General features: G+C 60.2%; 45 protein-coding genes and 1 tRNA gene (1 of these 46 only partly in view). 32 read left to right on the top strand and 14 right to left on the bottom strand.

Annotated features, from left to right (window positions below; genetic code table 11):
• On the bottom strand, positions 1–670 hold the 5' portion of the coding sequence (locus ACX80D_RS08890; RefSeq protein ID WP_459322337.1) for a MarP family serine protease. 515 nt of this gene lie to the left of the window's left edge; the window shows 670 of its 1185 coding nt (coding positions 1–670); the start codon lies at positions 668–670; its stop codon lies off the left edge, out of view.
• A gap of 273 nt (positions 671–943) precedes the next feature.
• On the opposite strand from ACX80D_RS08890, the gene ACX80D_RS08895 reads away from it, so the two are divergent.
• Positions 944–1621: a Crp/Fnr family transcriptional regulator gene (locus ACX80D_RS08895; protein WP_038465875.1), complete on the top strand. Its 678-nt coding sequence runs from the start codon at positions 944–946 to the stop codon at positions 1619–1621.
• A gap of 224 nt (positions 1622–1845) precedes the next feature.
• Here ACX80D_RS08895 and ACX80D_RS08900 read toward each other — a convergent pair whose 3' ends face one another.
• The 3 genes from ACX80D_RS08900 to ACX80D_RS08910 all read right to left on the bottom strand — a co-directional run bounded on the left by ACX80D_RS08900 (position 1846) and on the right by ACX80D_RS08910 (position 3417).
• Positions 1846–2790, bottom strand: coding sequence for an NUDIX hydrolase (locus ACX80D_RS08900; RefSeq protein WP_459322295.1), 945 nt, complete (start codon positions 2788–2790; stop codon positions 1846–1848).
• Entirely contained in the window at positions 2774–3199 is a 426-nt protein-coding gene (locus tag ACX80D_RS08905; RefSeq protein ID WP_459322338.1) for a RidA family protein, read from the bottom strand. The genes ACX80D_RS08900 and ACX80D_RS08905 overlap by 17 nt, the downstream gene beginning before the upstream one ends.
• A 62-nt stretch (positions 3200–3261) precedes the next feature.
• Positions 3262–3417: a DUF4177 domain-containing protein gene (locus ACX80D_RS08910; protein WP_170120892.1), complete on the bottom strand. Its 156-nt coding sequence runs from the start codon at positions 3415–3417 to the stop codon at positions 3262–3264.
• A gap of 36 nt (positions 3418–3453) precedes the next feature.
• On the opposite strand from ACX80D_RS08910, the gene ACX80D_RS08915 reads away from it, so the two are divergent.
• From ACX80D_RS08915 to ACX80D_RS08940, 6 genes are all read left to right on the top strand, one after another.
• Positions 3454–5715, top strand: a complete 2262-nt coding sequence (locus tag ACX80D_RS08915; protein WP_459322296.1) for a transglycosylase domain-containing protein — start codon at positions 3454–3456, stop codon at positions 5713–5715.
• Between the two features lie 12 nt (positions 5716–5727).
• Positions 5728–6678, top strand: coding sequence for a metallophosphoesterase (locus tag ACX80D_RS08920; protein WP_459322297.1), 951 nt, complete (start codon positions 5728–5730; stop codon positions 6676–6678).
• A 175-nt stretch (positions 6679–6853) separates the two neighbouring features.
• Positions 6854–6930, top strand: a tRNA-Pro gene (locus ACX80D_RS08925).
• A 334-nt stretch (positions 6931–7264) separates the two neighbouring features.
• Positions 7265–7618, top strand: a complete 354-nt coding sequence (locus tag ACX80D_RS08930; protein WP_459322298.1) for a zinc ribbon domain-containing protein YjdM — start codon at positions 7265–7267, stop codon at positions 7616–7618.
• Positions 7619–7718: 100 nt separating this feature from the next.
• A complete protein-coding gene (locus tag ACX80D_RS08935) occupies positions 7719–9713 on the top strand; it encodes a DUF6541 family protein (RefSeq protein WP_459322299.1) in 1995 nt (664 codons plus the stop codon).
• A gap of 122 nt (positions 9714–9835) precedes the next feature.
• Positions 9836–11074 (top strand): helix-turn-helix domain-containing protein, encoded by a 1239-nt coding sequence (locus ACX80D_RS08940; protein WP_459322300.1) that lies wholly within the window; start codon positions 9836–9838, stop codon positions 11072–11074.
• Positions 11075–11251: 177 nt separating this feature from the next.
• Here ACX80D_RS08940 and ACX80D_RS08945 read toward each other — a convergent pair whose 3' ends face one another.
• Both ACX80D_RS08945 and purD read right to left on the bottom strand, forming a co-directional pair.
• Positions 11252–12202, bottom strand: coding sequence for a phosphoribosylaminoimidazolesuccinocarboxamide synthase (locus ACX80D_RS08945; RefSeq protein WP_459322301.1), 951 nt, complete (start codon positions 12200–12202; stop codon positions 11252–11254).
• A gap of 10 nt (positions 12203–12212) precedes the next feature.
• Complete coding sequence (gene purD, locus ACX80D_RS08950) at positions 12213–13505, bottom strand: phosphoribosylamine--glycine ligase (protein ID WP_459322339.1); 1293 nt, start codon at positions 13503–13505, stop codon at positions 12213–12215.
• 429 nt (positions 13506–13934) lie between these two features.
• On the opposite strand from purD, the gene ACX80D_RS08955 reads away from it, so the two are divergent.
• The 7 genes from ACX80D_RS08955 (at position 13935) to purM (ending at position 21736) form a co-directional block, all read left to right on the top strand.
• Complete coding sequence (locus ACX80D_RS08955) at positions 13935–16415, top strand: LPXTG cell wall anchor domain-containing protein (RefSeq protein ID WP_459322302.1); 2481 nt, start codon at positions 13935–13937, stop codon at positions 16413–16415.
• A gap of 122 nt (positions 16416–16537) precedes the next feature.
• Positions 16538–17089 (top strand): hypothetical protein, encoded by a 552-nt coding sequence (locus ACX80D_RS08960; RefSeq protein WP_459322303.1) that lies wholly within the window; start codon positions 16538–16540, stop codon positions 17087–17089.
• A gap of 34 nt (positions 17090–17123) precedes the next feature.
• Positions 17124–18128, top strand: a complete 1005-nt coding sequence (locus tag ACX80D_RS08965; protein WP_459322304.1) for an asparaginase — start codon at positions 17124–17126, stop codon at positions 18126–18128.
• A 71-nt stretch (positions 18129–18199) separates the two neighbouring features.
• Positions 18200–18553, top strand: a complete 354-nt coding sequence (locus ACX80D_RS08970) for a sterol carrier family protein (RefSeq protein ID WP_459322305.1) — start codon at positions 18200–18202, stop codon at positions 18551–18553.
• Positions 18554–18606: 53 nt separating this feature from the next.
• Positions 18607–18930, top strand: a complete 324-nt coding sequence (locus ACX80D_RS08975) for a hypothetical protein (RefSeq protein ID WP_459322306.1) — start codon at positions 18607–18609, stop codon at positions 18928–18930.
• Between the two features lie 69 nt (positions 18931–18999).
• Positions 19000–20565, top strand: coding sequence for an amidophosphoribosyltransferase (gene purF, locus ACX80D_RS08980; protein ID WP_459322307.1), 1566 nt, complete (start codon positions 19000–19002; stop codon positions 20563–20565).
• Positions 20566–20587: 22 nt separating this feature from the next.
• The gene (gene purM / locus ACX80D_RS08985) at positions 20588–21736 is read left to right on the top strand and encodes a phosphoribosylformylglycinamidine cyclo-ligase (RefSeq protein WP_459322308.1); all 1149 of its coding nucleotides are present in this window, start codon (positions 20588–20590) and stop codon (positions 21734–21736) included.
• A 243-nt stretch (positions 21737–21979) separates the two neighbouring features.
• On the opposite strand, the gene ACX80D_RS08990 is transcribed toward purM, so the two are convergent.
• Positions 21980–22207 carry a DUF3073 domain-containing protein gene (locus ACX80D_RS08990; RefSeq protein ID WP_363844987.1) on the bottom strand — a complete coding sequence of 76 codons (228 nt, stop codon included), beginning with the start codon at positions 22205–22207 and terminating at the stop codon, positions 21980–21982.
• A gap of 327 nt (positions 22208–22534) precedes the next feature.
• Here ACX80D_RS08990 and ACX80D_RS08995 point away from each other — a divergent pair, with 327 nt between their 5' ends.
• Complete coding sequence (locus ACX80D_RS08995) at positions 22535–24313, top strand: hypothetical protein (RefSeq protein WP_459322309.1); 1779 nt, start codon at positions 22535–22537, stop codon at positions 24311–24313.
• Between the two features lie 115 nt (positions 24314–24428).
• On the opposite strand, the gene clpB is transcribed toward ACX80D_RS08995, so the two are convergent.
• The 3 genes from clpB to ACX80D_RS09010 all read right to left on the bottom strand — a co-directional run bounded on the left by clpB (position 24429) and on the right by ACX80D_RS09010 (position 29573).
• The gene (clpB, locus tag ACX80D_RS09000) at positions 24429–27038 is read right to left on the bottom strand and encodes an ATP-dependent chaperone ClpB (RefSeq protein ID WP_459322310.1); all 2610 of its coding nucleotides are present in this window, start codon (positions 27036–27038) and stop codon (positions 24429–24431) included.
• Positions 27039–27249: 211 nt separating this feature from the next.
• Positions 27250–28311, bottom strand: coding sequence for a 2,3-butanediol dehydrogenase (locus ACX80D_RS09005; RefSeq protein ID WP_459322311.1), 1062 nt, complete (start codon positions 28309–28311; stop codon positions 27250–27252).
• Between the two features lie 572 nt (positions 28312–28883).
• Positions 28884–29573, bottom strand: coding sequence for a ubiquinone/menaquinone biosynthesis methyltransferase (locus tag ACX80D_RS09010; protein WP_459322312.1), 690 nt, complete (start codon positions 29571–29573; stop codon positions 28884–28886).
• A gap of 113 nt (positions 29574–29686) precedes the next feature.
• On the opposite strand from ACX80D_RS09010, the gene ACX80D_RS09015 reads away from it, so the two are divergent.
• From ACX80D_RS09015 to ACX80D_RS09025, 3 genes are all read left to right on the top strand, one after another.
• Entirely contained in the window at positions 29687–30556 is an 870-nt protein-coding gene (locus tag ACX80D_RS09015; RefSeq protein ID WP_459322313.1) for a DUF4031 domain-containing protein, read from the top strand.
• A 54-nt stretch (positions 30557–30610) separates the two neighbouring features.
• Complete coding sequence (locus tag ACX80D_RS09020; RefSeq protein ID WP_459322314.1) at positions 30611–31072, top strand: ASCH domain-containing protein; 462 nt, start codon at positions 30611–30613, stop codon at positions 31070–31072.
• A gap of 303 nt (positions 31073–31375) precedes the next feature.
• Entirely contained in the window at positions 31376–32035 is a 660-nt protein-coding gene (locus tag ACX80D_RS09025) for a pentapeptide repeat-containing protein (RefSeq protein WP_459322315.1), read from the top strand.
• A 24-nt stretch (positions 32036–32059) separates the two neighbouring features.
• On the opposite strand, the gene ACX80D_RS09030 is transcribed toward ACX80D_RS09025, so the two are convergent.
• The gene (locus ACX80D_RS09030) at positions 32060–32533 is read right to left on the bottom strand and encodes a hypothetical protein (RefSeq protein WP_459322340.1); all 474 of its coding nucleotides are present in this window, start codon (positions 32531–32533) and stop codon (positions 32060–32062) included.
• 145 nt (positions 32534–32678) lie between these two features.
• Between ACX80D_RS09030 and ACX80D_RS09035 the strand changes: the two genes are divergently transcribed.
• From ACX80D_RS09035 to ACX80D_RS09045, 3 genes are all read left to right on the top strand, one after another.
• On the top strand, positions 32679–33899 hold the full coding sequence (locus ACX80D_RS09035; RefSeq protein WP_459322316.1) for a histidine kinase: 1221 nt from the start codon (positions 32679–32681) through the stop codon (positions 33897–33899).
• Complete coding sequence (locus ACX80D_RS09040) at positions 33896–34522, top strand: response regulator transcription factor (protein ID WP_459322317.1); 627 nt, start codon at positions 33896–33898, stop codon at positions 34520–34522. Before ACX80D_RS09035 ends, ACX80D_RS09040 begins: the two co-directional genes overlap by 4 nt.
• Before the next feature lie 98 nt (positions 34523–34620).
• Positions 34621–36291, top strand: coding sequence for a sialidase family protein (locus ACX80D_RS09045; protein ID WP_459322318.1), 1671 nt, complete (start codon positions 34621–34623; stop codon positions 36289–36291).
• Positions 36292–36433: 142 nt separating this feature from the next.
• On the opposite strand, the gene ACX80D_RS09050 is transcribed toward ACX80D_RS09045, so the two are convergent.
• Positions 36434–36934: a PspA/IM30 family protein gene (locus tag ACX80D_RS09050; protein WP_459322319.1), complete on the bottom strand. Its 501-nt coding sequence runs from the start codon at positions 36932–36934 to the stop codon at positions 36434–36436.
• A gap of 9 nt (positions 36935–36943) precedes the next feature.
• Positions 36944–37519 carry a hypothetical protein gene (locus ACX80D_RS09055; protein ID WP_459322320.1) on the bottom strand — a complete coding sequence of 192 codons (576 nt, stop codon included), beginning with the start codon at positions 37517–37519 and terminating at the stop codon, positions 36944–36946.
• Positions 37520–37675: 156 nt separating this feature from the next.
• Between ACX80D_RS09055 and ACX80D_RS09060 the strand changes: the two genes are divergently transcribed.
• The 5 genes from ACX80D_RS09060 to ACX80D_RS09080 all read left to right on the top strand — a co-directional run bounded on the left by ACX80D_RS09060 (position 37676) and on the right by ACX80D_RS09080 (position 41045).
• On the top strand, positions 37676–38077 hold the full coding sequence (locus ACX80D_RS09060; protein WP_459322341.1) for a YccF domain-containing protein: 402 nt from the start codon (positions 37676–37678) through the stop codon (positions 38075–38077).
• 52 nt (positions 38078–38129) lie between these two features.
• Positions 38130–38363 (top strand): hypothetical protein, encoded by a 234-nt coding sequence (locus tag ACX80D_RS09065; protein WP_459322321.1) that lies wholly within the window; start codon positions 38130–38132, stop codon positions 38361–38363.
• Positions 38363–38977 carry a HutD/Ves family protein gene (locus tag ACX80D_RS09070; protein ID WP_459322322.1) on the top strand — a complete coding sequence of 205 codons (615 nt, stop codon included), beginning with the start codon at positions 38363–38365 and terminating at the stop codon, positions 38975–38977. The genes ACX80D_RS09065 and ACX80D_RS09070 overlap by 1 nt, the downstream gene beginning before the upstream one ends.
• A gap of 10 nt (positions 38978–38987) precedes the next feature.
• On the top strand, positions 38988–39824 hold the full coding sequence (locus tag ACX80D_RS09075; RefSeq protein ID WP_459322323.1) for a PhzF family phenazine biosynthesis protein: 837 nt from the start codon (positions 38988–38990) through the stop codon (positions 39822–39824).
• Positions 39825–39914: 90 nt separating this feature from the next.
• Complete coding sequence (locus tag ACX80D_RS09080; protein WP_459322324.1) at positions 39915–41045, top strand: cation:proton antiporter; 1131 nt, start codon at positions 39915–39917, stop codon at positions 41043–41045.
• Between the two features lie 125 nt (positions 41046–41170).
• Here ACX80D_RS09080 and ACX80D_RS09085 read toward each other — a convergent pair whose 3' ends face one another.
• Positions 41171–42898 carry a DEAD/DEAH box helicase gene (locus tag ACX80D_RS09085; RefSeq protein WP_459322325.1) on the bottom strand — a complete coding sequence of 576 codons (1728 nt, stop codon included), beginning with the start codon at positions 42896–42898 and terminating at the stop codon, positions 41171–41173.
• Positions 42899–43536: 638 nt separating this feature from the next.
• Here ACX80D_RS09085 and trmB point away from each other — a divergent pair.
• The 6 genes from trmB to ACX80D_RS09115 all read left to right on the top strand — a co-directional run bounded on the left by trmB (position 43537) and on the right by ACX80D_RS09115 (position 52873).
• Complete coding sequence (gene trmB, locus ACX80D_RS09090) at positions 43537–44316, top strand: tRNA (guanosine(46)-N7)-methyltransferase TrmB (RefSeq protein WP_459322342.1); 780 nt, start codon at positions 43537–43539, stop codon at positions 44314–44316.
• A gap of 446 nt (positions 44317–44762) precedes the next feature.
• Positions 44763–48476: a nitrate reductase subunit alpha gene (locus tag ACX80D_RS09095; RefSeq protein ID WP_459322326.1), complete on the top strand. Its 3714-nt coding sequence runs from the start codon at positions 44763–44765 to the stop codon at positions 48474–48476.
• Positions 48476–50200, top strand: coding sequence for a nitrate reductase subunit beta (gene narH / locus ACX80D_RS09100; protein ID WP_459322327.1), 1725 nt, complete (start codon positions 48476–48478; stop codon positions 50198–50200). The genes ACX80D_RS09095 and narH overlap by 1 nt, the downstream gene beginning before the upstream one ends.
• Positions 50197–50841, top strand: a complete 645-nt coding sequence (gene narJ / locus ACX80D_RS09105) for a nitrate reductase molybdenum cofactor assembly chaperone (RefSeq protein WP_459322328.1) — start codon at positions 50197–50199, stop codon at positions 50839–50841. Before narH ends, narJ begins: the two co-directional genes overlap by 4 nt.
• Positions 50842–50844: 3 nt before the next feature.
• Entirely contained in the window at positions 50845–51591 is a 747-nt protein-coding gene (gene narI / locus ACX80D_RS09110) for a respiratory nitrate reductase subunit gamma (protein ID WP_459322343.1), read from the top strand.
• A 37-nt stretch (positions 51592–51628) separates the two neighbouring features.
• Positions 51629–52873: an MFS transporter gene (locus ACX80D_RS09115; protein ID WP_459322329.1), complete on the top strand. Its 1245-nt coding sequence runs from the start codon at positions 51629–51631 to the stop codon at positions 52871–52873.
• Positions 52874–52991: the final 118 nt, after the last annotated feature.

The raw sequence follows: 52991 nt of genomic DNA on the forward strand, positions 1-52991 counted from the left end.
CGGGAGAGACCACGAAGCCCGTGCCGGTCTGGTTTTGGCCACATTGGAAGGCTGTGCCGGAAATTTTCATGACAGATTCGGCTGCAGCGTTCCATGCTGAGGTGTTGGTGTCGGCGTTAGGTGCTGCCACCTCCACATTGGGCCCTGTGGGGTTGAGTAGGGCCGGGATGCCTTCCTGCAGCACCAGAGAACGTACTTGAGCCACGGCTGACTTCACCGGATTCGGCGTCCACGCCTCAATGCGGGAAATAACCTGCGATTTACCCAGCTGCTCAGACACCAGCGGGATACCCAAGTTGCCCACACCGAAGGCGAGGATGGAAATGACCAGCGCACCGACCGCCACGTTCATTGCCCCGCCCAGAAGGCGGTTCACGGCACGAATAGAATCGCTTCTGACGCCGCGCCCAATGGCGTTGCCGATCTTCAAGCCCAGCGCATGGCCCAGAGCAATCAACACAACTGTGGCGCCGATGACCATAGTTGTGCGCCAGCCCGGACTCGGTGCATATTGGCTAATAAAGGGGGCCGCAAAGAATGCGCCGAACGCTCCGGCAATAAAACCGGCAAGGCCGCCTAAGCTCGCCACCAGCCCTACTTTGAGCCCGTAAATCAGCTGCCACAGCAACCACAGAATTAGTAACGCATCAAGCCAGGAAAAACCAAACACGGTGTGGTGCGCTCCCATCATTGCCGCTCCGTCCAGCACCAGCACTGCGAGAGAGCGGCGTGAATGCGGAAGGTCGGTTTCGGACATGTGACATGCCCAAAGGAACATGTTACCGCCTTAGACACTGATTCTGCTGGGCCTCTAGCCTCTAGAGCCTGCCAATATGCTGACAATGAACGTCACCAATGCCAAATTGGTCACAAAATGGGAAAACATCTGAAAGAATCAATAACAGGTCATAACTTTTTTAGCTACTTAGCATTAGGAGATTTCATGGACATCGAGGTATTGCGCCGCGCACCACTTTTTGCCACGCTCGACGACGAGGCCTTCCGCCTTTTGACCGACGAACTGGCAGAGGTTGATCTTTCTCGCGGAGCTTCAGTGTTCCGCGAAGGCGATCAGGGCGACCAGCTCTACTTCATCGTTTCCGGCAAAGTGAAGTTGGGGCGCACCTCTTCTGACGGCCGCGAGTCACTCGTTGCCATCCTCGGCCCGGGCGAGCTCTTTGGTGAAATGGCACTCTTTGATCCGGCCCCCCGCAGCACCACGGCCACCGCAGTCTCCGAGACTCGCCTGGCCGGCTTGAAGAACGAATCCCTCAACGCTTTGCTGCGCAACCGTCCCGAGGTATCCATGCAGTTGCTGCAGGCCTTGGCTCGCCGCCTGCGCCGCACCAACGACAACCTCTCCGATCTGGTCTTCTCGGACGTCCCCGGCCGCGTGGCCAAGGCCATCCTTGACCTGGCAGATCGTTTTGGCCGTCCGGCAACTGACGGCATCCTCGTAGCTCACGAGCTCACGCAGGAGGAACTGGCCCAGCTGGTAGGCGCTTCACGCGAAACCGTCAACAAAGCCTTGGCCGAGTTCGTCCAGCGCGGCTGGCTCCGCCTGGAAGCCCGCGCCGTAGTCATCCTGGATGTCAACCGCCTGCGCCAGCGTTCACGCTAACCGCACCACACTAAGACGTACGACGCCGGCCATGTCACCTTATGGTGACCGGACCGGCGTCGCACTTTAAGTCGAAAACCACCCCAACGCTATCGCATCAATGGTCAGTTTCTGACGGACGCTCTCCCACTCATTGGCCTCTCACGAGCCGCATGCTGCGATAGCGTCGGCAAAAAAGCAACCATTGCTGCGGTAGCGTCGTGAGAGTTATAAAAGGCGGGACGTTAGCGCTCCCGGCAGGGCGCACCTTCGGACGCTGGCGCCGTGGCCACTTCGAGGTTGAACTCACCGTCGGCGTCCACCACCAGGGCCGGCTGATACTCATTTATGGGCCGCTTGTGGTTCAAGTAAGCGATACAGCCGCGGGCGGCAGCAATCTTTTCCAGAATAATTTCCACGCCGGGAACCAATAGCTCATCGAGACTCTGCCCGTTGGTGACCGGAAGCCCAATTTCATCACCCAACGCGGTGCTGTTCCGGTCGGCCAAAATTTCGCTGGCACTAGCCCAGCGGCCCCAAACGCCCTTGCTTGTGAGCAGCGCCGGTTCCTGACCAATCGGCAACGCCGCGGCAAAGTAGCGCGTATCGAAGCGCCTATGGGCGAAGTCGGGACTCAGCCAGTGGCTCAGCGGTTTGAGCAGATCAGTCCGCAAAGCCAAACTATAGCGGGTCAACAACGCCGCAAAAGTAGTCTCCTGCGTGGCAATGGCTTCCCGCGACCGCATCCATTCCGGGCCACCGAGTGCCTCGGCAAGGGAACCTGCATCAGCGCCCGCGAGCAGTACCCCGGTTTCTTCAAAAGTTTCCCGGATGGCGGCCACCACGTGGCGCTTGGCCAGCCCAATATCTTCTATTCCAAGGCTCTTGGCCCACGCACCAGGAGAGGGTCCCACCCAGTCGGTGACGTCGTCGTCCGCGGGTTCAACGGCTCCCCCCGGAAACGCTACGGCGCCCAGCGGCGATCCGCCCGGACGGTACGTCAAAAAGGTCTTGAGGCCGGCGGGGCTGTCTTTCAACAGCACCACCGACGACGCCGGTCGGGGCTTGCTGGGCGTACGCCCACCAAAATCCAGCCAGGCTTGTGCGGCCTCCCGCTGACTTGCGTTTAGCGGGAAGAGTCGCTTGCCTGCGGGCCGAAAACCCGCTGGATTGTTACTGGAATTCGGCAATCAACTCAACCTCAACGGGTGAATCCAAAGGTAAAACTGCAACTCCCACAGCGGAGCGGGCGTGGACGCCTGCCTCTCCAAATACTTGGCCCAAGAGCTCGGAGGCGCCGTTGATGACGCCGGGCTGGCCGGTGAAGGAAGGATCTGAGGCCACGAAGCCTACGACCTTCACGATGCGGGTGACTCGATCAAGGTCACCAATAACGCTTTTCAGGGCGGCAATGGCGTTGATTGCGCAGGTTGCGGCCAGTGCTTTTGCGTCCTCAGCGGAAACTTCGGCACCAACTTTTCCGGTGGCTGGGAGTTTGCCGTCAATAAAAGGCAGCTGCCCGGAGGTGTAAACATGGTTGCCAGAGATGATGGCCGGCACGTAGGCAGCCACGGGCGCAGCGACCGCTGGCAGGCTCATGCCCAGCTCAGCCAGACGCGCTTCAATGCGTGAACTTCCTTGAGATGGCGCGGTATTCACGGTTACGCCTTCTCTCTTTTAAGGTAAGCAACCAAGCCGCGACCGTCGGGGCCCGGAACAACCTGAACCAGCTCCCAACCTTCGTCGCCCCAGCTATCCAGGATGGCTTTGGTGTTGTGGATAATCAGCGGAATCGTAGAGTACTCCCATTTGGTCATACGTCAAAGCGTAGCCCCTGCCGGTAAACTGGAAAAATGGCAGCAAAAAAACACCCCATTTTCGATACCGCCACAACGCTGGGCAAATTGGTTCTCTTCCTCGGAGTGAGCGCTATTTGTGGTGTCCTGGTGGCCGGGCTCATGGTTCCGGCCGCGGCTCTGGCGAGCACCACTACCACCTCCTCCATCACGCTCTTTGACGAGCTACCGGATGAGATGACAGTGGGGACCCCGGCTCAGTCGTCCAAGATCCTGGCATCGGATGGGTCTTTGCTGGCTACCTTCTATGACCAGAACCGCACCGAGGTGCCGCTGGATCAGATCTCGCCGTTTATGAAGAACGCCATTATTGCGGTGGAGGATGCGCGCTATTACGATCATGGCGGCATTGACACCCGCGGTTTGATGCGTGCTGTCACGGCTATGGCTCAGGGTGGCGGGCGCCAAGGTGCTTCCACCATCACCCAGCAGTTCGTGAACAACGTCATCATCCAGACGTATGCGGCGGACGGTGAGTACGACAAGATTAAGCTCGGCGCCGACAAAGGAGTCGGCGAGAAGGTCCGCGAAATCAAGCTGGCCATCGCCATCGAAAAGAAGTACAGCAAGGATGAGATCCTGCAGGGTTACCTGAACTGGGTGCTGTATGCCAACGGGAACTTCGGTATCGAATCCGCTGCCTACAACTACTTCGGCGTCCACGCCAAGGACTTGAACCTGCAGCAGTCTGCCCTGCTGGCAGGTGTGGTCAATAGCCCGCAGATCTACGATCCCATTGCCAATCCCGAGAATTCCCTCAAGCGTCGCAACTTGGTCCTGGATCACATGCTGGATCAGGGGATGATCGATGCTAAGCAGCACGCGGACGCTGTAGCCAGCAAGATCGATTTGAAGGTGCAGCCCAGCCGCAACGGTTGCACCACTGCTGTACGCGCCGAGTACTTCTGCGAGTATGTGGCGAATCTGTTTGTCAATGATCCGGCTTACGGAAAAACGGCCGAGGACCGCCTCAAGGTCCTGCTTCAGGGCGGCTTGACCGTCACCACAACACTGGATCCTGTGCTGCAAGATGCCGCGCAGGCCCAGTTCGCCAACTTTGCGCCCATTGACAACAACCCCGACAAGGTTGGCCAGGCGATTGTCACCGTTCAGCCAGGTACCGGCAAAATCCTCGCCATGGCCCAGAACACCAAACTGGCACCGCCGGAAGGTCAATGGAAGACGGACTACAACTTTGCTGTTGATCGTCTTGACGCCAACGGTCAGTCATTGGGCGGCTCCGGCGGCTTTGATGTGGGTTCAACCATCAAGCCCTTCACCTTTGCTGAGTGGCTCAATGCCGGCCGTAGGATTGACGACAGGGTGGACGCTTCAGTGCGCCGCTACCCCCAGTCACGTCCGTGGAACAACAGCTGTGGTGTAACCGGCGGCTACTACGACAGCTCCGATCCCCAAGTGGCCGAGGATCTGCAAAACGCCGATGGACCCAACGGTATTTACTACCGAACCTATACGGCAAGGGAAGGCCTCTACCTGTCGTTGAACACCGCAACCATGGCAACTGCTGCCCAGCTGGACATCTGCAACATCCAGAAGATGATGACGGCTACCGGAATCCACAAGGGCAGTGACGTCACCAAACCCTACGACGTCTCCAGCATCAGTAGCCTGCTCGGCAGCGGCGAAGTTGCTCCGATGACCATGGCCAATGCCTTCGCCACCTTCGCCTCCGGGGGAATGCGTTGCGATCCTATCGCTCTGGTATCCATTACCAATGTCAAGGGTGACAAGTTCCCCGTTCCGGGAGCCAATTGCAAGCAGACCGTCAAGCCCGAGGTTGCTGCCGGCGTGAACATGGTGCTCCAGCAGGTGCTGCAAAATGGTTCCGGTTATGCCATCCCGCTGCAGTACCCGGCGGGCGCCAAGACCGGTACCACTAACGAATCCGAGCAGACCTGGACCATTGGTTACACCAAAGGTTTGGCTACGGCGTCGTGGGTGGGCAACCCGGAGGCTAAGGGCCAATCCACGAACGGCAAGCTCATTGCTGGCCAGCGTATCCCGTATGTTGATGGTTCAACCTACGCAGGCAAGGCCTGGCAGGGCTACATGAACCAGGTCGCAGGAAACTACGATGTGAGTGGCTTCGCCCCGCCGCCGGTTAGCATGATCAGCCCGCCAGCTCCCCCGCCACCGCCCGCCGAAACCAAGTCCGCAAATGATGACAAGAAGCAAGAGTCTGACTCGAAGCCGGCAGATTCTAAGCCCGATACCAGTAACAAAGACAAGAAAGACTAGAGCAGCGCTCATATGTCCAGTATGCGAACAGCCCCGTCCCGCTTCACCACAGTGAAAGCGGCGGCGGGGCTTGCCGTTGCCGCCGGTGTGGGCGCCGTTGTGTATGGCTCCTTGATTGAACGGAACTGGTTTACTCTCCGCGAGGAGCAGCTTGCCATTTTGCCACCCGGATCCGATCCGTTCACCATTTTGCACCTCTCGGATATTCATCTGTCCCCGGGACAGGGCAAGAAGACTAGCTGGCTGCGTGAGCTGGCCTCGTTGCAGCCGGATTTGGTGGTCAACACCGGGGACAACCTCAGCCACCCCAAGGCCATTGCGCCGCTGTTGGACGCGCTGGGACCACTCATGGAATTTCCTGGGGTCTTTGTCCCGGGTTCCAACGACTACTTCGCTCCCCGCCTGAGGAGCCCGTTCGCCTACTTCACCGGACCCTCCAAACTCGGGTCGGATAGCAAGCGCCCGCCCGTCGCCCTGGACACGGAGGCGTTGCACGCTGGGTTCGGCATGGGTGGCTGGGTCAACCTGACCAATCGGGCGCAGTCCATCCCGCTCAAGGGAATCCGCTTCGACTTCAGCGGCGTGGATGATCCACACCTCAATCGGGAACGCTATGCGGGTTGGCCCCGTGGCGCTGCGGGTCAGGATAGTGCCCCGCATGTGAAGGTCGCCGTGGTGCATGCTCCCTATCAGCGTGTTCTGGACCATTTCACCACCGACGCCGCCGATCTGATTCTGGCAGGCCACACCCACGGCGGTCAGGTTTGCATACCTGGATACGGTGCACTGGTGAGCAATTGCGATCTGCCCACGTGGCGCGCCAAAGGACTCAACGATTGGGAGTCAGCAGGACGTACTTCTCCGGTTAATGTCTCTGCGGGGATCGGCACCTCCCGCACGGCCCCCTTCCGCTTCGCCTGCCGCCCCGAGGCGGTTGTCTTGACTTTGACTGCGAAGGCGTAGCTGAGCCTTAACGGAATTAGCTTGTTGCAGTTCCCCATCGCTTGCTCTAACTTTTCCTCAGCCGTCCTCCGACAGGAACTCCGCCCTGCCGCTCGATTTCGTATTCATGGCCTCCGTCCGCTATTCTTGAGAGGTTGCTTTTCCAGACCGTCACTGGTCAGGGAAGAGCGCGGATCGGGGTGTGGCGCAGCTTGGTAGCGCGCGTCGTTCGGGACGACGAGGCCGCAGGTTCAAATCCTGTCACCCCGACCAAAACATAGAAACAGTGGCATCCATCGGATGTCACTGTTTTTAGTTAACTTCGAAACAGCAGCTGATGCGCTGAATCTGTTCGAGACTGCAGTAGAAGCGACAAAAATGCAATTTTTATCGCATCAGCTGCGTTTTGGATTTTACCGAAGCGGCGTTATTGGGCCGGCTTAGCGGGTTAGCGCCCCACGCAACCAGCCATGAAGCACTGAGCCGTGAGATATGACTGTTTAGCCCGGGGAGAGCGACCTTTCCTCACGGCTGAATTCACCGGAAGAGGGTAATTCTTAGAAATTGGCACCCAACCCATTTTCTCCCAACGACTAAGATGGACGCTATGAGCGACACACTTTCCCCGTGCCCCGTATGCAACTGCGAGTACACCTATGAAATGGGTGAACTTTTGGTGTGCCCAGAATGCGCGCACGAATGGTCCCCCTCTGAAGAAAACGAAGCAGCTGCCGAAAAAGAGACCGTGGTTAAGGACGCCGTGGGCAACGTTCTGTCCGACGGCGACACCGTCAGTATCGTTAAGACCATGAAGGTCAAGGGCAGCCCCCAGGACCTAAAAATTGGCACTAAGGTCCGCAACATCCGGCTTATCACCCCGGTCAATGGCCACGACATCGATGCCAAGGTTGACGGATTTGGGCCCATGAAGCTCAAGTCCAGCATCGCCAAAAAGGTTTGAGCACCTACCGTCGGGCTGCCCTGGTCTTCGGAGCGAGCATGGTCCTTGTAATAACCATGACCTTGGGAACAAACATGATGCCTGACGCTAGGATTCTTGGGTGACTTCTTGGTTTGAGGCAGTGCCCGCCTTTGCGGTGGCACTACTGATTCTTGCCCTGCCCGGGGCCGCCGTATTGGCTGCCCTGCGGATTCGGGGACTTCTTGCCCTGTGCCTAGCCCCTGCCGTATCGGTCTCGGTACTATCTGTCAGCGCCATAGTGGCGCCGTTGATCCACCTGAGCTGGGGCATTCCCGTAGTTCTCTTGGGGACGGCCATTACCACCGCTGCTGCGTGGGCTGCCCGGCGTTTCATTCCGGCGCTGACCTCCATCGCGGTGGTTTCAGGACCACGGTCCCGTGTTGGGCTCAGCGCCGGAGTCACTGGTGCTTTAACGGCTCTGGCCATCACCACATTGTTGTTGTTACTGGTCGCCCGCACGCCGGAGCAGTTCACCCAGGGTTACGACTCTGTGTTCCATCTAAATGCTGCAGCATTCGCCGTTGACACCGGAAATGCCTCCTCATTTGCGATTTCCAGCTTCATCCTGCCCACCGTCAAATCCTCGTTTTATCCTGGCGCGTGGCACGGCTTAGTAAGTTTGTTGGCGATCGTCACCGGCATCAGCATTCCGGCGGCCACTAACGTTATGTGGCTGGCAGTTGCCGGGTTGGTGTGGCCCTTGAGCGCCATGTTCCTCACGCGCGTTCTCTTTGGTGCACGGCCCTTGTTGCTAGTTTGCGCGGCGGCTCTGGCTGCAGCCTTTCCTGCTTTCCCGTGGCTGTTGCTGCAATACGGCTCCGCTTACCCCAATGCACTGTCCAACGCACTGGTGCCGGTGGGAATCGGCTTGGCACTCTTGATTCTTCGCCCGTCCAGACACCACGGCCTGGAACCGGCACAGGCCTTGACCCTAGTGGTACTGTTTCTGCCCGGAGCTGTCACCGCCCAGCCCAATGGCGTCTTTAGCATTTTGTTGGTGCTCACTCCCCTGCTGGGCTACTTGGTTTACGCCTGGCTGCGAGGCGGTTTTCGTCGCAGCCGCACCCATGGCTGGGCCCGGGTGACGTTGCTGATCGTAGCTCTCGGAGTTGCCGCGGCAGCCTTATACACGCTGCCACAAATCCGCAGCCTTTTCTCCTACACCAGCCCAGCATTCCTATCCTTCCCGTTGGCGCTGATCCGCAACCTCACCCACGCACCCGCCCCCATCTGGTTCCCCGCGCTAGCATTAGCCGCCCTGGTTTTGATGGGAGTCCGTGCCGGATTCCGCCGCCCGGGCCTGCGCTGGCTACCGGCCGCGTTAGTGCTGTTGGCTTTCACCTACCCACTGACGGCGGGCACCAACTTTGTTCCGGCCAACATTGCCATGGCGCCTTGGTGGGACAACCCGGAACGCATTGCTGCCCTGATGCCCCTGCTGGCCGTTCCACTGGCCGCCTTGGGCCTCGTCCAGGCAATGGATTGGCTGGGCAGTAAAGCCAGGGCTCGCAATCTTTCGCCTGCCCTGCTTCGGCGCAAGGGGAAGGTAGCTGCGGCGTCTGGTCTCGTCGTCGTACTTGCCCTCAGTAACCCCGGGCTATGGCAGATGAAGGGAGAGGTGGGCATCATGTTTGAGGTCCCGGCTGAGCCCAACTCTTTGGCCCAGATTGATGCGCAGGAATTGGCGTTGATCCATAGGCTGCCGGACTACACCACCACCAATGACGTCATTGCCAATAACCCGTACAACGGTTCTGCGCTGGCCATGGCGCTGGCAGATCAGCAGATGCTGTTCCCGTACAGCTCACAAGGAGACCTGAACGAGGATCTGTACACCCTACGCTTTTGGCTCAACCGAGTTGGCAGCGATCCTGAGGTGTGCGCTGCGGCAAAACGGCAAGGCGTGAGCTACCTGCTAGATTTTGGCACCGACTATATTCCGGCTTTCAATGACCCGAGGTCGCTGTATCCGGGCATTACCTTGGCAGCAGACTCGGAGGCCTTCACCCTCGTCGCCACTGAAGGACATGCCAAGCTCTACAAGCTCACCACGTGCGGTGGCATTCGCCTTTAGGACAAGATTTTGGGGAAATTGACAACTTTTGTCACATGACCTGAGACTATTACGTACCAAGGCAATAGAGTTGAGCCAGCGCAAGATGACCGGCAATAAGGCACACAAATAAGGAAACTTCTATGGGAAGCAGTTTTGGTGATCGGCTCAGACAAGAGCGGCTTGCAAGACAGTTAACACAGGCAGAGCTGGGCGGAGATCTGTACTCGGCCAGCTACGTTTCGTTATTGGAAAACGCACACCGTGAGCCGACGGTTGACATCATCAAACAGTTGGCACTGCAACTCCAAGTGGCGCCGTCGTCCGTTGCGGACTGGGTCGAAGGGGCTACAACAGAAAGTGACTGCCTGCGATTGTCGCTGTGCGCTCAACAGTGCTGGGACACCCGGGACTACCTTGGCGCAGCTACCCATGCAAAGGCGGCCGCGCAATTGGCCCAAACCGCCAAGGACCAGGTGACATGGTGGAATATGATCTTCCTGGCCGCCAATTCGCTGTTGCGTCAGGGTGACAACATCGAGGCCACCAAAGTATTGCAGTCATTGGTGGCGCATCCTCTCACTGTTGAAAGTGATGCTCTCTCACTCCGCGCCCACCAGGTTATGGCGGCAGCAATGTTGGCCCAAGGCAATCTACAGGAATCGATCGAACACGGAATCCTGGCCGTCAGCATCGGCTCGGGCGACAGTGCCGAAGAGTTTAGCGCCTACCTTATGGCCCTGCAGACGCTGGTTGGTGGCCTGACCGAGGCGGGCCGACTCGACGAGGCATGGACCCACACCACTGCTCTATCCGAAGCTGTCACCGATTCGACGCCGGCCCAAATGGCTGGCGAGATCCACTGGGTTATTGGCAACGTCGCCTTCATCCGCAAAGATGTCCGCACCGGGCTAGAACACCACGCTAAGGCTAGTCAGTTACTCTCGCCGGCCACGGATCTATCCCGGTGGGCCCAGTTCAACAAGGCGACGGCGTGGGTGCGACTCATGGCCGGCGTTGTGGAACCTGCCACCTTGCAGGCCATTGAGCGCAGCGAACTAGCCCATTCAGTGGTTGGCGCAACACCTGCTGAAACCCTTGAAGTGTCGCTGTTGCGAGCCCGCTGGCACTATCTCAATCATGAACTGCCCCTGGCGCTGGAGTTACTGGAAAAGATCGAGGCGCAGAAGGACCAGCTGGCTCCACACATCGCAGGCGACTCGGCACTCTTGTTCGGCAATGCCTTGGAAGCTGCTGATCGTCATCTAGAGGCCATCACGGCCTACTCAAATGCCCACGAACGGTTCACCGTAGCCGGAGCGTTGGACAGGGCGGCCGTGGCACAGGATTTGCTGAAAGCACTGAGTCCTAGCGGTGTCTAGGGTCAGTTGGCTGGGCTGTCTCGGTCCGGGGTTGGCGGGTTGGCGGGTTGGCCGGCCGGCGTGCCACGTAGGGATCGCAAAGCTTAAACGAAACTGAGCTGTAGAAAGTGGCCTGAGCGCCACGTCCTACAGCTCAGTTTCGTTAAGGGGGTAATCCGGAATTACAGGACTACGTGCTTACACGAACCTGGTGCCTGTCAGGCGTTCAAAGGCTTCCACATAGCGTGAGCGGGTACGCTCCACCACAGCGGCGGGCAGCGCAGGAGGAGGTGTGTCGCTGGCGCGATCCCAGCCCGATGCCGGGCTAGCCAGCCAATCCCGCACGTACTGCTTGTCAAAACTGGGCTGTGCCTGACCCGGGGCCCAGAGCTCTGCATCCCAAAAGCGGGAGGAATCCGGAGTCAGAACTTCATCGCCGAGCGTGATGACGCCGGTCGCTGGATCGGTGCCGAACTCCACTTTAGTGTCGGCCAAAATGATGCCACGTTCGCGGGCAATTTCTTCAGCGCGTGAGTAGATTTCCAAGGTCAATGTGCGCAGCGACTCGGCGGAGTGCTCCCCTACCGTATCTACCATCTGAGCGAAGCTGATGTTCTCATCGTGTTCGCCCACCTCTGCCTTGGCCGACGGTGTGAAGATGGCCGGTTCCAGACGCGACCCATCTTCCAAACCGGCCGTCAGCGGCAGGCTGCACACCGTCTGCGAGGCGCGGTATTCAGTGAGCCCCGAACCCGTCAGGTAGCCGCGGGCGATGCACTCGATGGGGAACATCTCCAGTTTCTTGCAGACCATGGCCCGGCCCGCTACGGCCGCAGGAACACCGTCTTCCACAGTGGTGGCCACCAGGTGATTGGGGACGTTGAGCTGCTCAAACCACCACAAGCTGAGCCCGGTTAAGATGCGCCCCTTGTCCGGGATTTCGGTGCTGAGAATATGGTCAAAGGCGCTGATCCGGTCACTAGCAACCACCAGAACCACATCGTCGCGGCCTGCGAACGGGGTCACCGAGTGGGTCTGAGATTCGACAGAGTCATCCGCCAAAGCCGGGACATACAAATCGCGGACCTTGCCGGAGTAAACGTGGTTCCAGCCGGGCAGAAGGGGGGCTGCGGGAATAGCAAGAGTCATAAAAACAGTCCTATGCCTGTGAAGGGTTCGTGGTCACGGTAATTTCCCCGCGGGCAGCCTTGGCCGCAATATCAGTGCGGTACTGGCCACCTTCCAGTGAAATTTCATTCATGCCGGCGTACGCTTTTTCCCGGGCGTCCTCGAGGTCCACACCCAGCCCAACCACAGCGAGTACGCGACCTCCGGCACTCACAGTACTGCCGTCGTCGTCCGTGCCGGTGCCCGCATGCAGCACGTGCACGCCGTCGAGCCTGTTGGCCTTCTTCAGACCGCGGATCTTATCGCCAGTACGGGGCGCCTCGGGGTAATTTTCGCTGGCAAGAACGACGGCGACCGCGGTCTCGGGTGCCCACCGCAACTCATCGATCTCATCCAGTTGGCCCTTGGCTGCCGCCATGAGAACGCCACCCAGTGGGGTTTTCAGGCGGGCCAGCACGGCTTGGGTCTCAGGGTCGCCGAAACGGGCGTTGAATTCAATGACACGGGTGCCGCGGCTAGTCAGGGCCAGTCCGCAGTACAGAACACCGGTGAAGGGGGTGCCGCGGTGGGCCATGGCGTCAATGGTGGGCTGGGCAACCCGGTCAATAACTTCCTGAACTAGGCCGGCGGGGGCCCATTCCAGCGGGGAGTAAGCGCCCATGCCGCCGGTGTTGGGACCTTCATCGCCGTCGAAAATGCGCTTGAAATCTTGGGCGGGGGCCAGCGGAACGACGGTGCGACCATCGGCCAGTACAAAGAGGGAAACCTCGGGGCCGTCAAGGAATTCTTCAATAACAACTGTGCCGCCCACGTCAAAGCAGGACTGGGCGTGGGCCAAAGCCTCATCGCGGTCATCGGTGACCACTACGCCCTTGCCGGCTGCCAAGCCGTCGTCCTTGACCACATAGGGTGCCCCGAAGGTGTCGAGCGCATCGGCGGCTTCTTCAGTATTAACGGCAACTTTGGCCATCGCCGTGGGAACCTGAGCTTCTGCCATAACGATCTTCGCGAACGCCTTGGACGCTTCCAGCTGCGCAGCTTCCTTGCTGGGCCCAAACACCGGGATGCCTGCGGCACGGATGGCGTCGGCAACACCTGCTGCCAAGGGAGCCTCGGGCCCTACAACCACCAGATCGCTTTCCAGCTTCAGCGTCAGGGCTGCCACGGCGGCAGGATCACTGGCGTTGATCTCATGGGTAGGTACGATGGCCGCGATCCCGGCATTGCCAGGTGCGCTGTGCACTTCACTGACGTTGGGGTCGCTGAGCAACGAGCGGACAATGGCGTGTTCGCGGCCTCCGGGGCCAATCACTAAAACCTTCACCCCTCTAGGGTACTTGGCTTGAGCCTCGGGGCCGTATGTTGCGGGAGTTCCGTCCACATAGGGCCGAACCACGGAGACACGCACAGCAGCAATCGCCATCAGAAGGCAGTCTTAGGCACCGCCAAGGAACAGCAGGAGAGTAGCATTTCACCGTAACAATTCAACTGGATCTCATGTCCAGAGGGCTGAGATTCCGCAGCGAATCACCCTAAACAGTCACCCACCAAGTCAATGGGGAGGTCTTCCAGCCCCGCCAAATCAGGAAATCCTGGCAATTTGCGAAGATCGATCGCGATTTACTTTGCGGTTAGTTAGTCCATTTGATAGCTTTATCGATGGATTGAGCGGTTCTCTCGCAGCAGATCCTCGCGCCTTCAGGTAACTTCAACTCATCAGGATCTTTTAATCTTCTTCAGGGGGAACCACTTCATGCAAGCATCCACGCGCGCTTTTATTAAGCGCGGAGGTGCGGCCTGCGCCGCAGCTGCCGTCTTGTTGGGCGGTAGCTTCACTGCCGCCACGGCAGCGCCGTCGAATGACCTGGCGCCCTCGCCGGCCGTCAGCGTCGAAGCTACTTCACCCACGAACTCCGATGCTCCACCCGCTTCCTCCAGCGCAGCACCGCTGCCTGAAGGCCTCGCGGAGGCTGTAGACCGCGACTTGAACTTGAGCGTTGAGGAATTCAACGCCCAAGGTGAACTGGCGGCGAAGGCAGCCGAGATCCAGACGGAAGTTACCAAGGCCGACCCGGCGGGAGTCGTCTCTATTGCTGGCGACACCATCAAGGTGCAGACCTCTCCCACGGCATCCGCAGCCGCCAAGACGGCCGCAGGCGGCTCCAAGGTAGTTATCACGACAGCTCCAGCAGCTCCGGCGACAGCACCGGGCAACGCCACAAGCCTTGACTCGCTCATTGCGGCTTATGCGAGTGAATTTGGTGTTGCCAACCTTCAGTCCATCATGGTCAATGGCAACGGAGAGTTCGTCATCCGCACCGGCGATCCGCTCAGTGCCGGCCCAGCACTGAATGCCCGCAGTTTCACTGCAACTGTCCAGCCCTTAGTTGCCGACTTTGCGGCAAAGTTCACAAATGTCACGGTGGAGGCAGCCTCAGGCCCCGCCACCCCATTGGCCACCGATGTAGTCAACGGCCAGGGCTACCTCGCCGTTGACAGCACCTTCACAAACGGCGGCAGCTGCAGCATCGGCTGGAACGGCTTCAACAGGGACGGCAACCCGGCCATTGTCACGGCTGGGCATTGCACGCAGGACGGCGCCTTGACGGATACCTACTTGACCGATCCACAGCAGGAACCGGCCGTCACCGAAGACTTAAATTCCGGCGGCATATTGGGCCCCCTAGGCACCTTTGGCGCGTCACAGTTTGGCGGCCCCGGCAACACCCCCGGAGCCCCAGGGCCTAACTGGGACGGAACTGCGAATACTGCCAGCAACATTGGCACCGACGTGGCCGTTATTGACGGCATCAACCCTGAGGTGAACCTACTGGCCAAAGTCACCGACTGGACAACGCCGGCAGACCCCCAAGCCGCCGGCCCCGTCGTCGCGGGTGTTTCCGAAGCCGTCCTCGGCACAAGCATCTGCAAATCCGGCCGTACCACTGGCTGGAGCTGCGGCACCGTGTCTGAAGTCGGAGCCTTCTTTGTGGGGGGCTATAAAATGGCGACCGATCCAGACGACATCCGCGTGGTGCGCGGGTTCGGTTCGACCAGCCTCCAGGCCAGTCAGGGCGACTCCGGCGGCGCCATCATCGCCGGAAACATGGCAGTCGGCATGATCAGCGCGGGTACCACTGACGGCACTAAGACGTACGGCGTGAGCCTTATGGATGCCTTGAAGCACACGGACGGCTACAGCGTGAAGATCTTCTTGGAGAAGCCCGTGGTCACCACCACAGGGACCGTCTACCGCGAAGGCACCATCTCCGGGACCGTTACCGGCACCCCTGCTGGCACCACGGTGACCGTAATCATCGACGGCGTAACCACTGAAGTTCCCGTCGTGGGCGGCACGTGGACCGCAAAGGCCCCGAACAAGTTTGGCACCTTCCCCGTCACCGCACAGACCAAGAACGGTTTCAGCACCTCTGAAACCGCAGAGGCGTCCGTTGAAGTCATCAAGGAGACCTTGGCCGTTCCGGTCATCACGGCTCCTGCGAACGAAGGCACTGTTGCAGCCCCCGTCACGGTCATCACCGGCACCGGCAAGGCTGGCGCCACCGTTGAATTATCGGGCGATGCCACTGGCACCGCAGTAGTCGGCAAGGATGGCAAGTGGTCCGTCACGATCGACGAAGTCCTGGAAATTGGCAAGTACGCCGTGACTGCCAAGCAGACGCTGAAAGACTGGAACGATTCCAAGGAAGCCACGTCAACGTTTAGCGTCGTCTTGGCCGCCCCGGCAATCCTCTCCCCCGCCAATGGCCATGAATTCGCTTTCGATCAGGGCCCTGTAGAAATTACAGGTACCAACGTTGAAGACGCAACGGTGACGGTAGCCGTGGATGGAGCTACCTACGAGGCGACTGTTGTTGACGGCACTTGGAGCGTTAGTCTGGACGCCAGGCTCGCCACCGGCGAGTACACGGTCACGGCGGTACAGACTGTTGGCGACGACAAGTCCCTCACCTCCACCTGGAAATTCTCTGTCTTGGCTGAGCCGAAGCCGGAACCGAGCGAAGCTCCCAGCGTGACGGAGAAGCCGAAGCCGGAACCGAGCGAAGCTCCCAGCGAAGCTCCCAGCGAAGCTCCCAGCAAGGCTCCGTCGAGTAACGACCTGGCTAACACCGGCACTTCCAGCTCCGTGCTGGTACTCGGTGGAGCCGGTGGACTGTTGCTCCTGGCCGGATCGGTATTCCTGCTAATCCGCCGCCGCAACACCGCAGCCTAGGTTCCACTCGGACAGTAGGCTGTCAACTAAATAGATGTATTGACGGACCCACGCGGGAACGAATGTAAGCAGTGGGTCCCGTTCACGTTGAACGGGACCCACTGCCGTTAAGCGGAGGCACTATGAACAACCGAAAAATGACGTCAATCTTCCTCGCAGCAACCATGGCAGGAGCCCTCGGAATGAGCGCATGCAAGCCCACCCAAGAACCTGTGGCACCCGGAACGGAGCAGAGCGCCAGCCAGTCCGCCAACAAGTCAGCGACCGCCGAAGAGACCAACAACTTGTTGCAACTCAATGATTCACTTCGAACCGAGCTCGGCGATGCCTACTCTGATTCCTGGATCGAGGGAGCACAACTGCACGTTGCTGTGACCTCCGAATCAGCAGCCACCACCGTGACGGATGCTGGCGCCATTTCACACCTCGTCACCCTCGACGCGGCCCAATTGGAGACAGCCCTGCAAGCTGTCATGACCTGGCGCGGTTCACTACCCAGCGAACAGGGCGCCGCGATTCACAAGGTCATCCCTGACGGGCGCACCGGGACCGTGACCGTTTTTGTTGCTCCTGACCAGCTCGACGCCGTTGCCCAGGCTGCCGCTGCCAGCAAGCCTGCCGGGGACGTTCCGTTGCTCTTCAAGGAATCTGCCGGACTTGCGTCTCCGCTGTAGCCCCGCCCACTGTTTCGCTCGATAAGATGGCACCATGATCCATACTTTCCGGGCGGATGACGCCGTAGAACTTGCCGTCCTTGAACGCAGCGGCTTCGTGGAGTCCCGGCACATAGGATCGGCCGTTGTTCTGGCCGGCGATGGCTCAGTCGTCACTGCTCTGGGCGATATCAGTGCCCCCATCTACCCGCGCTCGGCCACCAAGCCCTTCCAGGCTCTGGCCGCCATGCAGTCAGGTGTTCCCTTGCGGGGGGCACAGGTGGCGTTGGCAGCAGGCAGCCACACGGGTTCATTGGAACACATGGATGTTGTCGAGGGAATGCTCAAGGCCGCAGGATTAACTGAAGCTAATCTTGGCTGCCCGGCCGATTGGCCCAGCGATCCCGAAGCACGCGCCTGGCTGGTTCGCGCTGGCCGCGGCAAATCCAAACTGGCCATGAACTGCTCCGGCAAGCATGCAGCTTTTCTCTGGGCCTGCAAGGAGAACGGATGGGATCTTAACGGTTACCTTGAACCCAACCACCCCATGCAGCGGGCAGTGCGGACAACGCTGGAGGAGTACACCGGCGAGTCAATACACCACACCGGAACTGACGGTTGCGGCGCCCCCGTCATGGCCGTCACCCTCACCGGACTCGCACGAGCCTTCACCACGTTAGCCAAGGCTCCCTCGGATAAAAATGCCAACGCCCGTGCCGCCACGATCGCCACATCCATGTTGGATTACCCGTGGGCCGTGGAAGGGCACGGCCGCCCCAACACCGTAGTCATGGACGAACTCGGTGTTCTGGCCAAGCTGGGCGCCGAAGGGGTTCTCGCCATGGCCGCGCCCACGGGAGCGAGCGTTGCCGTCAAAATCCTCGACGGCAATGGCCGCGCCGCAACCTTAGTTGGCCTGACATTGCTGGCAGCCAGCGGCGCCCTGGATATTCCGGCAGTGGCCGAGGTTCTTGGCAAAGTAGTGCCACCCGTTCTGGGCGGTAGCCACCACGCCGGCAGCCTGCGTCTGGGTCAAGCAGTCAGTGCCCTACTGGACTAACACGCCCAAGCCAGCTTTTCCGGCGTCGAACATCCCCAACAGAACGTCCCCAAAAAAATTCAGGAGTATCCATGGCGGCCCGCCGACGCATCGACCTCGCCGAGGGAAGCGCCGCCTTGGCCGCCTGGCGCGGAGGGGAGCGAGCCCGGCCCGTGACGGCCATGGCGGTGCGCTATTCCTTGGAGGAATTGGCCGCACGCGCGCCCGGCAACTCAGTGGAGGTGCGCGTGCCACCCTTCGGCGTGACCCAGTGCATCGCCGGCCCACGCCACACCCGCGGCACCCCGCCCAATGTGGTGGAGTGCGACGCCGGAACGTGGCTGGCGCTGGTGACCGGCGGGTTGGACTGGGCGGACGCCGTCGAACGCGGAGTTGTGGCGGCCTCAGGATTGCGAGCGGATCTCTCTGCCGAACTGCCCCTCTAGCGAACTTTTTGCGGTTTGCTGGGGCACCAAGCTGGGCCGGGTACCCTTGAAGGATGACTTCCCAGCCTGAAACCACCGCCGGAGAGCCCCGCAAACTCAAAGTGCGCCGTGCCCCGAAGTACGTCCCGTTCATGATCGCCGGCGCCTTGGCAGGGGTCGTGACAGCGGCAATTTTCACCTTCCTGGCCCCGCCCAGTGATGAATTCACAAGCTCCACGATCTTCGGGTTCTTCACCGTATTGCTGCTGATCCCGGGGGTCATCCTCGGCTGTATCGCAGCCCTGATTTTGGACCGGCAGAGCTTGCGTCGTAGCAAAACCCTAGTGGTCCAGCCCTTGCCCGATGACAACTCCAACCACGAGGCTGAGACCGCATAGCGCTCCCTCGCGTATAACTTAGATCACAGCAGGTCGTGGTGTCCGTCATTACATGAGATAATTTTTCTCGTGGCACGCGGAGACGGAAAACTATCCCATGATCTTTTACCCGGCGAAAAGGGACCTCAGGACGCTTGTGGCGTTCTGGGCATCTGGGCACCCGGTGAAGAGGTTGCAAAACTAACCTATTACGGACTGTATTCACTGCAGCACCGTGGTCAGGAGTCTGCTGGCATCGCAACGAGCGATGGCAAGCGGATCAGTGTGTATAAGGACATGGGACTCGTATCCCAAGTCTTTGACGAACCCACACTGAATACCCTGACGGGACATATGGCTGTGGGCCATTGTCGATACTCCACCACAGGTGCGGCCAATTGGGCTAATGCTCAGCCCACCTTGGGGGCAACTGGCAGCGGCACTGTCGCACTGGCGCACAATGGCAACTTGACCAACTCAGCAGAACTGCATGAGATGGTGATTGCCCAGTACGGCGTTCCCACCGCAGGTGAAATGGCCCAGGGAAACACCACCGATACTGCGCTGGTCACCACCTTGCTGCGCGGCAAGGAAGGCTCCTCTCTTGAAGAGACCGCCATGGAGTTGCTGCCCAAGATCCACGGCGCCTTCAGCTTTGTCTTCATGGATGAGCACACCCTCTATGCTGCCCGCGATCCCCACGGCGTTCGTCCGCTAGTTCTGGGGCGTTTGGAAAGTGGTTGGGTAGTAGCCTCCGAGGATGCCGCCCTGAACACTATTGGCGCCACATTAATCCGTGAAATCGAGCCCGGCGAATTCATCGCCATCGATGAGGACGGCGTGCGCACCCAGAAATTCGCTCCGGCAACACCTGCCGGCTGCGTCTTCGAGTACGTGTATCTGGCCCGCCCGGATGCCACCATTGCTGGCCGTTCCGTATACGAGTCTCGCGTGGAAATGGGCCGCCAGTTGGCCCGCGAAAGCCACTACGACGCTGACTTGGTCATCCCGGTGCCGGAATCCGGAACGCCGGCAGCCATTGGCTACGCCGAACAATCAGGCATCCCCTTTGCCCACGGTTTTGTGAAGAACGCCTACGTCGGCCGTACCTTCATTCAGCCCAGTGATACCTTGCGCAAGTTGGGCATCAAGCTCAAGCTCAGCGCCCTTGAATCCGTCATTCGCGGCAAGCGCATTGTGGTGGTGGATGACTCAATCGTCCGCGGAAACACCCAGCGCGCCGTGGTGCGCATGCTCAAGGAAGCTGGCGCTGCCGAGGTACATGTGAAGATTTCTTCACCGCCCGTGCGCTGGCCATGCTTCTACGGCATCGACTTCGCCTCCCGCGCGGAATTGATTGCCAACGGAGCTGCCGTTGATGAGATCGCCAAATCCATTGGCGCCGATTCCTTGGAGTACATCTCCGAAGACGGCATGATTGACGCCACCCTGCAGCCGCGTGAGCGTCTCTGCACCGCCTGCTTCACGGGTACCTACCCGATTGAACTTCCCAGCAGCGACCGTTTGGGCAAAAACCTGCTCGAGCGCACCGCACCGGGCAACGCCACCCCTTCCACGGGCTGCGATCCGGGTCCTGACGCGGAACTGGAAACTGTCCTGACCGATCAAGACCGCACCGCCGCCACCGGTTCTTAAGAACTCGTAAGAAAGAGACGCCATGACCAACGCCTCCCATGAGTCAGCTACCCAAGGAATTACTTACGCCAGTGCAGGTGTCGACACCGAAGCAGGAGATCTCGCCGTTGAGCTGATGAAGGAAGCCGTCAAGGCCACCCACGGCCCTTCCGTGGTTGGTGGTTTCGGCGGATTCGCCGGCCTGTATGACGTGTCGAAGCTGCTCACGTACAAAAAGCCGTTGCTGGCTACCTCCACTGATGGTGTGGGTACCAAGGTTGCCATCGCCCAGGCCATGGACATCCACGACACCATTGGCTACGACCTCGTGGGCATGGTTGTCGATGACATCGTTGTGGTTGGCGCCGAGCCGCTCTTCATGACCGACTACATCGCCACGGGAAAGGTTGTCCCGCAGCGCGTGGCTGACATTGTCCGCGGCATCGCCAGCGCTTGTAAGGTTGCTGGGACTGCTCTGGTTGGCGGCGAGACAGCTGAGCATCCCGGTCTGCTGGCTCCTGACGAGTACGACGTCGCAGGTGCTTGCACGGGTGTCGTCGAGGCTGATTTGTTGCTGGGTCCGGAACGAGTCCGCGAGGGTGATGTGATCATCGGCATGGCCTCTTCAGGTCTGCACTCCAACGGTTATTCGCTGGTTCGCCGCGTCATCAACCACGCAGGCTGGGCCCTGGAGCGTCAGGTGTCCGAACTGGGACGCACCTTGGGCGAAGAGCTCTTGGAACCCACCCGCGTGTATGCTGCTGATTGCTTGGATCTGACGCGCTACCTGCCTGTTACTTCCGAGCGCGCTGTCCACGGTTTCAGCCACATCACCGGTGGCGGTTTGGCTGCCAACTTGGCACGCGTGCTGCCTCAAGGCCTCATTGGTACCGTTGACCGGTCCACCTGGAGCCTGCCAGCAATCTTCAACTTGGTTTCGCAGTTGGGCAACGTGCCGTTGGCCGATCTGGAGCGCACACTGAACCTCGGTGTAGGCATGGTGGCCGTAGTCTCCGCTGATGCTGCCGACGACGCCATTGCCCGCTTGAACTCTCGCGGCCTACCGTCCTGGGCTATGGGTACTGTGACCCGCGAAGATTCCGACTCCGACAAGACCGGATCTGACTACACCCAGGGCGCCAAGGGCGTCAATGGTGGCGCAGTTCGCCTGGTGGGCAACTACGCTTCCTAAGTTTCACCCTGACGTTTCGAAAAGGGACGGCGTTTGCGTAAAAAGACGGTGCTATACGGCCGTCTTTTTACGCAAGCGCCGTCTTTTTTGCACCCTCGGGTCGACTAGGTCCGAGGAACGAACCGTGAGAGCGGCCGGATACCGGAGGGCGTTTTTGGGGACAACAAAATCCCCACACGTTACTTCAGCTAATTTGCTAAAGAATCGTGCAGGGTTTGTTGCGTTTCATGCTGTCAGACGGTCCTAGCCAATTCGGCGGGAGTCCACGTCGTCGTCCTCAAACTGATCCGCATACTTGTCTTCGTATGCCGAATAGTCCGGCTCTGCCGGAATTTCGCTGTGATGGCTCGGGGCACGCCGAGTAGTTCCACCGAGCTCTTTCTGCAGAGCTGAATAGTCAGTGTTCGGGGAGTAATACTTAATGTCCCGAGCCTGCTTGGTTGCCTTCGCCTTTTGACGGCCGCGCCCCATGGCGTGACCCCCTTTTACACTTGGACCGGAGGTGGTCGCTCGGGCTAAGAGCGAGGCTCCGGAATATTCGGTCAATTTGTCGTAGTCCTAGATTACATTAGTTCTGGACCACCTGTGTCCCACTATGGGTTGTTCTGCCTATAGCCAAACAGCATATTAGCCTCGTGGGCTGCGCTTTATTCGGTAGAGTCACGTGTAGGGGGAGCAATTTCCCGCGAGACTGGGGTGTCTGGGTACTCGCCTAAGCGGCTCTATATCGCCGGACTATTCCAGCTAACACTATAGATTTTGTGCCATTTCAGGACGCAGCACGGAAGGTTTGTCCCCATGAACGAGAGCAGTAACGCCAAAGACCAGGGCGCTGAAGACGGCCCTCCAACTGATGGGCAAACTCAGCCCCCGGCGCAGGAACCCTCAGAAAGTTTCTCCGGCTCAGACTACGAATTTGCTGAGCCTCAGCTAGCGGCAGCGGAAATCAGCGAGGACGTAGCGGAGAGTGTTGACCTCCAAGCCGCCGCAGCTGAAGCCGCGCGCGTGGAACATGAAGCGGAGCTGGCAGCTCAGGGCGTTTCAGCCAGCTTCAGCGAGCCCGCCCCGATCTCGCAAAAATCGCCGTCCACACACGAATCCGCTGTTCCTGAGTCCGATCTTGCCGCGGCTCCTGACCCTAGCTCCGTGACCTCTGAGTCCACTTCCTCCGCTTCCTCCGCTTCCTCCGAGGCCGTTGACGCCGAACCCGTTGACTGGGACAGCGCCACTACGGTCTTGCGCACAGATTTCAGCCAGCCTCCAGGGGCCAACAACCCCGCGACGCAGCCGGCCGAATCCGCCAATGAACCAGCTGCTGCTCCGGAAATGCCAGATACGCCCCCGAGCGCCCCCTTAGGTCTTGAACCACCCGCACAGCCCCCTGCAGTTCCCGCGCCACAGCCTTCCCTCAAGCCGCCCTACGGTGGAATGACGTCACAAGGGCCAGACAGTGCCAATGAAAGCAGCCCTTCGGAAAGCAGTGCCACTGAAAGCGGTTCATCCGAGAGCTCTATGACTGCTGGCACACAGCAGGGTGCTGGCTCCACAGCCGCCCCGGAAGCGGCCCATACCTTCGGTCACGGCGTCGATGACGGTCACGGCTGGCGACGCCCGGAAACCCAGTGGCAGCAATCGGCAACGCCATGGCAGCCCAAAGCTGGCGCTTGGCAGTCACCGGCCCAGATTGCGCGCGGGGAGGCCGACGCGGCCGCTGCAGCTGCTTCCGCCCCCAATGCTCCGACTCCTGACGCGGGCCAGCAAAACCCGTACGCCCAGCCCGCTGCGGCTCAGGCTCCTTACGGCGCACCCACCCAGCACGGCGCTCCGGCTTTTGGCGGTCCCCCTTCCTCGGGCACCTCAGGTGCGCAGCCCACACCCGGCGTGCCACCTGTTCCCGGCCAGTTTGGCGGGCCCCAGGGCCCGGGAGGCTACGGCGGTCCTGGTCAGTTTGGCGGGCACCAGGGCCCGGGTGGGCCCGGCGACTCTCAGGGTGGTGGGAACAAGAAATTGTTCATCATTATCGGCGTCGCACTCGTAGGAGTTGCCCTACTGGGCTTGCTGTTGTGGCTGGTGATTAGTCTGATCTTCAACAACGGCTCCAACAACACGGAATCGACGCAGACCGCAAACCAGTCGCAGGAGCAGACCCCAGGTCAAGCCGAAACTGTTGACTCTGGCGTTGACCCAACAACGGACACTCTCTCCGATACAGATCTGATTCTGGCCAGCGTCTCTCCGTTGAAGTGGCTGGAAGGCGACTGCCTGCGCGACTTCACAACCGCTTCCGCACCGGCGGACGTGGTTTACTGCAGCAGCCCTCACGACGCTCAGCTGGTAGGTGCCTTCTACTACGAGGATTCTGATGAGTTCCCTGGCCTCGATGCGCTCAAGGCCAAAGCGAAAGAGGTCTGTGACAACGTCACGCTGACCACGGAAGCCGCCAGCATTAAGACGTTGACCCAGTCGACGGCTTACCCGACTGAAAACACGTGGAACAACTCAAATGACCGCCGTGTCGATTGTCTGGTCCGCGACACCCGTGGCGGCAACCCCTTGGACATCTCACTCACCGAGTAAGCAAGGCAGCAACGGCAAGCCAGCAACGCCAGCATGAAAGAACAGGGGCTGTGATGTTTGGGACGATCCCAATCATCACAGCCCCTGTTGCTTAATCCACAGCTAGCCCGACGCCCTATTTGCGGCTAACGGTCAGCCCAGACGTAGAGTCCATGTCCAGCTCATCAAAGTCGGCAGCGGTGTCCACCAGAACAGCGTCCCCGTCCACGATGGACCCGGCCAGGATCTCCTTGGCCAACCGGTCACCGATCTGACGCTGCACCAGCCGTCGCAGCGGTCGGGCGCCGTAGGCCGGGTCATATCCGGTCATGGCCAGCCACGCCTTGGCGGCATCGCTGACCTCAAGGGTCAGGCGCCGCTCATACAACCTGGCCGACAACGACTGCACCTGCAGATCCACAATCCGTGACAGCTCTTCGATATTGAGTGCATCAAACATGACAATCTCATCGAGTCGGTTCAGGAACTCCGGCTTGAAGGAGGCCTCCACAATGGACATGACCGCTTTGTGCTTCTCGTCCTCAGACAGCGCCTGGTCCACCAAGAACTGCGAACCCAAGTTGGAGGTCAGTACGATGATGACGTTGCGGAAATCAACCGTGCGGCCCTGCCCATCGGTGAGCCGGCCGTCGTCGAACACCTGAAGGAGAATGTCAAAGACTTCCGGGTGGGCCTTCTCTACCTCATCGAGCAACACCACTGAATACGGACGACGGCGCACGGCCTCAGTCAGCTGCCCACCCTCGTCGTAGCCCACATAGCCCGGAGGGGCACCGACCAAGCGCGAGACAGAGTGCTTCTCGGAGTATTCGCTCATGTCGATGCGGATCATGGCGCGCTCGTCGTCGAACAGGAAGTCAGCCAGCGCCTTGGCCAGCTCGGTTTTACCAACGCCGGTGGGCCCCAGGAACAGGAAGGAACCCGTGGGCCGGTCCGGATCGCTGATGCCCGCCCGGGCACGGCGAACGGCGTCGGAGACGGCAGTCACGGCCGCAGCTTGGCCAATCAACCGGGATCCCAAGACCTGCTCCATCTGCAGCAACTTCTGACTTTCACCCTGCAGCATGCGCCCGGCGGGGATCCCGGTCCACGCCGAAATGACCTCGGCAATGTCATCGGCGGTGACTTCTTCGGCCACCATCAGCTCAGGCTTGTCCGCGGATTGTTCCTCGGCAGCGGCAGCCTCCAACTCATGTTGCAGAGCCGGAATCTCGCCGTACAGGATCCGCGAAGCCTGCTCGAGGTCGCCATCACGCTGAGCCTTCTCAGCCACCGACCGCAGCTCATCGAGCTTTGCCTTCAAGTCACCAACCCGGTTCAGCCCGGCCTTTTCAGCCTCCCAGCGTGCGTTAAGACCGGAAAGTTCTTCCTTCTTATCAGCCATATCGGCACGCAGGGTCTCCAAGCGCTCAATTGAGGCGGGGTCACTCTCCCCGGTCAGCGCCAGTTCTTCCATGGTCAAACGGTCCACAGCACGGCGCAGCTGATCAATCTCCTCCGGAGCGGAATCAATCTCCATACGCAGGCGGGATGCAGCCTCATCCATCAGGTCGATCGCCTTGTCAGGCAGCTGGCGACCGCTGATATAGCGTTTGGACAGCGTGGCGGCGGCGACCAAGGCCGAGTCTGCAATGGCCACCTTGTGGTGCGCCTCGTAACGTTCTTTGAGTCCGCGCAGAATACCAATGGTGTCATCAACACTGGGCTCACCCACAAATACTTGCTGAAAACGACGCTCCAGGGCGGGGTCTTTTTCAATGTTCTCGCGGTACTCATCCAGAGTGGTGGCGCCGATCAGTCGCAGCTCGCCACGGGCCAGCATGGGCTTGAGCATGTTGCCGGCATCCATGGAACCTTCGGATGCGCCGGCGCCAACTACCGTGTGAATCTCATCAATGAACGTGACAATCTGCCCATCGGAGGCCTTAATTTCCTCCAGCACAGCCTTCAGGCGCTCCTCGAATTCGCCGCGGTACTTGGCTCCGGCCACCATCGAGGCCAGATCGAGGCTGATGAGGGTCTTTCCACGCAGCGACTCGGGCACATCGCCGGCCACCATGCGCTGGGCCAGGCCTTCCACTACGGCGGTCTTACCAACACCGGGCTCGCCAATCAGCACCGGGTTATTTTTAGTGCGGCGGCTCAGCACCTGAATGACGCGGCGAATCTCGGCGTCGCGGCCAATCACCGGGTCAAGCTTTCCGGTACGGGCAATGGCGGTCATGTCTACGCCGAACTTCGCCAGGGCCTCAAAGGTGTTCTCCGGATCCGGCGTGGTGACCTTGCCATCGCCGCGCACGGTGGGCAGCGCGGCATCGAGCGCGGCCCGAGTGGCACCTACTTGCCGGAGGGCACTTCCTGTTGCTCCGGCGTCGTCCGCCAGGCCCAACAGCAAGTGCTCGGTGGAGACGTAGCTGTCCCCCATGCGCTCGGCGGCCTGCTGGGCAGCCTGGACTGCCATCAGCGTGTTGCGGCTGAGCTGGGCCTGCGCCACGGACGTGCCGGATGACGCCGGGAGGTTGCGAATGGCAGCGCTGGCACCGACGCTGACCTCATCCGGGTCCACCCCCGCGGCCTTCAGGAGCGCGACGGCCACACCCTGGCGCTGGTCCATGAGGGCCTTGAGCAGGTGGGCGGGCTCAACGGTGGGGTTGCCGGCGGTTGAGGCGTTCATGGCGGCGGCAGAAAGAGCCTCCTGGCTCTTTGTGGTGAATTTGGCGTCCAAGAGAGGTCCTTTCGTTGGTTGATTACTCAAGTCTATAAAGTTGAGTCTACTACGCTCAACTTGGTGTTTGGGGGAAATATTCCGGAGATTTTTCCGTGGGCGAAAAGCGGGGTGGAAAAGCGGGGTGCTTGTGTCCGAGACGCAAAAAGGATGCCAGGAGACTGACATTCAGTCTCGCGGCACCCCTTAGCCATGAAGGGCGGTGCGCTTTTCAGCCCCGCGGGTTCACGATGATTTTCACGTGCTCTTCATTGTTATTAATCAACTGCTCAAAACCTTCGGTGACCAGCCCATCCAGCCCGATCCTCCCGGTGATGAACCGGGAAAGGTCCAGCTTGCCACTTTGAACGAGTGCGATCGTGTCCGCGTGGTCATTGGCGTACCCAATGGTGCCGCGCAGATCCACTTCCTTCAACACCAACTTCGGCATGTCCACTGCCGGCTTGTGCCCCCAGATGGAGACATTGACGATGACCGCACCAGGGCGGACGGCATCCAGGAGCATATCCAGGACAGCTGGCACCGATGAGCACTCGAACCCTACGTCCGCACCCTGACCATTCGTCAACTCGCGGACCCGTGAGGCAACGTCCACCTCACGGGGGTCAAAGACGGCATCAGCAACACCAGTTTCCAACGCTTTAGCCTTGCGCGCTTCGGAAAGTTCGGAGATGTAGACTCTCAGGCCCTTAGCTTTCAGCACAGCCGCGGTCAGCAAGCCAATGGGCCCTGCGCCACCTACGATGGCAACCTGACCGGCCTTTGCATCGGAACGCACGTAGGCATGATGCCCCACGGAAAGAGGTTCAATCAGCGCGGCCTGATCCAAGGGAATGTCACCAATCGGATGAACCCAACGCCGTTCCACGACTATTTTCTCGGCCAGCCCACCACCGCGACCACCCAATCCGATGAAGTTCATATCCTTGGACAACTGATACGGCGCACCTTCGCTTGTATCCACATCCGCACCGATGATGTATGGCTCCACCACCACGCTTTCTCCTACGCTCAGATCAGTGACCCCCTCACCCAGCGCGGTGATGGTTCCGGAGAACTCATGGCCCAATGTCACGGGAGCGGACTCGCCGGAGATCGGGTGCGGGTGACCGGCGGGAGGAACGAAGATGGGCCCTTCCAAGTACTCGTGCAGGTCGGTGCCGCAGATCCCGCACCAAGCAACGTCAATGGCTACGGTTCCCGGCTTGAGTTCAGGCTCGGCAATGTCCTCGATACGGATGTCATTGCGGTCGTAGTAACGTGCTGCTCTCATGATTGCTCCTCAAGATGTTCATTTTGAAGACTCGGTCAAACTGCACGGCTCCATGCTGCGCAGAACTACCGGGTCCCCCTAAGTAGCTGACAATCCCATGCTCTCGCAAAAAACAAGCAATAGCACGAATGGCGTGCATAGAGTGTGTCAGACTGAATTCAATAGCCCTGCGGCTCAATCCGTTCGCCATTTTTCATCACACAAAGATCCCTTGGCATCGACGCTGCGTCGCTACGACAGCGTCCTCCTGTTGGTGCCGTCATCTTGGCCCGCGGTGCATTCTGGTTCCGCTACCACCGGAGAAAAAGCAACTTCCTTGCGGCAGCACAGTCTTGGAGAAGCAAATAGCCCATTCCCGCAATGCAGTCTGCTGCTCGCAGGAGCAGCAGACGTCAACGCATGGCAGGTTTCGTCAGAGGGTAATGGCCCCGGAGCGGGGAAATTTCAACCCGAGCCTCCCGCTGACATTCCGTCGGGCCCGAACCGTCAACACCAGCATTGAGGAGCTATTCAGCTACGAAGAGCCCGAACCGTAGATGCATCCGGCGGCAGCGCTTGTGGATTTTTCGCAGTCACCCAGGCTTGCGTGCCGTCCAAATCATGTTCGTGCCCATGAACTTCGGCTTCACCTGAACGTCCACAAATCCGGCCCGCTCAAACCTGAGCTTCAGCGCTGCTGGGGTCAGGAATCCTAGGGTGGAGCTCACCAGGTATTTGTAGGCGTCGCGGTCGCGGCCAATGACCGTCCCCAGCGTGGGGATCACTACGCGCATGCCGACGCGGATAAACGGAGCGAGAATGCCACTTGGCGGGGAAGATTCCAGGGCGGACACCACACCGCCAGGCTTCAAGACCCGGAACTGTTCGTTCAGGACCTTATCCAGATCGCTGACGTTCCGGAGCAGATAACCGTGCGTCACGCCGTCGAACGTGTCATTGTCAAAGGGCAGCTCATGGGCGTCAGCAAACTGCCACACGATGCCGGAGCTGTCCTGGACGCCTCGGGCAACATCGAGCATGGACTCGGAAAAGTCGGCTCCGATGATGGCACTCTCGGGGCTCTGCGCGCGGACGGCCCTGGCAATGACGCCCGTTCCGGTGGCTAGGTCGAGGTACTTGGCACCCGGGGCGGCCGTGACACTTTCGGCGACTTCCTTGCACCAGCGCTTATGCGAATCCAGCGTCATGAGCCGGTTCATCAGGTCATAGCGCCGGGCGATGCTGTTGAATGTGGCCTGGACGCTGGAGTCTTCGTTGCGCATTACCGCCGGCTTTCCGTTGATGTGGTGGTCGAAGAAAGTCTATGTGGGATGCGGGCGCCCCTGTCACCATCTTGCGCTGGAGGCCCTCCGGTTCCCGGGCCTACACTGGAGCCATGATCTTTATCGATCCACCCTTCTGGCCGGCCCATGGGACCGTGTTCTCGCACTTGATCTCCGATGCCTCGGTGGCCGAACTCCATGCTTTTGCGTCCGCCAACGGCGTCACCGACCGCGCCTTTGACCTTGATCACTACGATGTTCCCGAGCGTCTCTACGATGAGCTGGTCCTAGCCGGGGCGGTGCCACTGACAGGGAAAGAGCTGGCCCGCACCTTGATGGCGTCGGGCCTTCGCATCAAGGCGAAATACCGGGTGAAGTCCGTCGGCTCCGTGCTGGAACGGCGTTGGAATACGCTCATGCCGGATTATCCGGAGCTGGGCACGGATTTGCTGAGCCGATGGAACGAACCACACCGTCATTACCATTCCGCGACTCATTTATTGGCAGTTCTGGAGGCACTAGACGCGCTCACTGGACGGGAAATTCCCCGGCCAGTGGCGCTGGCGGCCTGGTTTCACGATGCGGTCTACAACGGATCGCCGTCGGATGAGGAAGACTCAGCCGTTTTAGTACAAATGAGCTTAAACGACATGATGGAGCCGTCGGAAGTTGCCGAGGTGGCGCGATTGGTGCGCCTGACCGCCACCCACTCACCTTCCCCCGAGGACGACGCCGGGCACCTCCTATGCGATGCTGACCTCGCCATTCTGGGTGGCTCAGATAGCGAATATTCGCGGTATGTAGCCGGAGTTCGGCGGGACTACGCCCATGTTCCGGCGGGAGATTTCACCAAGGGGAGAGCCGCCGTACTGCGGCAATTGCTGGCACTAAACCCCCTGTTCCACACGCCAAAGGGACGTGAACTGTGGGCGGATCAGGCCCACCTCAACCTCACTCGGGAACTAGCAACCCTGACCCCGTAGGATTTTATAGTGCATCCGTACTAAAAAGATTAGCTGTGCACGTAGAGTGAGCAGATGTCCAATGATGATGCTTCCGTTGACCTGACCACCGCGCCCGAATTCGCAGGCCTGCCGCTTGGCGAGTTCGCCTTTCCCGGTCCTCTGCGCGATCAACTGGTGGCAGCAATCCTCGACGGCTCCAAGACCTCCACCACGTGCACACTCGTTGAACTTGAGGTGGAAGGCGAGGAGCTTCCACAGCTCGGCCAGCGCGAAGTGGTGATTGACTCAGCAGGCCGAGGGGTTGCCGTCATCGAGATTACCGAGGTGCGGACAGTTCCTCTGAACGATGTGGACCTGCAGCATGCCATAGATGAGGGCGAAGGCTACACATCTGTGGCCCAGTGGCGGGCTGGTCACGAAGATTTTTGGCACTCCACCGAGATGCGAGAGGCCATGGGCGATCCCCACTTCACAGTGGATTCCAGTACCCTGCTGGTGCTGCAGCGCTTCAAGGTCATCGCTCAGGTGGCTTGATCAGGAAGAGCGCTTGACCATGACGGTCACTGGGAAAGTCTGCATCTGGCATGACGAGGAAGGCTGGGGAGTCTTTGAATCTGATGAAACTCCGGGCGGCTGCTGGGCTCATTATTCCCACATTCTCGCCCCGGGATACCGCTCATTTCAGCCAGGGCAGGAGGTCATCTTTGAGTGTGAGGCTGCGGTGCAGGATGGCTACAGTTTCCGGGCCATCCGGGCATGGGTGATGGACGGTGGGCGTGGGTGGCCAGGGAGGGCTATCAGAAAACCGTGCAAGCTGCGGGCGGATAACCTAGAGCCATGGCTTCGAAGAACGCAACCCGCGCACCCCGCCTCACTCCGCTGACACTGCACGAACTGGTGGACAACGACGACGCTTTCTTCGGTCCAGGTGACACGTTTGACGGCCAGCGATTTGACCGGCCCAGCTTTGATGGAGTCAACCTGACCTCCACAGATTTTCTGGAATGCGAGCTCAACGGCCCCCTACTCAACGACGCCGAGCTCCGCGGCGTGCGTTTCCGCGGCTCTGTTATCAAGGACAGCTTCGCGCCCATCATGAAGGGTGCACGGACCAGCTGGCGGGACACCGAGGTCACCTCACCTCGTTGGGGATCGGCCGAACTCTATGACAGTAGCTGGCAGTCCGTCAGGATCGACGGCGGCAAGATCGATTTCCTGAACCTGCGCGCCTCAAAGATCATTGACCTGCAAATCAGCGACTGCATCATTGACGAACTGGATCTGGGCGGCGCCCACGTCACGCGCCTGGCGCTGAAGAACTGCCGGATCGGAACTCTGGATCTGCAACAGGCCACCTTGAAGGATGTAGATTTGCGGACCACAGACTTCCGCACACTCAACGGCGTCGGTTCCATGTCCGGCGTCGTCATTGATGACTACCAGCTAGGCCTACTGGCGCCAATCTTCGCCGCACACTTAGGCATCACCGTCGCCTAGCCCCACGCTCCTAGCCCCTCAGCCCTAACCCATCGCCGAGACACCGAACGTTGCGGCCACACCAAACGCGGTGCCCCACAGGATGATGGAGATGACTTGCCACAGGATCACGGCATTCTTCGGTGCGCCAAAGGACACCATGGCGGCGGAGGTGATCTGGCTCGGCAGAATGGTCTGACCCACCAGACTCACGCCAGCAACTCCGTATTTATCGAATGCGTTGCGCAGCTTGGCCCGTCGCGGAGTCATCTCCTTCGGCGCACGGCCGGCAGCGACCTTGGCCCGGACGCGGTGGGCGCTGAGAACAAAAATCACCATCGAGACCACGTTGCCCACGACGGCCGCAGCAATGGCCACCGCCGGATTTAGTCCGCCCACCACACCAACCACCGAACCGAAGTAGGACTCCACAAAGGGAATGGCCGCGACGAGGAGGACGCCTACCCATTGCAGCATGGGCGGAAGGGAGGCGGTGAACTGCTGCAGTGACTCGATCATCAGGACTTCTTTCATCGGTGGAATTCGTTGATGAATCAATCCTTTCGCAGGAGCCCGGGCCGCAGTAGTGCGTTGTTGTCACGTCTTGAATTGCACTTTTACACGCCGAATCCATGACAAATGTCATTGCCATAGACTGACACCCATGCCCGCAGTCTCCGCCCCGGAAATTCCACGCCCCACCACCAGCCTTGGCCGCAGCGTGCGCACCACCTGGACCTATACTTTGGGCTCCATTGTGTTCGTTTTGCTGGTTCTGCACTTCATGCTGCTGAGCTTTGTCGCCAGTGATTTCACTGCCACGCACGACGTCGTTTCTGGACTGTTGCTGCTTGTCCTGGTTTTCGCCGTGGCCATCCAAGTGCGCTACTGCTGGTTCTTACAGGCGGGTTTAGGCGGCGAACTTCCCCATACCGCATGGACAGTAGCCATGCTACTCACCTCCGGTGCTGTCTGGGCTTTGGGTCTGCTCACCCCTGACTCTGCATTGATTGCTGCCATTCCGTTATGGCTGGCGGTGTCCCTCATCGCCTGTCTACTGCCGAAAAGGCAGCGCTGGCTAACAGTGGCAGGCGGCGTCCTTTCGCTTCTGGCCTTTGCCGCCATCCATCACTATTGGATGGGGCCGTCTGATCCGATTCCGCACGATTATCCTTCACGGCTGTTGCTGGTGTATTCAGCCGGCATGCCGCTATTTCTCATCAGTAGCCTGTGGTGGTGGCAGGTAGTGGTGGAGCTGGACCGGCACCGGCTCATGGCCGGGGAATTGGCTGTTGCCCAGGAACGCCTTCGCTTCGCCGCGGACCTGCACGATATTCAAGGCCACCATCTGCAAGTCATCGCCCTGAAATCGGAACTGGCTGAGCGGCTTCTGGACCGCAATCCCGAGGCGGCCCGTGAGAACATTCACCAGACCCGACTCATCGCCAAACAAGCTCTGGAAGAAACCCGATCACTGGTCTCGGGCTACCGGGAAACGTCCTTGGCGGATGAGTTGGAGAATGCCCGCGAGGTTCTCACAGCAGCCGGGGCACACTGTGAATTGACGTTGGAATCACTGCCTGCCGAAGCTGCAGCTCAACAGGCACTGGCCATGACAGTCCGTGAAGCCACCACCAATATTTTGCGCCACAGCGAGGCCACCCACGCCACCATGACCGTGGCTTCAGCACATGGCGGGGTCCAACTGACCATCCGCAACGACGGAGGTGACGGCACGCCGTCGTCCATGTCAGTGACGCCAGGTACCGGGTTATTGGGTCTGCGGGAACGGCTCGAGGCAGCCGGCGGAACACTTGAAACGACCATGGGTACCGACCACTTCGAGGTCCAGGCGTGGGTCCCCAGCAAAGGAATACCCGCATGACTGAGACCCTAAATCCCGGCCGAATTAGGCTGCTGATAGCCGACGATGAGCATCTGATCCGCGGCGCTTTGGAGGCTCTGCTGGGGCTCGAGGACGACATCGATGTTGTAGCGAGTGCCGATAATGGCGTCGCTGCCGCCGAGTTGGCGTTGGCCACGAACCCCGATATTTGCCTATTGGATTTGGAAATGCCGCAGGCCGACGGGCTCGAGGCGGCCACGAAAATTCTAGCTACCGTGAACACGCGCGTGATCATCGTGACCCGCCATGCCCGCCCGGGCGTGCTGCGCCGGGCCCTAGCTTCTAAGGTGTCTGGCTTTGTGCCCAAATCCACCCCAGCGCAGGAGCTGGCCCATGTTATTCGGGATGTTGCGGCCGGAAAACGTTACATCGATCCGGAGATTGCTGCGGCCGCGTTGACCGCTGAGCGTTGCCCACTCACGGACCGCGAGCTGGATGCGCTGCGCGTGAGCCGTTCTACCACCAGCGTGGCCGAGATCGCCAAGTCACTGCATTTGGCCTCGGGAACGGTGCGCAACTATCTCTCCTCCGCCATGTTGAAGCTCAACGCTGTTTCCCGGCATGATGCCGCCGAGAAAGCGTGGCAGCAGGGCTGGATCTAGGCTGGCGCAACGTCCGGTCCTTTGCTGCCCTTTCCTTGTTTAGACACCGACCTGTCCCGTCCGCCCGTCCGGACATGATCACGGCTAGACTTGCTTTCATGATGCTACGTCCTACCTCAGCAGCGTCGCTGACGGAAACTGAACTGCCAGCCACTGTTCCCACCGAACATGTGCTGGCCCGCCGCGGCGTCGCGGGGCACCGGCAGTACCGCATCCCTGCCCTGGCAGTATCGCCCCGCGGCACACTTCTGGCTGCCTACGACGGCCGCCCCAACCTCGATGATCTCCCCAACCCCATCGATCTGCTAATCCGCCGCAGCACAGACAACGGCGCCACGTGGGAACCGCAGCAAACTGTCCGGACAGGCACGGGTCTGGACGGTTACGGCGATCCTAGCCTGCTGATCGACCCCGCAACGGAGCGCATCTTCCTCTTCCACGCGGCGGGCACGCACGCCGGATTCTTCGAGGCCGCGGCGGGGCTTGATGATCAGGACGCCATCCAGCACGCAGACCTCAGCTTTTCCGACGACGACGGCGTCACCTGGCAACACCGCCGCCTCACCTCCATGCTTAAGGGAGACGGAATTACCGGCCTCTTTGCCGCAGCTGGGGCCGGGATTGCCATTCATACTGGGCCTTTTAGCGGACGGTTAGTGCAACAATTTGCGCTGCTTCATGAGGGCGAGATCAAGGCCGCTAGCGCGTACAGCGACGATCATGGTGAGACGTGGGCGCTGGGCGAATTCATTGCCGGCGCCAATGAAAACAAGGTGGTGTGCCTAAGTGACGGCACGCTGCTGATGCATTCGCGTGCCACCCCGCACCGCCTCACCGCGATTTCCACGGACGGTGGCCTCAGCTACACTGCGGCGCGGCCTCACCTAGAACTTCCGGACCCCAGCGACAACGGCTCCGTAGCCCGCTTTGACGGTCTTCCTAACGTCGTAACACTAGCCACGCCGGAGACCACTGACTGGCTCATTGCCACTCACAATCACGATTCCTCGCTGCGCCGCAATACAGTTCTGAAGCTCTCACAAGACAACGGCGCAACCTGGCCATTCGGCGTCGAACTGTGCGGTGGAAGCTCGCAATATTCCACGGCAGCACGCCTGCCCGACGGGCGGATCGGCGTTTTGTATGAGCGTCAGGGTTACCAGGAAATTGTGTTTGCTGCTGTGGATCCCGCGGATCTGCTGGCCTCCCCGTCCCGCTCATTGACGCACGATTCCGGCACGGCGTCCTCGCGCTGCGTGGCGCTGGACGTGGTGCTGCGCTCCATCACCCCCGGCCGCCCCGCCGTGTGGGAGAGCGTGGGTGCGAATTTTGTCCTGACGCAGACCGACGGCGATTGGGATCCCTCGGCTTGGAAGGAAGTTGGCCAGGGCTATTCCGCGGATGCCCCGCAGGTTCTCTCCAACCGTGAATCCCAAGATCTAAACTACGGCGCCGTGGTCCCGGGATACAAGGCAGGGGATGTGCTGGCGTTCTCTGGGCGGGTGCATAACACCGGCACGGCCTCCCCTAAGGTGGCGCTCTTCATGGAGAGCCGATCGGAGGGGATCGTTGCACTCCTAGGCTGGGATCCGCAGCTCCCTGGTACCGCGCGTAGTTTCAGCGCTACCTGCACGGTGACCGAGGCGGACATTGCGGCAGGAACCCTGACATTGGAGTTCAACATGGGGGTCGACGCCGGCATGGTCACCTCCGGTGCACGGCGCGGCTTCACCTTTGACATGGTTTCCGGGGACGTCACGGAGCACTGAGGTTCGGGGCACTGCTTGGGGGCACTGCTTCGGGGCACAAAGCCACCTCGCAGCCCACCTGACGCATTCATCCGTGAGGTTTGGTCGTTTAGAGCGGGCTAAACAGCCATACCTCACGGATGAATGACAGAGCGGAGGGCTTTTAGTGGCCCTCGTTGAATTCTTCCAAGGCCTGTGCGATATCTTGGTTGGCGACGGCCGCTTTTTGCGTTGCCGTGAGCGTTTCTACGGTCACATTGAAACCGGCCGCGCGGGCCTGCAGCTGCGTTAGTGCAGAAATCAGCATGGTTTCCTGTTCCGCAAGGGCGTCCCGCTGAGACACGAGATCGGATAGTTGTCCGCCCATGATCAAATGCCGGTTCATGGCAGATTGGGCGGAGGTTTCATCGCCTTCGCTGCGGGACTTTTGGGCCTGCTGAGTCAATCGCTCCATGGCCTTTTGCAGGTCATCGGCTTGCAGGTCTAAGCGCTGCCGGCTCACTGAAACATCAGCCACTCCCCTGCGCATCTTCTGCACCGCGGCTTGCTGTTTGCTCCGGGCGTCGCTTAAGGTGAGTTGGCCACTGGAGGGGGCGCCGCCGTCGTGCTTCTTGCGGGAAGATTTGGGCCGAAAAAGCTCTGCGATCTTGGCTAAAATACTCATGGAGACGGGCTAGTCGTCGCCGAGTTCAGTGTACGTTTGGGCCCACTTTGTGAGCATGGTGGCTTCAATTTCCAGGGTCCGGGTGAGGTTCTTCAGGTCCACGTCGCCAGCGGGCGCGGCGGTGCTGGCGAGGGCTTGCCGAACACCCGTAGCGGTCTGGGTGATTTGATTGACCTGCGTCCCCAATGTCTTGGCATAGAGAGCCTGGACGGCACGTTCGGGCTCCTGCTGGGCCACGAGAAGATGGTGCTCCATGACCTTTCCGGCCTGCTGCAGCGAGGCGAAAATAGGCTCCAGATTTCCTGTGTACTGCCCGGCTCCTTGAGCTACGGCAAGGGATCGGCCGGTCGCTTCCAAAGCTTCGGCCAGGGCCACGCGCTGCTTGAGGATCTCGGCCACGGGACCGGTGCTGGACTCGGCACGGACCTTCAGGGCGCTGCGCTTGGCGGACTCATACTTGGGCTTGCCAATCTTGACCAAACCCAGCACCCCACGGGAAACCAAGACAGCTAAGGTGATTCCTACGCCTAACACGATGGCAATGATCACCAGCATGAGGATCAAAAAAACTGTGCCTAAGTCCATGAAAGCGGGGATTCCTTAGAGGTTGGGATCGGCGGGAGTGTTGCTGATCAGCGTAGCACCGGAGGCTTCTTGGAATCTGGGTACTGGGTGTGAAGTCAGGGCTAGTACAGGGGTAACCCTGATGTGCTTGTCAGGGCCAGCAGGCACAATGGAATGATGAAGACAATTTTGAACCTTATCTGGCTGATCTTTGGCGGTTTCTGGCTCGCCATGAGCTATTTCCTTGCAGGGATTGTGTGCTGCATTTTGGTTGTCACCATCCCGTGGGGCATTGCATCGTTCCGCATTGCCGGTTACGCCCTCTGGCCCTTTGGCCGGATGGTGGTTGATAAGCCGGGCGGAACAAGCATGGCGAGCACCTTAGGAAACGTCATCTGGATCCTGGTTGCCGGCATTTGGATTGTCATCGGCCACGTCACCACGGCCATTGCCATGGCAGTGACCATCATTGGGATTCCCTTGGCCATCGCCAACTTGAAGTTGATCCCGGTATCGTTGATGCCGCTAGGGAAGGAGATTGTCCCTACTAACCGCCCCTTCGCCAGCAACTACCGGTAGTCATCGGTTAACCCTGCGCTCCCTCTTAGCTGGGGCCGCGTAAGCTTGAGTCATGCGCAATAAGACCGATTGGCTAGACATCATCGTCAACTTCGCCAGTTTCGCGGCCATGATCCTGGTGCTCACTTTTGCCCGCGTGAATCTGCCGTTGAAGATCGTGCTGGCCTTTGCCGTGTCCCTAGCCATTACCGGAGGCTGGTCGTACTACAAACGCAAGCTACGCCGTCGGCCGTCAGACCTCAAACGCCTGCACGTGTACAGCGAGAAGAACGCGGAAGATAAATAATGCAGATCATTCGATACGCCTCACTCAAAGCTGCCCAGTGGGCGAACGGCGTTACCCGCCAAGTCGCGGCAGGACCCAGTGGGACCACCGGCACTAACTGGGATTGGCGCATCAGCATCACCGAAGTAGCCAAGGCCGGGCCCTTTTCACCCATGCCCGGGGTCGACCGGATCATCACCGTCATCGACGGCGACCTCATTGCCCTGAGCGTGGACGGCACCGAGCAAGCGCTCGAAAAGTACCGCCCGTTCCGTTTTTCCGGCGACTCGGAGACCTCTGCCAGCCTGCCCACCGGCGCGCTCAAAGACCTAAACCTTATGACCCGCCGAGGCGCATTCAAGGGCTACGCCGCTATCATTGAACTCTCCAAGAAGCGCCCGCACCCCGTTTTCGCGGACCAATTCGCCGTGCTGCTGCAGGGCTCGGCCACGGTTGCCGCTGCCGCTAGTGCGGACGACGCGTCAGCTGCTAGGACCGCACCGGTAAGCGCACCCTTCACTGCGCCCGCACCGGAAGTCTTGGGCAAATACGACACCGTGGTGGGATCCGAGGATGCTCCGGAGATTTCCGGCCGCGGCTTCTTGGCCATACTGAGCATCGACCCAGCCGCTTAAGAGACACGGTATGACATTGCGCCGGTATACCGAGGTGGATGTTTTCGCTGAAATGACCTACCGCGGCAATGCCCTAGCAGTGGTCCATGACGCAAAAGGTTTGACTACGGCGGCGATGCAGCAGTTCGCCAACTGGACCAACCTTTCAGAAACAACGTTCCTGCTGGCGCCGTCCCATCCCGAGGCGGATTATCGCGTCAGAATTTTTACGGCCAGTGAGGAGCTTCCCTTCGCTGGGCACCCTACCCTCGGTTCGGCGAAAGCATGGCTAGCCGCCGGGGGAACCCTCGGCTCAGACGGCATGCTCGTGCAGGAATGCGCCGCTGGTCTCATCCCCATCCGTGTTTCCGGAGATCGCTTCGCCTTCCAAGCACCGCCATTGACCCGGTATGAGGCCGTTGAAGAAACACAGCTTCAGCTCATCGCCGTCGTTCTTGGCATTGGGCGTGAGGAGATCCTGGACTCTTCATGGATTGTCAACGGGCCCCAATGGATTGGCATCAGGCTGGAGTCCGCTCAGGACGTCCTAGCCCTGCGGCCCGACTCGGGACAATTGGGTGACTTAGAGATCGGCGTTATTGGCCCGTACGGTCCGGGCGCGGAAACCGCGTTCGAGGTGCGGGCTTTCGTTGGTGGAGACGCGGTCTGGGAGGACCCGGTGACCGGCAGTCTCAATGCAGGCTTGGCCCGCTGGCTGATCGATACTTCCAGGGCGCCTGCACATTATGTGGTGTCACAGGGAACTGTTCTTGGCCGCGAGGGCCGGGTCCACATCGATGTAGAGGGAGACACCATTTGGGTTGGCGGACACGTCGCCGCTTGTGTTGAGGGAAGCGTCCGCCTCTAGGCTCGAGGCCTACCTGTAACTAACCCTCTCCGCCGTGCACAATGAGCACATGGAACAGCGTCTTTTGGTCAAGTCCCGGCGGTCTACGCCATGACATTTCACGTTCTTGCCCTGATCTGTTTCGCAGCACTGCTGGGCCCCCTGCTGGCGTTGCCGCGACGGTGGCGCATCCCGGTGGTCATCGGTGAACTGGCGGCAGGAATTCTCATTGGCCGCAGTGGTTTGAATCTGATCGATCCTGGCGAACCGACATTCACCTTTCTTGCTGATCTGGGTTTTGCCTTGATCATGTTTGTGGCCGGCTCCCACGTCCCAGTCCGGGACCAAAGAATCCGTTCGGCATTGGGTAAAGGTGTGGCACGCTTGGCGGTGGTGTCCGTGGCTGCTGCCGCAGTTGGTATTGCAATAGCGGGCTTTTTTGGAACTGGGCAGGCCCCGCTCTATGTAGTCTTGTTGGCGTCGTCCTCCGCCGCGCTGGTTCTGCCCATCGTTGGTTCTCTCAAGATCCGCGGTCCCCACGTGTTGGCCATGACGGCGCAGGTGGTGATCGCCGATACCCTAGCCATCGTGGCTCTCCCTTTGGCGCTCAACCCGTCCACCGCCGGGCCAGCGGCATTGGGTTCCCTGGCTGTTGTGGCAAGCGCCGCCGCGCTATTTCTGATCCTACGAACGGCCGATAAAAAGGGTTTACGGCAGCGTCTCCACAAAGTTTCGGAGAAGCGGAAATTTGCACTGGAGCTCAGGTTTCAGCTGGCGGTCCTTTTCGCCCTAGCCGGACTCGCTGTGTGGAGCCACGTGTCCATCATGCTCGCTGGCTTCGTCTTTGGGCTGGCCGTGTCAGCCGTGGGTGAGCCCAGGCGACTGGCCCATCAGCTGTTCGCCTTGACGGAAGGTTTTCTGGGCCCGCTCTTTTTCCTCTGGCTGGGCTCCTCGCTTGATCTGCGCGAACTGGCCGCGGCCCCGCACATGATTGTGCTGGGCCTGGTCTTGGGGATTGGCGCAATCGGCGTTCATTCCCTCACACGTTTACTTGGACTTCCGCTCCCGCTCGGAGTCCTTACAGCATCACAACTTGGTGTTCCTGTCGCCGCGGCCACCATCGGCATCCAGCAAAACCTGCTCGCACCTGGTGAGCCCGCGGCATTGGTTCTAGGAGCGCTGGTCACCATGGCTGCGGCCACGTTAGCGAGCACCCGTCTGACTCCACGGAAAAGCGTCTAAGTCGCGACCGCCACGCGCAGCTCACCTCTAGAAGTCAAGAACCGCCCGCACCACGGCATTAAACACAAGAGACCCGCAACACCGGCACATTGTGGCCGTCTGTTGCGAGTCTGTTGGGTGATTATTTAGCGGCTACGACGCTGGTTCGAGGCCGGTGCAGTTGCGCGGCGGGGTCCGCCGGAGCGGGCCGGGCGTGACTGTCCGCCGCCGCCAGCGTTGAAGCTGCCACCGGAAGTTCCACCGGTGTTGGAGGACCATGCAACGCTGGAACCGCCACGGGCGCCTTCGCGTGATCCGCCTTCGCGGCCACCTTCACGTGCGCCACCCTGAGGTGCGCGGCGTCCGCGTGCCACGTCGCCGTCGCGGGCCGGACGGCCCTCGCCGGAGCGAACAGGACGGCCTTCGCCGGAGCCGGAACGTGCCGGACGGCCGAAGCCTGCGGGGCGTGAACCCTGCTGGATGCCTTCACGACGCTCGCCGCGGTTACCCGCTGCAGCCGGACGCTCGCTGGAGTCAGCCGAAACGCGGCCACGTCCACCGCGACCGCCACGGCCACCGGCTGTGGGAGCTGCTCCGGAACGGACCGAACGCTTGCGCTGAGCGTTTGCACCGTTGGAGGTGCCACCGCCCTGTGCCGGCGCCTTGGATGCGAGCAAGGCTGCACGGGTGCGCGGGTCGATCTTGTCTGCAACATCGCCCACCAAGGTGGCGAGCAGCGGTGAGCTGGTGGTGACGCGCTCGAAGTTCACGTCAACGCCTGCTGCGCGCATGAGCTTCTTGACGTCGCCCTGCTGCTCAGGGAGCGTCAAGGTGACGACAACGCCGTCGGACCCGGCGCGAGCCGTACGGCCGGAGCGGTGCAAGTAAGCCTTGTGCTCTGTGGGCGGGTCAACGTGGATAACCAACTCGATGTCATCAACGTGCACGCCGCGGGCGGCAACGTCGGTGGCGACCAGGACGCGAACGTCACCGGTTGAGAACTCGGCCAAGTTACGGTCACGAGCATTCTGTGACAAGTTTCCATGAAGATCGACGGCGGGGATACCGGCATCGGTCAGGGTCTTGGCAAGCTTGCGGGCGTGGTGCTTGGTGCGCATGAACAGGATGCGACGGCCGGCGCCGGACGCCAACTCAACGATGACCTGCTTCTTGACGGTCTGATCGTTGACGACAAGAACGTGGTGTTCCATGGTTGAAACCGCGGCCTTGGGCTCGTCCACCGAGTGAGTGAGCTGGTTGGAGAGGTAACGCTGAACAATCTTGTCCACGCCGTTATCCAAGGTTGCGGAGAACAGCATGCGCTGACCCTGCGTGGGCGTGGTGTCCAGCAGTCGCTTGACGACGGGCAAGAAGCCGAGGTCAGCCATGTGGTCGGCCTCGTCCAAAACCGTAATCTCAACGCTTTCAAGCGAAACGATGCGCTGCTTCATGAGGTCTTCGAGGCGGCCCGGGCAAGCGATGACAATGTCGACGCCGGCGCGCAGGGCCTTTTCCTGGCGAGCCTGTGAGACGCCACCGTAGATGACCGTGGTGTTCAAGCCCATGGCCTTGGCGAGGGGCTCGATGGTGTTGTTCAGCTGGGTTGCCAGCTCGCGAGTCGGCGCCAAAACCAGGCCCATGGGGCGGCCGGGCTTGCGGAAGTAAGGGGCTTCGCGCTCGGCCAGACGGGCCACGAGCGGGATAGCGAAAGCAATGGTCTTGCCGGAGCCGGTGCGGCCGCGACCCAACACGTCGCGCCCTGCCAAAGTGTCCGGCAGAGTCTTGACCTGAATGGGGAATGCTTCTTCAATGCCCTGAGCGGCGAGAGAAGCAACGATTTCCTTGGGCGCACCAAGGGCAGCAAAAGTTGTCATGTAAAAAGAGAATCTTTCGTAAGGCGGTTCAACGTCCCACGGGCAGTTTTGACCGCGGGTTCGCCGATTCAATGCCAGAGCGTGTCAACCGCGGTCTGCACAGTGCAAATTCACTGGGCAAAATCTTTGCGGGACAAGTTGCATGCGTTCATCGACGCAGAATGCGCGAAACGCACATTAAGTATCACCAGTCTACCAGCGGCACGACGTCGAACGCTCCCTTAGTGCCGCAACTCACCTTCAACGACTCGTCAAGTTCTCTTCCATGCCACGGATCCCCGCCCCGTTGATCCGTGAGAAATGGTCGTTTTGAGTGGGGAAAGCGACCATTTCTCACGGATCAAGATGGTTCGAGAGAGCTTGGCTCGGTTTGAACTTCACCGAGGTTTCGCCAACCGGCGCGAAGGGGAAATTCGCCAACCAGGCCCTCGCGGGAATCACCGGTACCCTTAACAGTGATGAGTGAAACCCCAGCTTCCAACACCCCAGCAACCGATTCCGCCGCAGCGGCGCACCCTTCCGCGCAAGATGAACAGTTGCCAGATGCGCAGCTGTCAGAGCAACGCGCACCCCGCACCCAAGACGGCTCCGCACGCCCCATCACGCCGGGCAGCCAAGCAGCCGAAGGGACCTACCGCATGCAGCCGGTCTCGTTCGTGCGCCGCGGAACACGCTTGCAGGGTCGTCGCCAGCAGGCCTGGGATGACCACTCCGACACCCTGGCCGTGGACGTTCCCCGCCACATTTCGGACACTTCGGTGCACCCCGAATACGTCTTTGACGCAGCAGCAGAATTTGGCCGTACAGCCCCGCTGATTGTCGAAATTGGCTCCGGTCTGGGCGATGCCGTCATTCACGCCGCCAAGGAAAACCCGGACAAGGACTTCCTCGCCGTAGAGGTTTACACCCCCGGACTCGCTCAAACCATCCAGAAGATCGTCGCCAACGAGCTCGAGAATGTTCGCGTTGTGCAGGCGAACGCCCCCGAGGTCCTAAGCACCATGCTTCCGGCAGGCTCCGTCAGCGAAGTCTGGGTTTTCTTCCCGGACCCTTGGCACAAGAGCAAGCACAATAAGCGTCGAATGGTGAAGGACACCTTCGCCCCGCTCGTAGCCCGCGTCCTCTCCCCAGGCGGCACCTGGCGTCTGGCCACCGACTGGTCCACCTACGCCGAACAGATGCTCCACGTGGGCATCGCCTCCGAAGATTTCACCAACATGCACGACGGCGAGCGCACAGGTTCCGAAAGCCCCCTCACCGAGGCGCGGCTCAGTGGAGTGGATTGCGAACAAAGTGATGAGCCCGATGAGATTGGCGGCTGGGCTCCGCGTTTTGACGGGCGCATTCTGACCAGCTTTGAGAACAAAGCGCACAAGGCTGGCCGGGTCATCTTCGATCTGGCTTTCCGCCGCAACTAAGCGCCCGGAAAGCTAGGCATCAAAGCGCCGAGCCCTCCTCGCAGGCACCCTGAACTACGCCAAATGTTTCAGGGACATTGCCAGCGCGGAGGGTTTTTGCGTTCCCAGCGCCAAGTGAGAGAGCGTTACCGAAAAGCACACCATTGCTGCGCGAGGGTCCCCGAGAAAGTAGCCATTGCTGCGCTAGCGTCGTGGAGGGGAGGGACGAGCCCGCCCGCCCGCTGCCTGCCTCGCCCCCCGCCTCGCCCGCTCGGCCACCACGCTCGCCCGCTCGTAACATTCACCCGCTGGACCTTAACAATGCGGCCAATGGTTGACGCCTTTTTAGTTCTCGAAAGTTGAAAGTCGCACAATCTATGCAACTTTTAGATCATAATTACATCACCCTTATCTTGGCTATTTGACGAGCCGTAGAATTCCCCGTGGACAGCCCCTAGTCTGGGGCCATGACTGCTGAAACTTTTGTCGCCGGGGTCGATGGTCCGGCGTCGGACGCTATGTTGAAATTGGGGCGTTTCTTCACCAAGTGGGATGAAACGGATGATTCTCGGGCAGTTTTCCGGGAGGGCGGACGGGCCGGCGATATTTTTTATCGCGACAGGTGGAGTCACGACAAAGTGGTGCGCTCAACGCACGGTGTGAACTGCACCGGTTCCTGTTCATGGAAGGTGTACGTCAAGGACGGCATCATCACGTGGGAATCCCAGCAGACTGACTACCCCAGCGTTGGCCCGGACAGCCCCGAATATGAACCGCGCGGCTGTCCTCGCGGCGCCGCATTCTCTTGGTACACCTACTCCCCCACCCGCGTCCGTTTCCCTTATGCCCGCGGTGTTCTCGTGGAAATGTACCGCGAAGCAAAACAGCGTCTACATGATCCCGTTTTGGCGTTCGCCGAGATAGCTGGTGACCCCGAAAAGCGCAGAAAATACCAAAACGCTCGCGGCAAGGGCGGCTTGGTCCGCACCTCATGGAAAGAGGCTCTGGAAATCGCCGCCGCCGCCCACGTGAACACCATCAAGACCTACGGCCCCGACCGCGTCTCCGGGTTCTCGCCCATTCCGGCCATGTCCATGGTCAGTCACGCGATTGGGACCCGCTTTGTGCAGCTCATCGGCGGCGTCATGACCTCCTTCTACGACTGGTACGCGGATCTCCCCGTCGCCAGCCCGCAAGTATTCGGCGATCAGACTGACGTCCCGGAATCCGGCGACTGGTGGGACGCCACGTACCTGATGATGTGGGGCTCCAACGTCCCCGTCACCCGCACCCCGGACGCCCACTGGATGGCCGAGGTCCGTTACCGCGGGACCAAGGTCATCGCCATCAGCCCCGACTATGCCGACAACACCAAGTTCGCCGACGAATGGCTCCCCGCTCAAGCCGGCACCGACGCCGCCCTCGCCATGGGCATGGGCCACGTGACGCTCAAGGAATTCTTCGTGGACCGTCAAGTCCCGTTCTTCCAGAGCTACGTCCGTCAATTCACAGACCTCCCGTTCCTGATCCGTTTGGAGAAGAACGACGACGGCACGTACGTTCCCGGGAAATTCCTCACCGCTGCGTTCGTCCCCGGCTTTGAGAATGTGGAAGACGCCGCTTTCAAGACCCTTCTCTTTGACAAGGTCACCAGTTCGGGGCTGGTACCCAATGGAACCTTGGGGCACCGCTATTCCAAGACCGGTGAGGGCAAATGGAACCTTGATCTCACCGGAATTGAACCGGCACTGAGCATGGATGAGATCAGCCAAGATTGCGTAGAAATTCTGCTGCCTTGCTTTGAAGACCCCGAGGGTGCCGGCTCCATCATGCACCGCGGCGTTCCCGTAGCCATAGTGGGCGGCCACTTGGTCACCACCGTCTATGACCTGATGCTGGCCCAATACGGTGTAGGCCGTGATGGCCTGCCCGGCGTCTGGGCGAAGGACTACAACGATGTTTCCGTCCCCTACACCCCGGCCTGGCAAGAAGAAGTCACTTCCGTCCCCGCCCAAGCTTGTATTCGGGTAGCCCGCGAATTTGCCCGCAATGCCGAGCAGTCAAAGGGCCGTTCGATGATCATCATGGGCGCTGGTATCTGCCAGTGGTTCCATGGCGACACCACGTACCGCGCCATTTTGGCTCTGGTCATGTTGACCGGTTGCATGGGCCGTAATGGCGGCGGCTGGGCACACTATGTGGGTCAAGAAAAGTGCCGCCCCATCACAGGTTGGGTCTCTTTGGCCAATGGTCTGGACTGGTCCCGCCCACCCCGCACCATGATTGGCACCGGCTATTGGTACATGCACACCGATCAGTGGCGCCAAGACGGCTACTCCGCCGACGCCCTTAAATCGCCACTGTCCACCGGCAACTTGGACGGCATGCACACGGCCGATGCGCTGGCACAATCAGTGCGTCTTGGCTGGATGCCGTTCTACCCCCAGTTCGATACCAACCCACTGGACCTCGCCGACAAAGCAATTGCCGCCGTGGCAGCCGGCGAAGCACCGGATGAGAAAACCTGGGTTGCCCAGTCCCTCATGAACCGGACCATCAATCCGGCCATTGAGGACATTGACGCCCCGGAGAACTGGCCGCGCACCTTGGTGTTGTGGCGTTCCAACCTCTTTGGATCCTCAGCCAAGGGCAACGAGTACTTCCTGCGCAACTTGCTGGGCACCCACAACAACGTCATGGGCCAGGACAGCCACGAATCGCTGAAGCCCCAGGATGTGAAATGGCATGAGGAAGGCCCGGAAGGAAAGCTGGACTTCCTGATGTCCGCGGACTTCCGGATGACCAGCACCACCTTGCTTTCCGACGTCGTCTTCCCGGCAGCTACGTGGTACGAGAAGCACGATCTCTCCTCCACTGACATGCACCCCTTTGTGCACGCCTTCACCCCGGCCATCGATCCGCCGTGGGAAACCAAGACGGACTTTGAACTGTTCACCTTGCTCGCTGAGGAGCTCTCACGCCAGTCCGTGAAGCATCTGGGAACCCGCAAGGATCTGGTTAGCGTTCCACTCATTCACGACACCGTTGGCCAGATCGCCCAGCCTGGTGGGGTGGTCCGGGACTGGCGCAAGGACGGGATCGACGGCGTCCCCGGGCAGAACATGCCCAATTTCATGGTGGTAGAGCGGGACTATACGGCCATCGCTCACAAGCTGACCGCCGTTGGGCCTCTGGCAGACAAGCTTGGCTTCACGGTCAAGGACATCACCTACAAGCTGGATAAAGCGCTGGCTCACTTGGGCAAGGTCAATGGCGTCATGATGGGCGGTGCCGCGCATGGCTGCCCTGCCATCGATACCGACGCGAAGATGGCTGAGGCGATCCTGACGTTTTCCGGAACCACCAACGGCCAGTTGGCTGTGGCCGGCTTCAAGGAAATGGAACGCAAAACGGGCATGAAGCTGGTGGATCTGGCCGAGGGCAGCGAGGAAAAGCACATCTCCTTCGCCATGACCCAGGCCGGGCCGCAGCCTGTCATCACCTCCCCGGAATGGTCCGGATCGGAGACGGGCGGGCGGCGCTACGCACCATTTACCCAGAACATTGAGCGGCTCAAGCCCTTCCATACGCTGACCGGGCGCATGCACTTCTTCCTGGATCACGATTGGATCATCGATATTGGTGAGGCCCTGCCCATCTACCGGCCACCCTTGGATATGCACCGGCTCTTTGGCGAACCCAAGCTGGGCCCCAATGGGGATAAGGAAATTGTGGTGCGTTATCTGACTCCGCACTCCAAGTGGTCCATTCACTCCGAATACCAAGACAACTTATTGATGCTCTCCCTCTCCCGTGGCGGTCCAACGGTGTGGATGAGCCCCTTAGACGCCGATTCCATCAGCGTTAAGGACAACGAATGGGTTGAGTGTGTGAACGCCAACGGCGTCTTCGTGGGCCGAGCCGTGGTCAGCCACCGCATGCCAGAAGGTGTGGCGTATATCTATCACGCACAGGAGCGCACCATTGACGTTCCCAAATCGGAAGCTACGGGCCGTCGCGGCGGCATCCACAACTCGGTGACCCGTTTGCTGGTGAAGCCCAGCCACTTGATTGGCGGGTACGCGCAGTTGACGTACGCGTTCAACTATCTTGGCCCCACCGGAAACCAGCGAGACAACGTTTCCACTATCCGTCGCCGTTCCCAGGAGGTGCAGTACTAATGCGTGTTATGGCTCAAATGGGCATGGTTATGAACTTGGACAAATGCATTGGTTGCCACACGTGCTCTGTCACGTGTAAGCAGGCATGGACCAACCGTGCAGGGGTGGAATACGTCTGGTTCAACAACGTGGAGACCCGCCCCGGGCAGGGCTACCCGCGCCGCTACGAGGATCAGGAAAAGTGGAAGGGCGGCTGGGAGCTGAACAAGCGCGGCCGCCTCAAGCTCAAGGCCGGCGGGCGTGTGAAGAAGTTGTTTGGTCTTTTCGCCAACCCCATCCAGCCCGAGCTCAAGGACTACTACGAGCCCTGGACCTACGATTACAAAACCCTCGTTGATGCCCCTCTGGGCGATGATTTCCCGGTGGCACGGCCCAAATCCCTGATCACCGGCAAAGACACGAAGATCACGTGGAGCGCTAACTGGGATGATGACCTGGGTGGCACCTCCGAGATGGGTCACTTAGACCCCATCGTGGAGAAGGTGCGCCGCGAATCCGAAGACAAGATCAAGTTCGAGTTCGAGCAGACTTTCATGTTCTACCTACCGCGCATTTGCGAACACTGCCTGAACCCCTCTTGCATGGCATCTTGCCCTTCCGGCGCCATTTACAAGCGCGTTGAAGACGGCATTGTGCTGGTGGATCAGGATCAGTGCCGTGGCTGGCGCCAGTGCATGACCGGCTGCCCGTACAAGAAGATCTATTTCAACCACAAGACCGGCAAGGCCGAGAAGTGCACGTTCTGCTACCCACGTATCGAGGTGGGCCTACCCACCGTCTGCTCGGAAACGTGCGTTGGCCGGCTGCGGTATCTGGGGCTTTTCTTGTACGACGCCGATGCCGTCACCGCCGCTGCCTCCGTCACGGATCCGCAGGATTTGTACCAGTCCCAAATGGATGTACTGCTGGACCCTCATGATCCCGCCGTCATTGCGGCCGCCCGCGAACAAGGTATCCAGGAGGACTGGATCGAGGCCGCACAGAAGTCGCCGGTGTACGCGCTGACTAAGGTGTACAAGGTGGCCCTGCCGCTGCACCCGGAATACCGCACCATGCCCATGGTTTGGTACATCCCGCCGCTCTCCCCCGTGGTTGATCTGCTGCGTGAACAAGGGCACGACGCCGAGGATCAAGACGTGCTGTTCGGCGCCATTGACGCTCTACGCATCCCCGTTGAATACCTGGCTGAACTTTTCACCGCAGGTGACACCGAGCTTGTCACCGAGGTGTTGCGCAAACTCGCTGCCATGCGTGCCTACATGCGTGGCATCTCCCTCGGCGGCGAACCGGATGAGTCCATCCCCGCCTCCGTGGGCATGGATGGCGCCACCATGTATGAGATGTACCGGCTCATGGCCATCGCCAAATACGACGAACGGTACGTCATCCCCAAAGCCCACGCCGAGCAGGCCCACGATCTAGAAGAGATGGGCTGCTCCCTCGATTTCGACGGCGGACCCGGCATGGACTCCATGGGCATGTCCCCCTTCGGTGAGGCCAGCGGACGGCCCACACCGGTTGCGCTGGAAACCTTCAACGCACTCCGGGACCGGCAGACTTCAGACTCAATTGCCGGCGCAGACACCCTCCGAGGACGGGTGAACTTGCTGAACTGGGATGGCAACGGCGCACCAGCCGGGATGTTCCCGCAGAAGCATGCCACCGAACCTCCGGCCAGCCCGGACGCAGCGCGGGAAGACGCCTTGGAAGGTGGCAGCTCATGAGAGCTCCAACCAGCAAAGCAACCAGCAAAAGAGATCAGGTCACCTTTCTAGCCGCCTCCTGGTGCTTGTCCTACCCGGATGAACAACTCGTGGCGCGGGTGCCCATGATGAGAGCCGCTTTGGGTGAGTTTCCGGGCGCCAGCCAGCCGTTCGCCGTCGTACTACAACGGCTCGAAAGCACCGATTTGATGGCGTTGCAAGGCCAATATGTTCAAGAGTTTGACCTCGGCAAACGGCACGCACTGCACCTCTCGTACTGGACCGACGGTGATACGCGGCGGCGCGGAGAGGTACTCGGTGCATTCAAAAAGGTGTACCGCGGCCAGGACACTTTGGTCGACACGTGGGGTGAGCTGCCCGATTTCTTGCCCATGGTGCTTGAATTTGCGGCCACCGTAGACATGTCCACCGGCAAGGAATTGCTGGCACAATACCGGCCCAGCCTAGAACTGATCAAGTTTGGGCTGCTGCGCGATGAGCTGCCGCACACCGACATTTTGCAAGCGATCTGCGATACGCTGCCGGGCGCATCCCCGGCGGATGAACAAGCCGTCATGCGGATGGCAGGCTACGGTCCACCCACAGAATCCGTGGGGCTGGACCCTTATGATCCGCGGCTGTTGCCCATGAAAGGGGCATGAGTGATGGACATCTTCCTCTGGGGCGTGTTGCCCTACGTCATGATTGTCATCCTGGTGGGTGGCTCCGTGTGGCGGTATAAGTTCGACCAGTTCGGCTGGACCACCCGGTCTTCCCAGCTGTACGAATCCAAGTTGCTGCGCATTGGGTCCCCGGTGTTCCACTTTGGCCTGCTCGCTGTGATTGCGGGGCACTTCTTTGGTCTGGTGATTCCTAAATCGTGGACCGAGGCTGTGGGCATGACGGAGAGCATGTACCACTTCAACGCTTTGTTTGTGGGCACCATTGCCGGTGTTGGGACGCTCGCCGGGATCGCGCTACTGATCTACCGCCGCCGCAAGACCGGGCCCGTATTCATGGCGACCACCAAGAACGACAAGCTCATGTATGTGGTGCTGGTGGCGGCCATCGTGTTTGGTTTATGGACCACCCTAGCCAGCGTGTTCTGGCCCGATCACGACGTGACATACCGGGATACGGTCTCCCCATGGTTCCGCTCACTGTTCATCTTCCAACCGGACGTGGCCGCCATGGCTGCGGCACCGACCTCCTTCCACATCCACACCCTTGTGGGCATGCTGCTGTTCATGGTGTGGCCGTTTACCCGTCTGGTCCACGCCTTCACGGCGCCGCTGCACTACCTGTTCCGCCCGTACATTGTGTACCGCTCACGCGACAAGGGCGCCAGCGTGGCTCCCCGCAGCGGCTGGTCCGAAGTGGGCACCCGCGACCGCGACACCACCAAGCGCTAACTCGCACACAGGCTCCAACCCTCAATCAGGAGAGACCATGGCCTCAACAACCGCCCCGCACCTGCCTCCTCTCAAGGGGCAGGCGCTGAATCTGACTCTGGCAACCGCAGCCTCTGTGGTGGGTTTCTGGGCTTGGAACATCATTGCCACCCTGAGCACGCATTACGCCAACTCCCTAGAGCTATCGGCTGGAACCATGGGGATCTTGGTGGCCATGCCCATCTTTGTGGGCTCCTTGGGACGCATTGTGGTGGGCACCATGACAGACAGGTACGGTGGCCGGGCCCTGTTCACCTTTGTTCTGGTGGCCACGATTCCCCCTGTCTTGCTGGTCGCGTTGGGAGGAGCACTAAATTCCTTTGTCCTGGTGCTTGGCGCCGGCTTTCTTTTAGGTGTTGCCGGAACCGTGTTTGCCGTTGGCATCCCCTTTGTCAGCGCTTGGTACCCGCCCTCACGCCGCGGCTTTGCCACGGGCGTGTTCGGCGCCGGAATGGGCGGCACGGCACTGGCCGCCTTCCTGAATCCACGGCTGGTGAAATCAATTGGTTACGTCCCCACGCACCTGCTGATCGCCGGGATTCTGGCCATCATGGCCGTACTGGTGTGGGTGTTCATGAAGAACGCCCCCGGCTGGGAACCCAACAAATCTCCCGTAATGCCCAAGCTGATCGACGCCTCAAAGCTAGCGGTGACTTGGAAGATGTGTTTCCTGTACGCGGTGGTCTTCGGCGGCTTTGTCTCCTTCGCCACCTACCTGCCCACCTATCTGCGCGATGTCTATGAATTCGACCCCACCTCAGCCGGAGCCCGCACCGCCGGATTCGCACTAGCCGCGGTGATCGCACGGCCCATCGGTGGTGTTTTGGCTGACAAGATTGGCTCCAAACCCGTGGTCCTAGCATCCCTCGCTGGCGTGGCTGTGCTGGGTTTCTTCGTAGCTCTGGAACCTGCCGCTGATGTTCAGGCTGGACCCGTGTTCCTAGCCTTGGCTGCAGCTCTGGGCCTGGGCACCGGAGGCGTCTTCGCCTGGGTAGGAACCCTCTCGCCAGATGGCAAGGTAGGTACCATCAGCGGCATTGTCAGTGCCGCCGGCGGTCTGGGCGGTTACTTCCCACCCCTGATCATGGGCATGACGTACAACCCCGAGGCCGAGAACTACAAGTACGCTATTGGGCTCTCGCTCCTGGTGGCGACCGCTATCGTGGCCCTCCTATTTGCGCTCTTCTTCGTCAAGACCCCCACACAGAAGCCGAAGACGCCGCTGGAGCCAGCCAAGAAGTAGTTCAGCTGAGTCACTTTCGACGGCGGGGGGGTGGGGGGGGGTTCCACCCCCCCCCCCCTTCACTTTTTCCAAAAAAGAAAAACACCCCCAACCAAAAAACCTCTTTTCCAGGGGAGAA

Source organism: Arthrobacter sp. Sr24, from assembly GCF_054511175.1.

Coding starts and splice junctions, on each gene's coding strand:
- ACX80D_RS09060 (WP_459322341.1), top strand. CDS start 37,676: ATGAAGACAATTTTGAACCTTATCTGGCTGATCTTTGGCGGTTTCTGG.
- ACX80D_RS09050 (WP_459322319.1), bottom strand. CDS start 36,934: ATGAGTATTTTAGCCAAGATCGCAGAGCTTTTTCGGCCCAAATCTTCC.
- ACX80D_RS08910 (WP_170120892.1), bottom strand. CDS start 3,417: ATGACCAAATGGGAGTACTCTACGATTCCGCTGATTATCCACAACACC.
- narI (WP_459322343.1), top strand. CDS start 50,845: ATGGACATCTTCCTCTGGGGCGTGTTGCCCTACGTCATGATTGTCATC.
- ACX80D_RS08970 (WP_459322305.1), top strand. CDS start 18,200: ATGGCGGCCCGCCGACGCATCGACCTCGCCGAGGGAAGCGCCGCCTTG.
- ACX80D_RS09035 (WP_459322316.1), top strand. CDS start 32,679: ATGCCCGCAGTCTCCGCCCCGGAAATTCCACGCCCCACCACCAGCCTT.
- ACX80D_RS09075 (WP_459322323.1), top strand. CDS start 38,988: ATGACATTGCGCCGGTATACCGAGGTGGATGTTTTCGCTGAAATGACC.
- ACX80D_RS08995 (WP_459322309.1), top strand. CDS start 22,535: ATGAACGAGAGCAGTAACGCCAAAGACCAGGGCGCTGAAGACGGCCCT.
- ACX80D_RS08895 (WP_038465875.1), top strand. CDS start 944: ATGGACATCGAGGTATTGCGCCGCGCACCACTTTTTGCCACGCTCGAC.
- ACX80D_RS08960 (WP_459322303.1), top strand. CDS start 16,538: ATGAACAACCGAAAAATGACGTCAATCTTCCTCGCAGCAACCATGGCA.
- ACX80D_RS09030 (WP_459322340.1), bottom strand. CDS start 32,533: ATGATCGAGTCACTGCAGCAGTTCACCGCCTCCCTTCCGCCCATGCTG.
- purM (WP_459322308.1), top strand. CDS start 20,588: ATGACCAACGCCTCCCATGAGTCAGCTACCCAAGGAATTACTTACGCC.
- ACX80D_RS08945 (WP_459322301.1), bottom strand. CDS start 12,202: ATGACTCTTGCTATTCCCGCAGCCCCCCTTCTGCCCGGCTGGAACCAC.
- ACX80D_RS08955 (WP_459322302.1), top strand. CDS start 13,935: ATGCAAGCATCCACGCGCGCTTTTATTAAGCGCGGAGGTGCGGCCTGC.
- ACX80D_RS08940 (WP_459322300.1), top strand. CDS start 9,836: ATGGGAAGCAGTTTTGGTGATCGGCTCAGACAAGAGCGGCTTGCAAGA.
- trmB (WP_459322342.1), top strand. CDS start 43,537: ATGCAGCCGGTCTCGTTCGTGCGCCGCGGAACACGCTTGCAGGGTCGT.
- ACX80D_RS09065 (WP_459322321.1), top strand. CDS start 38,130: ATGCGCAATAAGACCGATTGGCTAGACATCATCGTCAACTTCGCCAGT.
- ACX80D_RS09080 (WP_459322324.1), top strand. CDS start 39,915: ATGACATTTCACGTTCTTGCCCTGATCTGTTTCGCAGCACTGCTGGGC.
- ACX80D_RS08905 (WP_459322338.1), bottom strand. CDS start 3,199: ATGAGCCTGCCAGCGGTCGCTGCGCCCGTGGCTGCCTACGTGCCGGCC.
- ACX80D_RS08930 (WP_459322298.1), top strand. CDS start 7,265: ATGAGCGACACACTTTCCCCGTGCCCCGTATGCAACTGCGAGTACACC.
- ACX80D_RS08965 (WP_459322304.1), top strand. CDS start 17,124: ATGATCCATACTTTCCGGGCGGATGACGCCGTAGAACTTGCCGTCCTT.
- ACX80D_RS09015 (WP_459322313.1), top strand. CDS start 29,687: ATGATCTTTATCGATCCACCCTTCTGGCCGGCCCATGGGACCGTGTTC.
- ACX80D_RS08920 (WP_459322297.1), top strand. CDS start 5,728: ATGTCCAGTATGCGAACAGCCCCGTCCCGCTTCACCACAGTGAAAGCG.
- ACX80D_RS09070 (WP_459322322.1), top strand. CDS start 38,363: ATGCAGATCATTCGATACGCCTCACTCAAAGCTGCCCAGTGGGCGAAC.
- ACX80D_RS09085 (WP_459322325.1), bottom strand. CDS start 42,898: ATGACAACTTTTGCTGCCCTTGGTGCGCCCAAGGAAATCGTTGCTTCT.
- ACX80D_RS09010 (WP_459322312.1), bottom strand. CDS start 29,573: ATGCGCAACGAAGACTCCAGCGTCCAGGCCACATTCAACAGCATCGCC.
- ACX80D_RS09040 (WP_459322317.1), top strand. CDS start 33,896: ATGACTGAGACCCTAAATCCCGGCCGAATTAGGCTGCTGATAGCCGAC.
- ACX80D_RS09025 (WP_459322315.1), top strand. CDS start 31,376: ATGGCTTCGAAGAACGCAACCCGCGCACCCCGCCTCACTCCGCTGACA.
- ACX80D_RS08990 (WP_363844987.1), bottom strand. CDS start 22,207: ATGGGGCGCGGCCGTCAAAAGGCGAAGGCAACCAAGCAGGCTCGGGAC.
- ACX80D_RS09095 (WP_459322326.1), top strand. CDS start 44,763: ATGACTGCTGAAACTTTTGTCGCCGGGGTCGATGGTCCGGCGTCGGAC.
- ACX80D_RS08915 (WP_459322296.1), top strand. CDS start 3,454: ATGGCAGCAAAAAAACACCCCATTTTCGATACCGCCACAACGCTGGGC.
- ACX80D_RS09005 (WP_459322311.1), bottom strand. CDS start 28,311: ATGAGAGCAGCACGTTACTACGACCGCAATGACATCCGTATCGAGGAC.
- ACX80D_RS09020 (WP_459322314.1), top strand. CDS start 30,611: ATGTCCAATGATGATGCTTCCGTTGACCTGACCACCGCGCCCGAATTC.
- ACX80D_RS09045 (WP_459322318.1), top strand. CDS start 34,621: ATGATGCTACGTCCTACCTCAGCAGCGTCGCTGACGGAAACTGAACTG.
- narH (WP_459322327.1), top strand. CDS start 48,476: ATGCGTGTTATGGCTCAAATGGGCATGGTTATGAACTTGGACAAATGC.
- ACX80D_RS09055 (WP_459322320.1), bottom strand. CDS start 37,519: ATGGACTTAGGCACAGTTTTTTTGATCCTCATGCTGGTGATCATTGCC.
- ACX80D_RS09115 (WP_459322329.1), top strand. CDS start 51,629: ATGGCCTCAACAACCGCCCCGCACCTGCCTCCTCTCAAGGGGCAGGCG.
- ACX80D_RS08975 (WP_459322306.1), top strand. CDS start 18,607: ATGACTTCCCAGCCTGAAACCACCGCCGGAGAGCCCCGCAAACTCAAA.
- narJ (WP_459322328.1), top strand. CDS start 50,197: ATGAGAGCTCCAACCAGCAAAGCAACCAGCAAAAGAGATCAGGTCACC.